61 protein-coding genes are annotated in these 54,670 nt (G+C 66.3%); 53 read left to right on the top strand and 8 right to left on the bottom strand.

What is annotated here, in order from left to right:
- Positions 1–30 precede the first annotated feature (30 nt).
- On the bottom strand, positions 31–672 hold the full coding sequence (locus H261_RS25320) for a S24 family peptidase (protein WP_161624999.1): 642 nt from the start codon (positions 670–672) through the stop codon (positions 31–33).
- A gap of 12 nt (positions 673–684) precedes the next feature.
- On the opposite strand from H261_RS25320, the gene H261_RS25315 reads away from it, so the two are divergent.
- On the top strand, positions 685–1,137 hold the full coding sequence (locus H261_RS25315) for a carph-isopro domain-containing protein (protein WP_161624998.1): 453 nt from the start codon (positions 685–687) through the stop codon (positions 1,135–1,137).
- A 5-nt stretch (positions 1,138–1,142) separates the two neighbouring features.
- On the opposite strand, the gene H261_RS25310 is transcribed toward H261_RS25315, so the two are convergent.
- Positions 1,143–1,367, bottom strand: a complete 225-nt coding sequence (locus tag H261_RS25310; RefSeq protein ID WP_161624997.1) for a hypothetical protein — start codon at positions 1,365–1,367, stop codon at positions 1,143–1,145.
- Between H261_RS25310 and H261_RS03275 the strand changes: the two genes are divergently transcribed.
- The 33 genes from H261_RS03275 to H261_RS03125 all read left to right on the top strand — a co-directional run bounded on the left by H261_RS03275 (position 1,366) and on the right by H261_RS03125 (position 29,058).
- Positions 1,366–1,809, top strand: a complete 444-nt coding sequence (locus H261_RS03275) for a phage regulatory CII family protein (protein WP_152426681.1) — start codon at positions 1,366–1,368, stop codon at positions 1,807–1,809. The genes H261_RS25310 and H261_RS03275 overlap by 2 nt on opposite strands.
- On the top strand, positions 1,806–2,372 hold the full coding sequence (locus tag H261_RS03270) for a hypothetical protein (protein ID WP_008614281.1): 567 nt from the start codon (positions 1,806–1,808) through the stop codon (positions 2,370–2,372). The genes H261_RS03275 and H261_RS03270 overlap by 4 nt, the downstream gene beginning before the upstream one ends.
- A 21-nt stretch (positions 2,373–2,393) precedes the next feature.
- A complete protein-coding gene (locus tag H261_RS24710) occupies positions 2,394–2,573 on the top strand; it encodes a hypothetical protein (protein ID WP_152426680.1) in 180 nt (59 codons plus the stop codon).
- 1 nt (position 2,574) lies between these two features.
- On the top strand, positions 2,575–4,335 hold the full coding sequence (locus H261_RS03265) for a DNA cytosine methyltransferase (protein WP_008614279.1): 1,761 nt from the start codon (positions 2,575–2,577) through the stop codon (positions 4,333–4,335).
- Positions 4,332–4,535 (top strand): hypothetical protein, encoded by a 204-nt coding sequence (locus tag H261_RS03260; protein ID WP_008614277.1) that lies wholly within the window; start codon positions 4,332–4,334, stop codon positions 4,533–4,535. The genes H261_RS03265 and H261_RS03260 overlap by 4 nt, the downstream gene beginning before the upstream one ends.
- On the top strand, positions 4,532–5,113 hold the full coding sequence (locus H261_RS03255; RefSeq protein WP_008614276.1) for a hypothetical protein: 582 nt from the start codon (positions 4,532–4,534) through the stop codon (positions 5,111–5,113). Before H261_RS03260 ends, H261_RS03255 begins: the two co-directional genes overlap by 4 nt.
- A 1-nt stretch (position 5,114) precedes the next feature.
- Entirely contained in the window at positions 5,115–6,581 is a 1,467-nt protein-coding gene (locus H261_RS03250) for a replicative DNA helicase (RefSeq protein ID WP_008614273.1), read from the top strand.
- A complete protein-coding gene (locus H261_RS23185) occupies positions 6,568–7,539 on the top strand; it encodes a hypothetical protein (protein ID WP_008614272.1) in 972 nt (323 codons plus the stop codon). The genes H261_RS03250 and H261_RS23185 overlap by 14 nt, the downstream gene beginning before the upstream one ends.
- Positions 7,540–7,541: 2 nt before the next feature.
- Positions 7,542–8,120, top strand: a complete 579-nt coding sequence (locus tag H261_RS03240) for a hypothetical protein (RefSeq protein WP_008614270.1) — start codon at positions 7,542–7,544, stop codon at positions 8,118–8,120.
- A 75-nt stretch (positions 8,121–8,195) separates the two neighbouring features.
- Positions 8,196–8,921, top strand: a complete 726-nt coding sequence (locus H261_RS03235) for a hypothetical protein (RefSeq protein ID WP_052004131.1) — start codon at positions 8,196–8,198, stop codon at positions 8,919–8,921.
- A gap of 170 nt (positions 8,922–9,091) precedes the next feature.
- Positions 9,092–9,673 carry a DUF1441 family protein gene (locus H261_RS03230; RefSeq protein WP_008614267.1) on the top strand — a complete coding sequence of 194 codons (582 nt, stop codon included), beginning with the start codon at positions 9,092–9,094 and terminating at the stop codon, positions 9,671–9,673.
- A 5-nt stretch (positions 9,674–9,678) separates the two neighbouring features.
- Positions 9,679–11,754: a terminase gpA endonuclease subunit gene (locus H261_RS03225; protein WP_008614265.1), complete on the top strand. Its 2,076-nt coding sequence runs from the start codon at positions 9,679–9,681 to the stop codon at positions 11,752–11,754.
- A 3-nt stretch (positions 11,755–11,757) separates the two neighbouring features.
- Positions 11,758–12,000, top strand: a complete 243-nt coding sequence (locus tag H261_RS03220; protein WP_008614264.1) for a DUF6148 family protein — start codon at positions 11,758–11,760, stop codon at positions 11,998–12,000.
- Positions 11,997–13,652, top strand: a complete 1,656-nt coding sequence (locus tag H261_RS03215) for a phage portal protein (protein ID WP_008614263.1) — start codon at positions 11,997–11,999, stop codon at positions 13,650–13,652. Before H261_RS03220 ends, H261_RS03215 begins: the two co-directional genes overlap by 4 nt.
- Positions 13,649–15,079 (top strand): S49 family peptidase, encoded by a 1,431-nt coding sequence (locus H261_RS03210; protein ID WP_008614262.1) that lies wholly within the window; start codon positions 13,649–13,651, stop codon positions 15,077–15,079. The genes H261_RS03215 and H261_RS03210 overlap by 4 nt, the downstream gene beginning before the upstream one ends.
- Before the next feature lie 16 nt (positions 15,080–15,095).
- A complete protein-coding gene (locus H261_RS03205) occupies positions 15,096–15,656 on the top strand; it encodes a hypothetical protein (RefSeq protein WP_008614261.1) in 561 nt (186 codons plus the stop codon).
- Positions 15,657–15,680: 24 nt separating this feature from the next.
- The gene (locus H261_RS03200) at positions 15,681–16,664 is read left to right on the top strand and encodes a Mu-like prophage major head subunit gpT family protein (RefSeq protein WP_008614260.1); all 984 of its coding nucleotides are present in this window, start codon (positions 15,681–15,683) and stop codon (positions 16,662–16,664) included.
- 82 nt (positions 16,665–16,746) lie between these two features.
- The gene (locus H261_RS03195; protein WP_008614259.1) at positions 16,747–17,202 is read left to right on the top strand and encodes a hypothetical protein; all 456 of its coding nucleotides are present in this window, start codon (positions 16,747–16,749) and stop codon (positions 17,200–17,202) included.
- A gap of 2 nt (positions 17,203–17,204) precedes the next feature.
- Entirely contained in the window at positions 17,205–17,498 is a 294-nt protein-coding gene (locus H261_RS03190) for a head-tail joining protein (protein WP_008614258.1), read from the top strand.
- 2 nt (positions 17,499–17,500) lie between these two features.
- Positions 17,501–17,959, top strand: coding sequence for a hypothetical protein (locus tag H261_RS03185; RefSeq protein WP_040475641.1), 459 nt, complete (start codon positions 17,501–17,503; stop codon positions 17,957–17,959).
- Positions 17,960–17,971: 12 nt separating this feature from the next.
- Positions 17,972–18,661 (top strand): phage tail tube protein, encoded by a 690-nt coding sequence (locus H261_RS03180; RefSeq protein WP_008614256.1) that lies wholly within the window; start codon positions 17,972–17,974, stop codon positions 18,659–18,661.
- Positions 18,661–19,008 carry a GTA-gp10 family protein gene (locus H261_RS03175; protein ID WP_008614255.1) on the top strand — a complete coding sequence of 116 codons (348 nt, stop codon included), beginning with the start codon at positions 18,661–18,663 and terminating at the stop codon, positions 19,006–19,008. Before H261_RS03180 ends, H261_RS03175 begins: the two co-directional genes overlap by 1 nt.
- The gene (locus tag H261_RS23740) at positions 18,984–19,217 is read left to right on the top strand and encodes a phage tail assembly chaperone (RefSeq protein ID WP_081608844.1); all 234 of its coding nucleotides are present in this window, start codon (positions 18,984–18,986) and stop codon (positions 19,215–19,217) included. The genes H261_RS03175 and H261_RS23740 overlap by 25 nt, the downstream gene beginning before the upstream one ends.
- Before the next feature lie 27 nt (positions 19,218–19,244).
- Positions 19,245–21,539 (top strand): coiled-coil domain-containing protein, encoded by a 2,295-nt coding sequence (locus H261_RS03170; RefSeq protein ID WP_008614253.1) that lies wholly within the window; start codon positions 19,245–19,247, stop codon positions 21,537–21,539.
- Complete coding sequence (locus tag H261_RS03165; RefSeq protein WP_008614252.1) at positions 21,539–22,156, top strand: hypothetical protein; 618 nt, start codon at positions 21,539–21,541, stop codon at positions 22,154–22,156. The genes H261_RS03170 and H261_RS03165 overlap by 1 nt, the downstream gene beginning before the upstream one ends.
- Positions 22,153–22,734: a hypothetical protein gene (locus H261_RS03160; protein WP_008614250.1), complete on the top strand. Its 582-nt coding sequence runs from the start codon at positions 22,153–22,155 to the stop codon at positions 22,732–22,734. The genes H261_RS03165 and H261_RS03160 overlap by 4 nt, the downstream gene beginning before the upstream one ends.
- A 2-nt stretch (positions 22,735–22,736) precedes the next feature.
- Positions 22,737–23,168 carry a DUF6950 family protein gene (locus tag H261_RS03155; RefSeq protein ID WP_008614248.1) on the top strand — a complete coding sequence of 144 codons (432 nt, stop codon included), beginning with the start codon at positions 22,737–22,739 and terminating at the stop codon, positions 23,166–23,168.
- Between the two features lies 1 nt (position 23,169).
- Positions 23,170–26,733: a phage tail protein gene (locus H261_RS03150; protein ID WP_008614247.1), complete on the top strand. Its 3,564-nt coding sequence runs from the start codon at positions 23,170–23,172 to the stop codon at positions 26,731–26,733.
- 1 nt (position 26,734) lies between these two features.
- Entirely contained in the window at positions 26,735–27,661 is a 927-nt protein-coding gene (locus tag H261_RS03145) for a hypothetical protein (RefSeq protein ID WP_008614246.1), read from the top strand.
- A gap of 3 nt (positions 27,662–27,664) precedes the next feature.
- The gene (locus tag H261_RS25710) at positions 27,665–27,961 is read left to right on the top strand and encodes a hypothetical protein (RefSeq protein WP_008614245.1); all 297 of its coding nucleotides are present in this window, start codon (positions 27,665–27,667) and stop codon (positions 27,959–27,961) included.
- Positions 27,961–28,308 carry a hypothetical protein gene (locus tag H261_RS03135; protein WP_008614244.1) on the top strand — a complete coding sequence of 116 codons (348 nt, stop codon included), beginning with the start codon at positions 27,961–27,963 and terminating at the stop codon, positions 28,306–28,308. Before H261_RS25710 ends, H261_RS03135 begins: the two co-directional genes overlap by 1 nt.
- Entirely contained in the window at positions 28,305–28,736 is a 432-nt protein-coding gene (locus tag H261_RS03130; protein ID WP_008614243.1) for a glycoside hydrolase family protein, read from the top strand. Before H261_RS03135 ends, H261_RS03130 begins: the two co-directional genes overlap by 4 nt.
- Positions 28,737–28,740: 4 nt before the next feature.
- Complete coding sequence (locus H261_RS03125; protein WP_008614242.1) at positions 28,741–29,058, top strand: hypothetical protein; 318 nt, start codon at positions 28,741–28,743, stop codon at positions 29,056–29,058.
- A 364-nt stretch (positions 29,059–29,422) separates the two neighbouring features.
- On the opposite strand, the gene H261_RS03120 is transcribed toward H261_RS03125, so the two are convergent.
- From H261_RS03120 to H261_RS03110, 3 genes are read right to left on the bottom strand one after another with little or no spacing between them, the layout of a single operon-like run.
- The gene (locus H261_RS03120; RefSeq protein WP_235062855.1) at positions 29,423–29,941 is read right to left on the bottom strand and encodes a ferritin-like domain-containing protein; all 519 of its coding nucleotides are present in this window, start codon (positions 29,939–29,941) and stop codon (positions 29,423–29,425) included.
- Complete coding sequence (locus H261_RS03115) at positions 29,938–30,777, bottom strand: 2-oxoacid:ferredoxin oxidoreductase subunit beta (protein ID WP_008614240.1); 840 nt, start codon at positions 30,775–30,777, stop codon at positions 29,938–29,940. The genes H261_RS03120 and H261_RS03115 overlap by 4 nt, the downstream gene beginning before the upstream one ends.
- Positions 30,778–30,780: 3 nt before the next feature.
- A complete protein-coding gene (locus H261_RS03110; protein WP_008614239.1) occupies positions 30,781–32,451 on the bottom strand; it encodes a 2-oxoacid:acceptor oxidoreductase subunit alpha in 1,671 nt (556 codons plus the stop codon).
- Between the two features lie 386 nt (positions 32,452–32,837).
- On the opposite strand from H261_RS03110, the gene had reads away from it, so the two are divergent.
- From had to H261_RS03070, 8 genes are all read left to right on the top strand, one after another.
- Positions 32,838–33,914, top strand: a complete 1,077-nt coding sequence (gene had / locus H261_RS03105) for a 6-hydroxycyclohex-1-ene-1-carbonyl-CoA dehydrogenase (protein WP_040475640.1) — start codon at positions 32,838–32,840, stop codon at positions 33,912–33,914.
- 30 nt (positions 33,915–33,944) lie between these two features.
- Positions 33,945–35,078 carry a 6-oxocyclohex-1-ene-1-carbonyl-CoA hydratase gene (gene oah, locus H261_RS03100; RefSeq protein ID WP_008614237.1) on the top strand — a complete coding sequence of 378 codons (1,134 nt, stop codon included), beginning with the start codon at positions 33,945–33,947 and terminating at the stop codon, positions 35,076–35,078.
- A 1-nt stretch (position 35,079) separates the two neighbouring features.
- Entirely contained in the window at positions 35,080–35,859 is a 780-nt protein-coding gene (locus tag H261_RS03095; protein WP_008614236.1) for a cyclohexa-1,5-dienecarbonyl-CoA hydratase, read from the top strand.
- A gap of 1 nt (position 35,860) precedes the next feature.
- Positions 35,861–37,036: a benzoyl-CoA reductase subunit C gene (gene bcrC, locus H261_RS03090; protein WP_040475639.1), complete on the top strand. Its 1,176-nt coding sequence runs from the start codon at positions 35,861–35,863 to the stop codon at positions 37,034–37,036.
- 4 nt (positions 37,037–37,040) lie between these two features.
- Positions 37,041–38,339, top strand: a complete 1,299-nt coding sequence (bcrB, locus tag H261_RS03085) for a benzoyl-CoA reductase subunit B (protein WP_008614232.1) — start codon at positions 37,041–37,043, stop codon at positions 38,337–38,339.
- Between the two features lie 14 nt (positions 38,340–38,353).
- Positions 38,354–39,646, top strand: coding sequence for a benzoyl-CoA reductase subunit A (gene bcrA / locus H261_RS03080; RefSeq protein WP_008614230.1), 1,293 nt, complete (start codon positions 38,354–38,356; stop codon positions 39,644–39,646).
- Positions 39,647–39,667: 21 nt separating this feature from the next.
- The gene (gene bcrD, locus H261_RS03075) at positions 39,668–40,507 is read left to right on the top strand and encodes a benzoyl-CoA reductase subunit D (RefSeq protein WP_008614228.1); all 840 of its coding nucleotides are present in this window, start codon (positions 39,668–39,670) and stop codon (positions 40,505–40,507) included.
- A gap of 84 nt (positions 40,508–40,591) precedes the next feature.
- Positions 40,592–40,831, top strand: coding sequence for a YfhL family 4Fe-4S dicluster ferredoxin (locus H261_RS03070; protein ID WP_008614227.1), 240 nt, complete (start codon positions 40,592–40,594; stop codon positions 40,829–40,831).
- A gap of 92 nt (positions 40,832–40,923) precedes the next feature.
- Here the strand turns inward: H261_RS03070 and H261_RS03065 are convergent, their stop codons facing one another.
- Complete coding sequence (locus H261_RS03065; RefSeq protein ID WP_008614224.1) at positions 40,924–41,607, bottom strand: class I SAM-dependent methyltransferase; 684 nt, start codon at positions 41,605–41,607, stop codon at positions 40,924–40,926.
- 31 nt (positions 41,608–41,638) lie between these two features.
- On the opposite strand from H261_RS03065, the gene H261_RS03060 reads away from it, so the two are divergent.
- From H261_RS03060 to H261_RS03045, 4 genes are all read left to right on the top strand, one after another.
- A complete protein-coding gene (locus H261_RS03060; protein ID WP_008614223.1) occupies positions 41,639–42,172 on the top strand; it encodes a YdcF family protein in 534 nt (177 codons plus the stop codon).
- A 119-nt stretch (positions 42,173–42,291) separates the two neighbouring features.
- Positions 42,292–44,244 carry a methyl-accepting chemotaxis protein gene (locus H261_RS03055; protein WP_152426679.1) on the top strand — a complete coding sequence of 651 codons (1,953 nt, stop codon included), beginning with the start codon at positions 42,292–42,294 and terminating at the stop codon, positions 44,242–44,244.
- Positions 44,245–44,299: 55 nt separating this feature from the next.
- Positions 44,300–45,508, top strand: coding sequence for a CaiB/BaiF CoA transferase family protein (locus tag H261_RS03050; RefSeq protein WP_008614221.1), 1,209 nt, complete (start codon positions 44,300–44,302; stop codon positions 45,506–45,508).
- A 90-nt stretch (positions 45,509–45,598) separates the two neighbouring features.
- Positions 45,599–46,063, top strand: a complete 465-nt coding sequence (locus tag H261_RS03045) for a PepSY domain-containing protein (protein ID WP_008614220.1) — start codon at positions 45,599–45,601, stop codon at positions 46,061–46,063.
- 45 nt (positions 46,064–46,108) lie between these two features.
- Here the strand turns inward: H261_RS03045 and H261_RS03040 are convergent, their stop codons facing one another.
- Positions 46,109–46,504, bottom strand: a complete 396-nt coding sequence (locus H261_RS03040; RefSeq protein WP_081608842.1) for a septal ring lytic transglycosylase RlpA family protein — start codon at positions 46,502–46,504, stop codon at positions 46,109–46,111.
- A 131-nt stretch (positions 46,505–46,635) separates the two neighbouring features.
- A complete protein-coding gene (locus tag H261_RS03035) occupies positions 46,636–46,944 on the bottom strand; it encodes a septal ring lytic transglycosylase RlpA family protein (protein ID WP_008614218.1) in 309 nt (102 codons plus the stop codon).
- 274 nt (positions 46,945–47,218) lie between these two features.
- On the opposite strand from H261_RS03035, the gene cimA reads away from it, so the two are divergent.
- From cimA to H261_RS03000, 7 genes are all read left to right on the top strand, one after another.
- Complete coding sequence (gene cimA / locus H261_RS03030) at positions 47,219–48,862, top strand: citramalate synthase (protein WP_008614217.1); 1,644 nt, start codon at positions 47,219–47,221, stop codon at positions 48,860–48,862.
- Positions 48,859–49,608, top strand: coding sequence for an RNA methyltransferase (locus tag H261_RS03025; RefSeq protein ID WP_008614216.1), 750 nt, complete (start codon positions 48,859–48,861; stop codon positions 49,606–49,608). The genes cimA and H261_RS03025 overlap by 4 nt, the downstream gene beginning before the upstream one ends.
- Before the next feature lie 119 nt (positions 49,609–49,727).
- Complete coding sequence (locus H261_RS03020; RefSeq protein WP_040475637.1) at positions 49,728–51,401, top strand: methyl-accepting chemotaxis protein; 1,674 nt, start codon at positions 49,728–49,730, stop codon at positions 51,399–51,401.
- Positions 51,402–51,557: 156 nt separating this feature from the next.
- Positions 51,558–52,175: a 30S ribosomal protein S4 gene (rpsD, locus tag H261_RS03015; RefSeq protein ID WP_008614213.1), complete on the top strand. Its 618-nt coding sequence runs from the start codon at positions 51,558–51,560 to the stop codon at positions 52,173–52,175.
- Positions 52,176–52,215: 40 nt separating this feature from the next.
- Positions 52,216–52,728, top strand: a complete 513-nt coding sequence (locus tag H261_RS03010) for a response regulator (RefSeq protein WP_235062854.1) — start codon at positions 52,216–52,218, stop codon at positions 52,726–52,728.
- A 65-nt stretch (positions 52,729–52,793) separates the two neighbouring features.
- Entirely contained in the window at positions 52,794–54,011 is a 1,218-nt protein-coding gene (locus H261_RS03005; RefSeq protein ID WP_008614211.1) for a tyrosine-type recombinase/integrase, read from the top strand.
- A 114-nt stretch (positions 54,012–54,125) separates the two neighbouring features.
- Complete coding sequence (locus H261_RS03000; RefSeq protein ID WP_008614210.1) at positions 54,126–54,386, top strand: hypothetical protein; 261 nt, start codon at positions 54,126–54,128, stop codon at positions 54,384–54,386.
- Positions 54,387–54,670: the final 284 nt, after the last annotated feature.

The following is a 54,670-nucleotide window of genomic DNA, read 5'->3' as shown; positions in this document are numbered from 1 at the left end:
CGAGCGCCAAAGATGATCTGGTAGAGAATATCATTCGTGAGCCACTCCAACGATCTTGTGGACGCTCACCACTTCCTGTCCTTCCCATACCAATTTTTTGTCCGGGTTAAACTGGCGTACGATCAGCTTTCCGCCGCTCTTATGATGGTCTGACACCAACACCTTGACATAGGCCAGCGGCGGGGAATGCTCGTCTCTCGCCCTGATCTGGACGACAACATTGTCGCCCGGCCTGGCCGGCTTGTGCGGGTGGACGTGAAGCAGCCATCCGGGCTCATATCGAGGCGACATGGATTCGCCTGAGACATAGACGCCATACGGGTTCTTTGTCCCCGCCAGAGCCGGCGGCATTTCGACGTAATCGAGGACGGAGCCATTCATCTCGAACGCGCCATCATCACCGCCCTGAGCTAAGCCGTAGACCGGCAGAGTGCGGGGCATTTGCGCCTGGGTTGGGATTGGAATGGCGCGCGCCACGAAGCCGTCATCATGGGGAGGGGGCACGTAGACTGAAGGGAGCTCTTCCTGTCCTTTAGCCTGCATTATCGAGGCTGGCGCAGAGCCATCCCCATACAGTATCCATGATGCAGATACCCCAAATATCTTCGCGTAACGGCCAGCAACATCCGGCCGGACCCCGTTATCGCCCGATTCGTGCTTTCGATAGGTCACTGCCTCGATTCCATGCGCACGCGCAAAGTCGGCAGCACTTCCATACCCGGCCTTGATCCTCAGATGGCGGAGTCTGTTTCCTGGCGTATCCATGCAACACATCGTATCGGCTCCGGCAATACAAATCATATTGACCTCGCGCGATATGCTTCGTATCGTATCGCCATGAAAACCTTTGCCGACATCATCGCCCTGTGGGGCACCGCCACCGCCCTCGCCGCCGACATCGGGGAAACCGGGCTCAATGTCCGTGCCTGGCGCAATCGCAACAGCATCCCCGCCAGCCGTTGGCTTGACGTGGTTGCCGCTGCTGAGCGACGAGGATTCGAGGGGGTGACCCTCAGCCTTTTTGCACACTTGGCCGCCCGCCCCGCCCCCGATTCCTCCCTGCCTGGGGCGGTCAACTCCCCGGATGGGTGCCGTCATGGCGCCGCCGGGGCCTCTTCTTCCGAAGGTGTTCCATGAGCGCCTCATCCCTCCGTCCACCGTTGCGCCGCCCGCCACACCTGCGCCCTCACATGCGGGTGCGGGTGCGCGGCCAGTCTCCGCAGGGCCGGGAACAGATCCCGGTCCACCGCGTGGTTCCATCCCTCCCGCTCGGGATGGCCGAGGGGCGGCGGTTCGGCCAACAGGGCCTGAATGTCGTCAATCCGTTTCATCAACAGATGATGATGCTTACCAATGGGGGAAACCATGACCGTTGATCCCGGCCCGGACAGCGACGTGGCGCGGCTGCGCGCCGCCGCCGCCTTCGCCCAGCATGTGGGCGACCATATGCCGCTGTCCCGCGAGATGGTGGTGGCGGCCACCGGCTTCGAGCCGCGCACCGTCAAGGCCCATGCCCTGGGCCAGACCACGCCGACCCTGTCGGCCTTCCTGGCCTATTGCCGGGTGCTGCCGGTGACCTATGCCCAGCAGGTGCTGGCCCTGGCCGGGCTGACCGGATTCCGGCGGCAGGACGGGGACACGGCACCGGCCGCCGCCCTGGCCGAGATGGCCGAGGGGGTGGCGGCCCTGGCCGAGGCGCTGGCCGATGGCCGCATCGATCACACCGAGCGGCCGAAGGTGATCCGGGAACTGCGCGAGGCCATCGGGGCCGCCGAGGCGCTGATCGCCCGGCTGGAGTCCCAGCCATGAACGCCCTGGTTCCCCTGGCCCGCGTCAAGATGACCGAGGCCCAGCGGCGGGCGGTGGAGAGCTATCGCCTGCTGGAGCGGAAGCTGGGGCGGGTCCCCAGCCAGACCGAGGCGGTGTCCCGGCTGGTGATCGATCTGGGCGGGCGGCGTCATGGCGTCTCCGTGGTGCTCGCCTCGCTGCGGCGCATGGGGGTCATCCGCCCCGACGGCACTTTGGCCGAGACGGTGGCGGGCGTGGACGTCCTGTCGGCGGCCACTCCGGTCGTGCCCGCCGAAGTGCCGGTCGCGGTGCTCGACCATGCCGCCCCGGGATGGTGCCATCCCCAGGCGGGAGAGCCGGTGGTGGCGGGAAACCCCATTTCCCGCGCCCTGATGGTGCTGCTGCCGCGCGGCGAGCCGGGGCGGCGGGGCTATGTCCTCGACGGCCGCCCTTGCGGCGCCGCCGATCTGGTGCGCGCCGCCAATTCGGTGCTGGCCGAGCGGTCTTTGCCGCTGATCGCCTATCCGGGGGTGGCGGTGCCGCCCCAGGGGGCGGCGCATGGTGGCGGCCCGGCCCGGCGCTGACGCTTACAAAAGGGGGACATCATGGACACATTGTCATGGCTGATGGATGCGGTTGGCCTGATCGCCCTGGTGCTGGCGATTCTCGGCATGGCCGCCGCCCTGTTCGTGGTTGGCGCCCTGGTCTGGTGGCTGCGGCGGGGCGATCGCGTCAATGACGAGATCGGCGTCGGCCTGCCCAACCCGTTCGGGGGGCTCGACTGACATGTCCATCCTGTTTCCCGCCCCCGCCGTCCCGTCCCGATCCGGCGAGATCATCGTGGTCGGCTTCGCCGGTGGCGGTGGCTCGTGCGAAGGAATCCGCGAGGCCCTGGGGCGCTCGCCCGAGGAAGCGCTCAACCACGACCCCGAGGCGGTGGCCATGCACATGGCCAACCACCCGGAGACCCGCCACTGGTGCCAGAACATCTGGCAGGCCGACCCGTCCGAGGTCGCCGCCGGACGACCCATCGGCGCGGCGTGGTTTTCACCCGACTGCAAACATTTTTCCAAGGCCAAGGGCGGCAAGCCGCGTGAGAAGAATATCCGCGATCTGGCCTGGGTGGTGGTGGGCTATGCCCGGCTGCCTCGCCACATCCGGCCCCGGGTGATCTTCCTGGAGAACGTCGAGGAGTTCCAGACCTGGGGGCCGTTGCTGGAGGATGGCACGCCGTGCCCTGATCGGCGCGGCGAGACCTTCGCCAAGTGGGTGGGGGACCTGAAGCGCCGGGGCTATCGCGTCCAGTGGCGCGAACTGCGGGCCTGCGACTATGGCGCGCCGACCATCCGCAAGCGGCTGTTCCTGATCGCGCGCTGCGACGGCGAGCCCATCGTCTGGCCGGAACCGACCCACGGGCCGGGCCGCCCGCAGCGCTGGCGCAGCGCCGCCGACATCATCGACTGGTCCTTGCATTGTCCGTCCATCTTCGAGCGCGCCCGTCCGCTGGCTGATGCCACCTGCCGGCGGGTGGCCACCGGCGCCATGCGCTACGTGGTCAATGCGGCCAAGCCGTTCATCGTGCGCATCGGCCATACCGGGCACGGTGATTCCGGCAAGGTGCGGGACGTGAGTGATCCGTTGTCCACCATCTGCACCAAGGCCGAGCACCTGCTGGTCTCGCCGGTGCTGACCGGCTGCGGCGGCCGCGCTGCCCAGTCGCCGCCCCGCCCCGCCGACAAGCCCATGGGCACCGTCACGGCCAAGGCCGACCGGGTACTTGTCGCGGCGCATCTCACCCGGTTCCAGGGCAGGAGCGTTGGCGCGGAATGCGATGCGCCGGCTCCGACCTTGGTGGGCGTGGATAAGGTCGGACTTGTCGCCGCCACCCTGGTGCAGACCGGATATGGTGAGCGTGAGGGGCAGGCGCCCAGGGCTCTGGATATCGAAAGGCCGCTGGGAACCGTAGTTGCCGGCGGCGGCAAGCATGCCCTTGTCGCCGCCTTCCTGGCCAAGCACTATGGCGGCGTGGTCGGCCACGGCGTGGAGCAGCCCATCGGCACGGTGACCACCGCTGATCATCATTCCGTGGTCGCGGCCCACCTGACCCACTTCTATTCCTCGGCCGCCGATGGCGGGAACGGCGATCTGGATGACCCGATCAAGACGGTGACCGCCAGCGGCCAGCATGCCGGATTGGTGGCGGCCTTCCTGACCAAGTATTACGGTGCCGCCGAGCATGGGCAGGAGTGCGGCGAGCCGCTGCACACCGTCACCGCCCTGCCGCGCTTCGGTCTGGTCACCGTCATGGTGGAGGGCGAGCCCTTCGTCCTGTCCGATCTCGGCCTGCGCATGCTGACGCCCCGCGAGCTGTTCCGCGCCCAGGGCTTCCCCGACAGCTACATCATCGACCTCGAGCACAACGGTAAGCCGCTGTCCAAGCGCGCCCAGGTCCGCATGGCCGGCAACAGCGTCTGCCCGCCCATGGCCGCCGCCCTGGTCGGCGCCAATGTTCCCGAGATGGCCCTGCGGCGCGAGGCGGCGGAATGAACGGCCGCTCGGAAGCCATCATCGCCATGGCGCGGCGGATCGCCGCCGAGGGTGGAGACGGGTCGGATGCCGTCGTCATCGAGGTGCTGGCGCGCCTGGTGGCGGTTTCCGCCCATGGGGTGTCGGCCGGGTTCCTGCGCCTGCCCCCGGGGCGGGCGGTGGAAGTCAATCCGCGTCAGCCGAGGAGTCTGGAGGAATGAGCGCGCGGCTCCCGGCTGATGCGGTCTCGGCGGCCTATGTCCGGGGGATCATCCCGTCCAAGGATCGGGAAAAGGATGATTTCTATCCGACCCCTCCCATCGGCACCCGTGCGCTGCTGGGGGTGGAATCCTTCACCGGCACAATCTGGGAGCCAGCCTGTGGAGACGGCGCCATTTCCAAGGTGCTGGTGGAGTCTGGCCATCATGTGATCAGCACCGACCTGATCGACCGGGGCTATGGAAGGGGGGGGGTGGACTTCCTTCTCGATTTCCAGACTCGCGCCGACAACGTCATCACCAATCCCCCCTTCAAGCATGCCGAGGCCTTCGCCCGCCATGCCCTGGCCCGGACCACCGGCAAGGTGGCGATGCTGTGCCGTCTGGCGTGGCTGGAGGGCAAGGCCAGGAAGGCGATGTTCGAGGCGACGCCGCTGTCGGCGGTGTGGGTCTTTTCCAAGCGGCTGCCCATGCAGCGGGGCCGCCTGGTCGAGGATGGCGAATTCGGCGGCATGATCGCCTTCGCCTGGTTTGTCTGGGATCATTCCCACCAGGGGCCGCCGGCGCTGGGGTGGCTGTGACATGACCCACCAGCCCCCGCCCGACTGGTCTCCGGCCGATACCGCCTTTCGCGCGCCCCCTCACAATTACGAGGCCGAGCAGGCGCTGCTGGGCGCCGTGATGCTCCGGGGTCCCGCCCTGGACGAGGTGGCTGAGATCGTCACGGCCGAGCACTTCGCCGATCCCGCCCATGGACGGATCTTCGCCGCCATGCTGGCGCTGGCGGAGCGGGGGGCGAAGCCCAGTCCGGTGACGCTGCAATCCTATTTCGAGCGCGATGTCGCCCTGGCCGAGATCGGCGGCGTCCGCTATCTGGCCCTGCTGGCCGATTGCGTGGTCAGTACCGCCAACGTGGTGGATTATGCCCGTCTGGTCCGCGACATGGCCGACCGCCGCGCCCTGATCGTCGCCTGCCAGGGTGCGGTGGGCGAGGCCTATGATCCGCGCGTCGATCTGCCGGCGCGGGCCATTGTCGAGCAGCTGGAGGCGGCCTTGACCGAGATGGCGGCCGATGCCGCCCTGGGCGTGGGGCCGCAACCCATCGGCGGGTCCGCCCTGGCGGCGGTATCGCGTATCGATTCCATCCGGCGCGGCGACCGCAAGGCCCTGGGCCTACCCACCGGGCTGGCGCCGCTGGACCGCATGATCGGCGGGTTGAAGCCCGGCCTGCTGTATGTGGGCGCCGGGCGGCCCAGCATGGGCAAGAGCGTGCTGGCCGAGAACATCGCCCGCCATGTGGGCGGCCTGCCCGACGGCCCCGATGTGCCGAGGGGGCGGGTGGCGATGTTCGCCCTGGAAATGACCGGGCAGGACGTCTCCGACCGCTCGCTGGCGGCGGAAACCGGGGTGCCGCTGTCCGCCATCCTGCAAGGTGACCCCACCGACTGGCAGTTCGAGAAACTGGCGGTGGCGGCGGGGGAAATGGGCAATCTGCGCCTCGACATCGACGATACCCCGGCCCTGACCGCCCAGGCCATCCGGGCGCGAGCCCGGCGCATCAAGCGCAAGCATGGATTGCGGCTGGTGGTGGTCGACCATCTCCACCGCATGGGCCGGGCCGGACTCAACGAGACGGCGGAGATCACCGCCATCACCGGCGCGCTCAAGGACATGGCCAAGGAACTGCACGTCCCGGTGCTGCTGATGGCCCAGCTCAACCGCGACCTGGAAAAACGGGAAGACAAGCGGCCGATGATGAGCGATCTCCGGCAGTCGGGCTCCATCGAGCAGGATGCCGACGTGGTGCTGCTGCTCTATCGCGAGCAGTACTACCTGGAGCGGGCCGAGCCGGCGAAGCGCCCGGACGAAACCCAGGAGAAGTTCAACGACCGCCATGCCCGCTGGTCGGAGCGCTGCGAGGAGGTGATGGGCACCGGCGACGTGATCGTCGCCAAGCAGCGCCAGGGCAAGATCGGCGTGGTGCGTCTGGGCTTCAATGGCGATTTCTGCAAGTTCTTCGACCTGGAGGCGGCCAATGCCGCCCGGTAAGCCGATGAAGTTCTATCCGTCCGAATGGCGGGCGGATCAGGGGCTGCGCGTCTGCTCGCTGGCGGCGCGCGGCCTCTGGATCGAATGCATGGTCATCATGCATGAGGCCGATCCATACGGCCATCTGGTTGTCAACGGACATCCCGTGACGGACATCCAACTTGCGACCCTGACCGGTACCGACCCGAGTACAGTCCAGCTATTGCTGCGCGAACTGGAAACGGCCGGTGTCTACGCGGTGAGCCGCAACAAGGTGATCTACTCGCGGAGCATGACCCGTGACGAGAGACGGCGGCGCGATGGAGAAAAGGCGCAGAAAACGGGTGCGAAACTGCCGAATTCGAGGAGGTCACAACACGTTGAAAACAATGGTAAAAATTCGCCACCCCCGGAGGTGGTAGGGGGGGTGGTCATCGATTCACCCCCCGGGGTGGTCGAGCCTTTAGCGACGGCCCTTCTCTCCCCCCCTTTGCCCCCCCTCTTTCCCCCTGCACCCCCTTTCTCCCCCCCTATAATCCCCCCCATCTCATCCCAGGCGCCCGCGCTCGGAAGCGTTGGAACCGTGGTCGAGGCGGTGTGGGCGATGTCCGGGGTTGACCCGGGACCGAAGCGGGTCAGGGGGTACATCGATGATTTCGGCAAGGCCAGGGAATGGCTGGAGGCTGGGTATGGCGCCGACGAGATCATCGCCGCCGCGAGGTCGGTACTGACATCGCGCAAGGTCAATGACCCGTGGTCCTATCTCGGCAAGCTGATGCCGGACCTGATCGCCGCCGTGCGGGCGGAAGCATCCAGGGGCTCGGCAGGGGGTGATGGTTGTGGCGGGGTGCCTTGGGATCAGCGGCTTTCCCGCTTCAAGGACAGTGGATTCTGGCTGGATTCGTGGGGGCCGAAGCCCGGTCAGGCCGGATGCCTGGTGCCGGTCGAAATCCTGCGTAAACACGGCTTCGGGGGGTGAGGATGACGCGGACGCTGATCGATATCGAAGACCTTCTGGTCTGGGCCTACAAGCATCAGGCGGTGGACGAGGCCCGGGGGCATGTCGCCGGGCCGGGCGTGGCGCTGATGCGCTGGGACGTGGCCGTTGACCCTTGCGCAGCGGTGGATGACGTCCATCCCGACGCCTGGACCGTCCACGCGCACGTGCGCATGCTGTCGCGGGTCCAGGCCGGGCTGGTCATCGCGTCGGCCAAGACCGCCACCCGTCCAGACTGGATGCCCGGCGCCAAGGTGGTGATGGCTCAGGTGCTCAATGGGCGGGGCGGCCCGGCCAAACTCTACGACGACAACCGCAATGTGGTCGGACACCGGGTGCGGGTGGCGCTGGAACTGGCCGACGGCGCGGTGCTGGTCGGGCTGGGGGCTGCGGAGCTTGAACAGGCCAGGGCGATGTATTCCGCATGGCGGGCGGCCCTGGTGTCGCTGGCCGATGCCCTGTCGAAGCCTGCTCTCATGGAGGGTTACGACGTTGTTTTTCCATGCGCTTTGTCGGAGCCTTGGAAAATGGGTTTGACGGGGAGCATTACGAAGCGCTATTGACCTTGACTGTGAAGACTTCAACTGCGCCCGCCGGGAACACCACCCGAGCGGGCGTTGTCATTTCCGGGGTGTGACATGGCTGCGCTGGTCACCGTTAGGGTGGACGAGTCCGCCTTTCGCGCCGCCATGGATGATATCGGGCAACGGCAGGTGCCGTATGCCACCGCCACCGCGCTCACCGCCACCGCCTATCGCGGCATGGCCGCCACCGTCAAGGAGATGGAGCGGGTCTTTGATCGACCTACCCGCTATACCCTCAACAGCCTGCGGGTCAGCGGTGCCAACAAGACCGCGCTGGTCGCCACCGTCGAATTCCGCGACTTCGCGGGCAAGGGGACGCCCGCCGCCAAGTACATCAAGCCCCAGGTGGAGGGCGGCCCGCGCGGGGCAAAAAAGTTCGAGGGCAAGTTGATGCATGCGGGCTTCCTGGGGGTTGGGCACCATCTCGTGCCAACCAAGGCCGCCCCTCTCGATCAGTATGGCAATCCGTCCCGTGGGCAATATGCCCGCATCCTCTCGGCTCTCGGCGCTCAGACCACCAAGTCGGACAACAGCGGCGCCAAGAAGGTTCGTGATCTCGGCTATTTCTGGGGTAATCCCCACGGGATGGGCGCAGGTATCTGGCAACGGTTCCGCTTCGGCCATGGCTGGGCTCTCAAGCCCATGTTCCTCGATGTCAGGACTCCGGCCTACCGCAAGCGCCTGCCCTTCGCCGAGGTGCAGGGTCGGGTCGTGCAATCCTACTTCCCCGAAGAGTTCGCCGCCGCCGTCCAGCGGATCGCCGCGAAGTTCGGGGGCTGACGTCCTCCTCCAAACCGATCCCCCGGGGATAGGCCTCATTCAGGCCTTTGGGTCCTCCCGAAAACCCCCAGCCAGCGGGTAGTTCGAACCGCTGGGCTTGGCGGTTTTCTCGACTTCAAAACCCTTCTTGTTGTTGTTTTTGTTGTTGTTTCAACACGTTAGGCTCTCGCATGACTTCGCATGCCGCCGAGATCAGGAACCTGGAGGAGACGGCGAAGTTCTTCGGCATTTCCGTGCCCACCCTGAAAAGCTGGGTGGATCGGGGCTGTCCGGTGGTCAAGCGGGGGGGGAACGGAGTCGCCTGGGAGTTCGAGCTTCACGCCGCCGCGGAATGGTTGCGGGGTGAGAGGAAGCGGGAGGAAGACGACGCCGTTTTCTCCGCCGAGCGCGACAGCCAGCTGAAGTTTGACCTGCTGGGCCAGGATACCTTGCCAGATCCCTATGGCGGCGGTTCGGCGTCGATGACGGCCAAGGCCCGCGCCGAGGCCCTGCGCGCCGAGTTGGACAAGGTCAAGCTGGCGCAGATGCGCCGCGAACTGGTGCGGGCCGATGACGTGCGCGACGACCTGTCGCAGGTCATGGCCCTGGTGCGTGACCGGCTGCGGACGCTGCCCGATGATCTCGGCCGCCGCTATGGCCTGGATGGCGACCAGGTGGAGGATTGCGTCGAGATGGTGGACGACCTGCTGAATAGCCTGGCCGATTCCATCGACGGCCTGACCTCGCTGAAATCAGACCGGGACGACGAGTAAGAGATATGTCGGCCGCCCCTCTGCGCGACGATCCGTTGCCGCCCTTCCGGCGGGCGGCGGATATCCGGCGGTCGGCCACGGTTGCCCTGCGTCCTCCCCAGCGGATGACGGTATCCCAGGCGGCCGAGCGCTATCGCCGCCTGAACAATCCCGGCGCCTATGTGGGGCCGTGGCGCAATGCCGAGGCGCCGTATCTGAGGGAACCCATGGACCGCTGCCGGTCCCGGGCGGTGGAAGAGGTGTACATCGTCGCCCCGTCGCAGACGGGTAAGTCCGAGATCATGAACAACGTCATCGTCCACGCGATCAAGATCGCTCCGGCCGATATCCTGGTGATCCAGCCGACCAAGGATTCGGCCCTGGATTATGCCGAGCGCCGCGTCGAGAACCAGTTGCTGAAGCACTCGCCCGAAGTGCGGAACGAACTGCGCCGCGATAAGGTGCTGAGCAAGACCTTCCGCAACGGCTCGATGATCACCCTGGGCTGGGCGGTCAAGGGGCAACTGGCCTCGCGGCCGGTGCCCATCGTCATCTTTGACGAGCGCGACCGCATGCCGGACGATATCGGCGGCGAGGGCGACCCGGCCACCCTGGGGCGCCAACGCAAGAAGCAGTTCGGCCGCAACGGCAAGCTGATCATGGTCAGCAGCCCGTCGCGGGACATGCAGTCCGGCATCGTCGGGCATTTCTACGAGGGCGACCAGAACATCCCGTTCTGGCCCTGTCCCCATTGCAAGGCGTATTTCAGCCCCGGCTTCGACGCCGACCGTCACCCGACCATGGCCCACCTGCATATCCCTCCGGGCCGTGACCCCGAGGATCTGCGCAAGCATGGCGCCTCACTGGTTTGCCCCCATTGCCGGGCGTTGATCGCCGAAATCGACAAGGCCTGGATGCTGGAACGCCTGGAATACATTCCGCGCGGCATGAGCATCGGGGCCGACGGCGTCATCACCGGCGACCGCCCGCCGCAGACCATTTCGTCGTTCTGGTGGAACGGATTCGTCGGGCGCGGCGTGTCGTGGGGCAATCTGGCGGCGCTGTACGTCACCGCCCAGCGTCATTTCGAGCGCACCGGCGATGAGGCCAAGCTCCAGGCCTTCTGGAATACCGAGCTGGGATTCCCCTACCGCCCGGTCAACGACAACGCCCAGCCGTTGGAGATCAGGGTCCTGGAGGGCCGCCGGGAGCGGGATTGGGCCTACCGCACGGTGCCCGCCTGGGTGCGCTTCCTGGTGGCGGCGGTGGACAGCCAGAAGCATCACTTCGCCGTCCAGGTGGTGGGCTTCGACGAGCACGGCGCGTCCGGCCTGATCGACCGCTACGACCTGTCCCAGGCCGCCGACGGCGCCCAGATCGACCCCGCCAACGTGGGGGCCCACTGGGACTTGTTGTACCCGCTGGTGATGAGGTCGTCCTATCCCCTGGCCGCCGACCCGGACATGGTAATGCCCATCGCCTGCACCGTCTTCGACACCGGCGGCGCGGCGGGACAGGAGGATTCCGGCGTCCATATCCAGGCCCGGAACTTCGCGCGGCGCCTGATCCATGGTCCGGAGCGGCTGGAGCCCTGGCGGATCATGCTGGTCAAGGGCGCCGCCCAACGCTCGTGGTCCATGCTGCCCGCCACGCCGAAGCAGGAGACCGACGACGACGGCCGCCGCCGTCCCGACGGGGTGGCGGTCTATACCATCGGCCAGCATCTGCTGAAAAACCTGATCGACAACCGCCTGCGCCTCGACCCGGACGCGCCTTCCGAGCAGCCGCGCCCGCTGATGCGCTTTCCGGCCACGGTGCCGGACGGTTTCTTCGCCGAGCTGACCGCCGAGCGCAAGGATAAGGGGGCCTGGGTCAAGACCGGCCCCAACGAATCATGGGACCTCTGGGTCTACGCCGAAGCCGCCCGTCAGCGGCTGCGCACCGACCGGGTCTCCGACTGGAGCAAGCCGCCGTTCTGGGCCACCGCCCGGCGCCGCGCCGCCGCCGCCCCGACCATCCTCCCCGGGGCGGCGGTGTCTTCTCTTTCCTCGGCCCGCCGTCCCGGCGGCCGGCGGATGCTGCACCAAGGCATAAGGATCTGATCGATGGCGGGTATCACCCTGGCCGATGCGGAAGCCCGTCTGGCCCAGTGGCTGGAGGCCGATGCCGCCGTGGCCTCCAACCAGTCCTATACCGTCCAGTCCCCGGCCGGCGGGGGCCGCACCCTGACCAGGGCCGATTCCGGCGAGATTCGCCGCAATATCGACTACTGGAACGGCTGGTGTGTTCGCCTCGGCGGCACCGCGCTGGCCAACGGCATCCGCGTCACCCATGTGGTGCCGGCATGAGCAATGCCAAGGTCGCCGCCGCGCTGAGGGGATTGCGTCCCACCCTGATCGACCGCCTGGTCAATTTCGTCGATCCGGTGCGCGGCACCGCCCGCCTGCGCTCCCGCGCCCAGGGAATCGTGCTGTCGGCCATGTGGGGCGGCGGCTATACCGGTGCCCGCAAGGACCGCCGCGCCCTGAAGAATGCCGACAAGCGCGACCTGTCGGCCGATGCGGCCCTGCTGCCCGATCTGGCCACCCTGCGCGGCCTGTCCCATTCCATGTACCTCAACCATCCCCTGGCCCGCGCCGCCGTCAAGCGGGTGCGCACCGCGGTGGTCGGCGGCGGCTTGACCTTCAAGGCCAAGGTGGACCGCCGTTATCTCGGCCTGTCCGACCAGGAGGCCGAATCCTGGGAGGCGGCGGCCGAGCGTTTGCAGGCCATGCACTTCCAGTCAAAGTTCTTCGATTCGGCGCAGGAGCGCGATGCCGACCAGATGGCCGCCTCGGTGCTGATCTCGGTGCTGTTGTCGGGCGACACCCTGGTGGTGCGGCGCTACATCGAGCCGGGCGAAGGCCTGCGCCGCGCCGCCCTGCTGGGCACCTGCGCCCAGTTGGTGGATTCGGCCCGCCTGTGCAATCCCGACAACCGGCCGGACGGCGTCCTGCTGAGCAACGGCAACCGGGTGGCCGGCGGCGTCGAGCGCGATGGCGACGGTGCCGCCCAGGCCTATTGGGTGCTGCCCAGCCATCCCGGCGACCTGCGCTTCGACCGTCGCCCGCCGGTGCGCCTGCTGGCGGTGGGAGAGTCCGGCGAGCGCCTGATCTGGCACATCTTCGCCGCCGAGCGGGCGGAGCAGTCCCGGGGCGAGCCATTCCTCGCCCCGGTGATCGAGCCTTTGCACCAACTGGGCAAGTACACCGAGGCGGAGCTGACCGCGGCGGTGGTCTCCGGCCTGTTCACGGTGTTCGTCGAGACCGCGTCGGGCCAGGGGATGGCCCCGGTGGCGGGCGCCGAATCCGACGTGGCAGGCGAATACCAGCTGGGCCCCGGCGCGGTGCTGCAGGGCGTGCCCGGCGACAAGGTCACCACCATCGACCCCAATCGTCCCAACGTCGCCTTCGACCCCTTCGTCATGGCCTGCCTGCGTCAGGTCGGCGCCGCCCTGGAAATCCCCTTCGAGGTGCTGATCCTGCATTTCACCGCCAGCTATTCGGCGGCGCGGGCCGCCATCCTGGAGGCCTGGCGGTTCTTCGTGCGGGTCCGCTCCTGGCTGATCAAGGAATTCTACCAGCCGCAATACGAGGCCATGCTGGCCGAATGCATCGCCCGCGACCTGCTGACCGCGCCGGGCTTCTTTGACGATCTGCGCCTGCGCGCCGCCTATTGCGGCGCCGATTGGGTGGGGCCGCCCATGGGACAGCTCAACCCCCTGCAGGAGACCAAGGCCCTGGTCGAGCAGGTCGCTTCCGGGCTCAACACCCGCGAGCGGGCCACCGCCCAATTGGGCAATGGCGACTGGGAGAGCAATGTCGCCACCCTGGGCCGCGAGGCGGGGCAGATGAGCGCCGCCGGCATCATTCCGGCGGCGGGCGCCGATCCTGCCGCCTCCTCGTCTTCCCCCGACCCCGCCGCGCCGCCCGACGGCGGCGACCAGGAATCCCCGCCATGACCCGTGTTCTCGACGCCGCCCTGTCGGTGCCGTGGGCGATCCATGCCCCGGCGCTGACCTCCATTCTCGACATCATCGCCCGGCACGAGGTCGACCCCGCCGCGCTGGCGGCCTGGAAGCAGCATATGATTCCCCCCGATTCGCCCGAATCCCTGGCGACCCGGCGTGCCGACCGCATGGTCGGCAGCCATGCGGTGATGCTGCGCGACGGGGTGGCGGTGGTGCCGGTGATCGGCCCCATCGTGCGCTATGCCGGGATGTTCACCGATATCTCGGGGGGGACCGCCCTGGCCCGTCTCGCCACCGATTTCCAGGCGGCGCTGGACAATCCCGAGGTCAAGTCCATCCTGCTGGAGATCGACAGCCCCGGCGGCGAGGCCAACGGCATCGCCGAATTCGCCGCCCAGGTCCGCGCCGCCGCCGCGAGGAAGCCGGTGACCGCCTATGTGGGCGGCATGGGGGCCTCGGCCGCCTACTGGATCGCCGCTTCGGCCGGCGAGATCGTGGTGTCGTCCACCGCCATGCTGGGCAGCATCGGCACGGTGGCCGCCATGACCGACACCCGCGAGCGCGATGCCAAGGCCGGCGTGCGTCAATACGAATTCGTGTCCTCCCAGTCGCCCCTCAAGCGCCCCGACCCCGCCACCGATGCGGGCCGTGCCGCCATGCAATCCCTGGTCGACCGCCTGTCCGCCGAATTCGTCACCGCCGTCGCCGCCTATCGCGGTGTTTCGGCCGAGGCGGTGCTGGCCGATTTCGGCCAGGGCGGCCTGCTGGTCGGCGCCGATGCCGTCGCCGCCGGCATGGCCGACCGCCTGGGCAGCCTCGAATCCACGCTCGCCAGTCTGGCGGGCAAGCCCGTTGCCGGGTCCTCCGGCAAAGGCGCCCTGCGGCGCCCCGTCACCGCTCATCAGCAAGGAGCCATCATGAGCGACACCAGCACCTCGGAGGCGCGGCAGGACTCTCCCGCCCCCATCGTCACCGCCTCCACCCTCTCCCAGACCCATCCCGCCGTTTTCGCCGAGATCAAGGCGGCGGGCGCCGCCGCCGAGCGGAGCCGCATCCTGGCCATCCAGGCCCAGGCCCTGCCCGGTCACGATTCCCTGGTGGCCCGCTGCATCGAGGACGGCACCGAGCCCGGTGCCGCCGCCCAGATGATCCTGGCCGCCGAAAAGGCCAAGGGTCCGCGCCAGCTGGCCGCCCTGGCCGCCGAGGCCCAGGCCCAGCCGAAACTCGAGGTCGCCGTGGCGGAAGATCCCAAGCCGGTGGCCGATGCCCCCGCCGTCGATCCGGCGGCCCCGCTGGAGGACCGCGCAAAGGCGGTTTGGGCCAAGGATAGCGCCCTGCGCGCCGAATTCTCCGGCGACTTCAACCGTTTCCTGGCGCTGGCCAAGGCCGAGGGCCTTGACCGTGTCGTCGCCCGCTGATCAGGAGGCCTGACCCATGACGACCCTTTCGGCCAATACGGCCCGCACCTACCATGTGGGCGATTTCGAGGAATATCCCGTCATCGCCTCCGACATCATCTATGGCGGCGCCGCCGTCGGCGACAACGGTTCGGGCTATGCCCGGCCGCTGGTCGCCGGCGATCCCTTCCGCGGCTTCGCCGAGAGCAAGGTGGATAATTCCGCCGGCGCCGCCGGGGACGTCCATGTCAAGGCCAAGGTCTCCGGGCTGGTGGAACTGTCCATTTCCGGGCTGGCCATCACCGACGTGGGCAAGGACGTCTTCGCCTCCGACGACAACACCTTCACCCTGACCCAGGGGAGTAACACCCGTGTCGGCCATGTGCGGCGCTTCGTCTCCACCGGTTTGGGCGTGGTGGAGTTTTCCGCCTCCCGTGGCGTCATCGCCGAACTGACCGACAGTTCCGGCGGTTCCGCCGATGCCACCATCCAGGCGGTGGGTGCCACCAATTCCGGCGATGTGTCCGCCGCCATCAACAACAACTTCGCCGATCTCGCGGCGAAGGTGAACGCCATCATCCGCCAGCTCGGCAGCTGAACGGCCTGAAAGGAGACCAGACCAATGACCGCTTTCATCACCGAGCGCTCGGCGCGAGGCATGTTCTACGAGCGCCTGCAGCAGACCACCGCCCTGGCGTGGACGTCCGACCTGTCCGCCTATTTCGACAGCGACCAGGATTCCGAGGATTACCCCTGGCTGGGCCAGGTGCCCATGATGGGCGAAAGCCGTGGGTCCAAGAAGTTCGCCGAACTGAACGACTTCGCCTGGACCATCCGCAACGTGCCCTATCAGACCGGCATCAAGCTGCCGGAATCCCATGTCCTCAACGACAAGACCGGCCAGGTCCAGGCCCGTGTGTCGGAAATGGCCGATTCCACCTCCACCCACTGGGCCGACCTGCTGGCGCCGCTGATCGTCAACGGCGCTGCCACCGTGTGCTATGACGGCCAGTATTACTACGACAGCGACCATGTGTCCGGGGCCAGCGGCACCCAGTCCAACCTGGTCAGCGTCGATATCTCGGCCCTGCCGGTCAACAACCATGGCTCGGCCACGGCGCCGTCGGCGGCCGAGTTCGTCCACTGCGTCATGCAGGGTGTCCAGCGCCTGATCACCTTCAAGGACGACCAGGGCCGCTACTGCAACGAGGGTCTGACCGAATTCCTGGTGATGACCCCTCCCACCCTGATGCTGCAGGCCAACGCCGCCCTGCGGGCCTCCTCCATCGACGGCAACGACACCAACATCCTGGTGGAGCAGGACAGTTTCCGCCTGCGCTTCCAGGCCACGCCGCGCCTGTCGTCCTGGACCGACAGCTTTTCCCTGTTCGCCCTGGGCGGCGTGCGCAAGCCCTTCGTCCGCCAGCAGAAGGTGCCCACCAACGGCTCCCTGGGCGGCTACGATTCCCAGGGCATCCGTATCCAGCAACTGTGGCTGGATTCTGAGCATTGCGTGAAGAACGGCGAATGCCTGATGTCGGTGGACACCGTGCGCGCCGCCGCCTATGGCGAATGGTTGAAGTCGGTCAAGGTCACCATGACCTGATCCTCATCACCCGTCCTCCGCCCTCCAAGCGGGCGCCCCGGTTTCCCCCGGTGGCGCCCGCTTGCGTTTGAAAGGTCGCCCCATGAAGTCCTATCGCGTCACCAAATCGCCGCTGGTCCTGTCGTCCGGCGCCGTCGTCGGCCTGACCCCCCAGCAGGAATCGCCGCGCCGCGCCGCCCTTGTCCCGCTGGGCAAGGACCTCTATCGCGTTCTTTCCGTCGTCCAGTTCAAGGCTGGAGAATCCGTCGTTCTGGACGAGGACACCGCCAAGGCCCTGTGCGCCTTTGTCGAGAGCGCGGAGGAGGAACCCAAGGCCATTTCCATCGATCTCAAGGCTACCGGCGGAAAGAAGCTGGCGGCGGAATTGCAGCGCGCCACTGACGCCGTCCAGGTCCTGCGCGCCGAAAACGCCGCCTTGTCCGAAGAAATCGTCCGCCTGCGCGCCGATCTCGACGCCGCCACCGCTCCGCCCGTCGCCACCGCTCCCACCGGGGATGGTGGCGGCGCCCCCTCCGACGACCTTCCCCCGGCGTCGTAACCATGCCGGCGCCGTCCTGGGAAACCGTCGATGACCGCCGCTCGCTGCTGCCCGATGGGGCGGCGGTGGCGGGCGCGACCATCGCCTGCCTGATCGAGGCCGTGCCCTTGTCCCTGGGCGATGGCCAGGCGGCGGGCGGAGTGGTGCCCGTCCGCCTGCTGTGCGCCGCCGAGGATGTCGCCGACCTGGAGCCCGGCGATGCCGTCGGTCCCATCGAGGCGGTGGATTATACCGTCGCCGACATCGCCCCCGATGGTACCGGATTCGTGGTCATCACCCTATCCCGGGCGGGGTGATCATGGCCCATGTCCGCCAGCAGGTCCGGGGGGCGGTGGTCACCGCCCTGACCGGCCTCGCCACCACGTCGTCGCGCGTCTTCGCCTCGCGCGATGCCCGCATCAAGCCGGCCGAGATGCCGGCGCTGTGCGTCTACACCACCTCGGAATCCTGCCGCACCACCGACAAGCAGGGCGGCCAGCAGCGCGACATCGAACTGGTGGTCGAGGGCCACGCCGCCCAGGCTGCCGAGCTGGACGACAAGCTGGACCTCATCGCCTCGGAGGTGGAGACCGCCCTGTTCGCCGACTGGTCCCTGGGCGGCCTGGCCGTCGGTCTGGTGCTGGACCGCACCAGCATCGGCCTGCTGGCCGAGGACGAGCACGGCCGCGCCATCGACCCCAAGATCGGCCTGATCCGCCTGACCTTTACCGTCACCGTCCTGACCATCGAGGGATCGCCCGACATGGTCGCCAACTAGGAGAGCGCCGCAATGGCCAAGGAAACCGCGAAAAACTGCCTGCTCTATATCGGCGGCGCCGAAACGGTGCTGACGTCCTACACCACCATCTCGCTCACCGTGTCGGGCGCCACCATCACGCTCGCCGATTCCGGCAGCCATTTCACCGCGATCGCCAAGGGCGATCTGGTCACCGTCGCGGGCTTCACCGACAACGGTGATTTCGTCGCGGTGGTCAAGACCGCCGCCGCCGGCTCGCTGACCCTGGTCAACCCCATCGATCCCGACACCCGCGCCGACGTCACCCTGGCCAGCGAGATTGCGGGCGACACCGTCACCGTCACCTACCAGCATTTCACCGCCCTGCTCGGCCAGAAGAACACCACCTACCAGAAGCAGGCTTCCGAGATCGACACCTCGGACAAGACCTCGGGCAATTGGGGCTCGTCGCTGCCCGGCACCACCAAGATGACCGTCTCGGTCTCGGGCCAGATCCTGTTCACCGGCGACGGTGCCCATGGCGGCTGGACCGCCCTGTCCGACGCCATGGATTCGGGCGACACCATCAACGCCCGTCTGGTGCTCAATACCCTGGGCGACAGCTATTACGGCCCGTTCTCGCTCACCAACCAGTCGGGCGGCGGCGATGACAATTCCGTCAACGGCTACGACTTCACCATGTCTGTGGCGGCCCGTCCGGTCTATGCCGAGGCGGTGATCTGATGGGCGGAAATCCGCATCGCGGCGAGGTGGAGGTGCCGCTGAAGGGCGGCGTCGTCACCCTGCGGCCCACCTGGGACTCCATCGCCGCCATCGAGCAGGCCTGCGGCCTGGGCCTCTACAATCTGGCCCACAAGCTGGCGTCCCGCCACATCTCATCCATCGACCTGTCGGTGGTCATCGCCGCCGGCGCCACCGCCGCCGGCGCCAAGATGACGCCCCAGGCGGCGCTGGCCCAAATTCTCGAGACCGGCGTCAACGCCGTCTACCCGGCGGTGCTGGCCTTCGTCACCAACGCGGTGACCGGCGGCGAGGAGACGACCCAATCGGGGGAAGGCAAGGCGTCGTAGCGGACGGTCCGCCGCTGCGCCGCCTGCTCGGCATCGCCTCCGGCGTGCTGGGGTGGAGCCCAGACGTATTCTGGGCCTCCACCCCCCACGAGACCTATGCCGCCATCTCCGGATGGCGCCGCGCCAACGATCCCAAGGCGGCCCGGGACGAGCAGGAAAACCGCTTCCAGGCCTGGGCCGATCAGGTCAGGGCGGCGGTGGAATCGTAGACGCGTCTTTGCAAGGAACTTTTCGACATGGCCGCTTCCCCCGAGGTCAAGGTCCACATCGCCGCCGATACGGCCGCGCTGCGCGCCGAACTGGCGAAAATGTCGTCCGAGATCGGACGGCATGCCTCCGTGGCGGAAAAGGCCCTGGGGGGGGTCGGGTCAGCGTTGGGACTCATCAAGGGCGGTCTGGCCGGTTTGGCCGGCGGCGGCCTGATCTCCATTGGCCGGTCGGCCCTGGATGCGGCGGGCGGTATCGGCGAGTTGGCCGACCAGATCGGGATCGGCACCCGCGCCCTGCAGGAACTCGAATATGGCGCCGCCACCGCCGGCGTCAAGACCGAGGACCTGCACGGCCTCCTGACCAAGCTGACCGCCAGGATCGGCGAGGCCGCCGACGGCAATGATCAGGCCATCGCGTCCTTTGACGCCCTAGGCGTCAGCATCCTGGACGCGGCGGGCAAGACCCGATCGACCGAGGCGGTGCTCAAGGATATCGCCGAGGCCTATGCCCAGACCGGCGACAAGGCGGTGGCTGCCGCTCGTCTGAAGGATATCTTCGGCAAGTCGGCGCAGAAACTGATTCCCCTGCTCAAGGACGGCGCCTCGGGCCTCGACCGCATGGCGGCCAATGCCGAACATGTGAAGGCTGTCCTGAGCGATGGCCTGATCGCCACTGCCGACGAGGCCGCCGACAAGATCGCCGCTATGGAGAAGGCGGCGGCCAAGGCGGCGCAGACCTTTATGGCCAAGCTGGCACCGGGCATTACCGCTGTCCTCGACGCCTATCGCCGTGGTTCCGGCGGCTCGACAATGGAAGAGGAGATCGCCGACCAGATCACCCGGGTGGCCGACGCTGAACGCGCCCTGGAGGCGGTCAGAAATCGTTCCGCCTGGATGTTCGGATCGCGGGGCAAGGCTGGTGCCGTCGCCTCGGCGGAAACCGACGTGAAGCGCCAGCGTGCCGAACTGGCCCGCCTCCAGGCGCTGGTGGCTACTCGCGCGGCCGCCCAGCCTTTCGCCAAGGACGCCGCCCCCGGAATCGCCAATCCTGAAGGCAAGGGTGCCCTGGCCGCCCAGACCTCCGAGGCGGAAAAATACGCCGAGGGCCTGGACAAGGCGACCCTGGCGCTCGACGAGCAGGCCGCCGCATTGGGACGCACCGCCGCCCAGGTGGCGGTTTATTCCGCCCTGGTCCAGGCCGGGGTGGACACCAGCGATTTGGTGGTGGATGCCTCGGGGAGGGTGACCGGCGGCCTGTCGGCCCAGGAAATGGCCCTGGCCAATGCCGCGCGCCGCACCCACGAACTGAAATCGGCCGAGGAGGCGCGGCGCGCCGCCCAGGACCGCCTCAATCAGTCGGAGGCCGATGCCTGGGACCGGGCCCTGAAGCAGACCGAGGCCCGCGACAAGGTCATCGACAAGATGGAGGGCGAGGTGGTCGCCGCCCGCCAGTTGCAGGCGGCCCTGGGCGATGGCGAGGATTCCTACGCCCGTACCAAGCTGGTGATGGACGCGGTCAACGAGGCGCGGCGTGCCGGCATCGTCTTGAGCGAGTCCGAGATGGAGCGCATCCGGGCCAATGCCGCCGCCCTGGTCGAGGCCCAGACCCAGACCCAGGCCTATCGCAATATGGTCCAGGAGTTGGGCGCCTTCGGCGATCAGGCCTTTTCCCGCATCGGAAGCGCCGCCACCCAGATGGCCATGGAGGGCAACGACGCCTTCGCAAGCTTGCGCAATATCGGCAAGGCGGTGGTCTCCGAACTGTACCAGGAATTCTTCAAGCTGGCCGCCGTCAACCCCCTCAAGAACCTGATGGGGCTTGGCGGCGGGGCGCTGCCCACCCTGGGCGGCCTCGCCAATCTGCTGTTCGGCTCCGGCGCCTCCCAACTGGCGGCGGCCAATGCCGGCATCGCCGCCTCGCCCGGAATGATGGAGGCCTTCGCCGGGGCCTTCGCCTCCGGCACCCCGTCGTCTCCGGCGGGCTGGGCGCTGGTGGGCGAGAAGGGGCCGGAACTGATGAAGATTCCCGGCGGCACCCAGATCTTTCCCGCCGACATTTCCGCCCGGCTGGCGGCAGGCGATTGGCCGTCCATCAATCCCCCCGCCTTGCCCGAGATCACCGCCGCCTCCAGCAACCGGGCGGGGGCGGTGGTCAGCAACCATTTCGTCATCGACGCCCGTGGCGCCGACCGCGAAGGCCTCGCCCGGCTGGAGCAGCGGATCACCATGCTCAATGCCACCGTCGAGCGCCGCGCCATCAATGCCGTCACCGACGCCCGCCAGCGCGGCGGCGCCGTCGCTCGTGCCCTGGGGGGCCGCTGATGACCATCTCCTATCCCCTTGCCCTGCCCCGGGTGACCGGTTTCAAGACCCATGGCTGGAGGCCCCGCGCCGCCGTCGCCGTGTCGGAATCCCCCTTCACCTTCGCGCAGCAGGCCCAGCCCCACCAGGGGCAGGCCTGGGCCATCGCGGTAACCCTGCCGCCCATGAACCGGGCCAGGGCCGAGGTGTGGATCGCCTGGCGCCTGGCGCTCAACGGCCGCGAGGGGACCTTCCTGCTCGGCGATCCCGACGGCGCCGCGCCCCAGGGCAGTATCGCCGCCGCCGGCATCGTGCTGGACGGTGCCCATGCCGCCCGCGCCCAGGACCTGTCCATGGCCGGTCTGGCGCCGGGCGCCACCCTGGCGGCCGGCGATTACCTGCAATTGGGCAGCGGCGCTTCCGCCCGCCTGCACAAATGGCTGTTCGACGGCGCCGCCGATGGCGACGGCCGGATCACCGGCGCCGTCTGGCCGCGCCTGCGCGCGGCCTATTCCGACGCCGCGGCGGTGGTGACCCGCGAGACGGTCGGGGTGTTTCGCATGTCCTCCAACACCATGCCCTGGGATTCCGACGTTTCGGCCTACGGCATGTCCTTCGAGGCGATGGAGGTCCTATGACCGAGCGCAGCATGTCGGGCGGCATGGCCTCGGCCGCCGCCGCCGATACCGTCCACCCCATTTTCCTGGCCCAGGTGACCTGCGTCTCCGGCGACGTACTGCTGTGGTCGGGCCATGGCGATCTCGAATGGGGCGTCAACGCCGACGGGTCTCCCCGGATATTCCTGGGGTCCGGCCTGCTGGGCGGCATCTCGCCCATGGCCGAAACCACCGAGGTGGCGGCCCGGGGCATCACCCTGTCGCTGTCGGGGATTCCCACCGACATGATCGCCACCGCCCTGGCCGAGACCCGCCAGGGCCTGCCGGCCAGAGTCTGGCTGGGCCTGCTGGCCGGCGACGGCGACCTGCTGGCCGATCCCCTCCTGCTGTTTTCCGGCCTGACCGATGTGCCGAGCATCGAGGACGGCGGCGAGACCTGCACCGTCTCGGTCACCGTGGAAAGCCGCCTGATCGACCTGGAGCGGCCGCGGGTGCGGCGCTACACGCCGGAGGACCAGCATATCGACTATCCCGGCGACAAGGGGTTCGACTACGTCGCCGGGCTGCAATCCAAGGAATTCAAGTTCGGGCGGGCCTGACCATGTTGACCAGATTCCAAGACTGGCCCGTCCGCCTGGACGCGGCCATCGCGGCGGCGCGGGCCGTGCCCTTCGGCTATGGGCCGGGGCAAAGCCATTGCTGCCTGTTTTCCTCCGGCGTAGTCCAGGCCATCACCGGCACCGACGTCTATGCCTGGTTCCGTGGCCGCTACCGCTGTGAGCGTGGCGCCTATGTGGCGTTGCGGCGCTTCGCCGGCGGCGACGTGCCCGAGGCGGTGGCCCGGATCGCCGCCGAATGCGGCGCACCGGAAATCCCCCTGGCCCTGGCCGGGCGCGGCGACGTGGTGCTGTTCGATACCCCCGAGGGTCCGGCCATGGGCATCTGCCTCGGCGCCCATCTGGTCAGTGTCACCCGTCCCCACGGCCTGGGATTCTTGCCCATGAGCGCCGCCACCCGCGCCTGGAAGGTCTGACATGCCCGCAGTCGCAGTCGGCGCCATCGCCTCGGGCCTGGCGGCCGGCGGCATGGCCGCCGCCACCGGGGCGGTGGTGCTGGGCCTGTCCACCACCCTGTCGGCGGTAGCCATCGGCATCGGCTCGGCGGCCTTTTCCGGCGTGATGTCCATGGTGATGTCGGCCATGACCGACACGCCCAAGCTGGGCGAGATGCCGTCGCTCTCCTATGCCGCCGAGGATCGCACCCAGATGGTGCGCCAGGCTATCACCGTCTGGCGGACTCTTTACGGTGAGGTCAAGGTCTCCGGCCCCATCACCTTCCTGCACACCACCGGCGCCAGCAACGACAAGGCCCATGTGCTGCTGACCATGGCCTGCCATGAGGTGGACTCGTTCCTCGAGCTGTATCTGGCCGACGAGTTGGTTGCCTTCGGCGCGGACCATGTCGCCATCGGGCGCTGGGCCGGGTTCGCGCGCTACTGGACGGGCGACGGCACCATCGTGGGCGATGCCGGATTGCAAGCGGCCCTGGAGGCGGCCTGCCCGGGGTTGTGGACTTCGGAGCACCGGCAGTATGGCCGGGCCAAGGTCTACGTGGAATTCACCTACGATTCCAAGATGTTCCCCTCGGGCATCCCCCAGATTTCCTGCGTGATGCGGGGCAAGAAGGTCCATGACCCCAGGACCGGTAACACCGCCTGGAGCGACAATGCGGTCCTCTGCCTGCGCGATTACCTGACCACCGGCGATGTCGGCCTGGGCATCATGGCTTACGACCTGCTGGCCGCCGACATCAACGCCTCGGCCAATGTCTGCGACGAGAGCGTGGCCTGTGTCCGCACCCAGCTGATCCCCCAGGGCGAGGGCGCCGTCTTCGGCGACATGACCGGCAATGACGGCCTGACGGCGGCCTTCGACGGGACCTCCGCGACCTCGCAGAGCCATTCGGCCCATTCCGCCGCCGCCATCGGCCGGATCGGCAAGCATTGGGAGGAGCCGCGCATCGTGGGCCGCGTCATGGCCTATCCCCCGGCGTCGGGAGGCTGGTCGCAGGGCTGGACCGGCGATGTCACCCTGCGCCTGCTTGGCTCGGCGGATGGCGAGTCCTGGGTGACCCTCTGCGAGGAGACCGTCACCGACGCGGAGAGCCAGCAGGTGCCCTGGGCCCCGGCCGCCGAGGATGTCACCGCCACCACCGCCTATGCCTGGCATGCGCTGGAGATCGACGCCACCGGCTCGGGTGGCGGCGTCCATTGCGCCGAACTGCGGTTCTATGCCCGGGTGGGGAGCGAAAGGCGCTATGCCTGCAACGGCACGGTGGACAGCGACAAGGCGCCCAAGGACATCATCGGCCGCCTGCTGACGTCGTGCGCCGGCAATGTGGTCTATACCGGCGGGATGTGGTCGATCCTGGCCGGCTATTACCGCACCCCCGCCATCACCTTGACCGACGACGATTTCACCGGGCCGGTCAAGCTGATCGGCCGGGTCAGCCGGCGCGAGAGCTTCAACGCCGTCAAGGGCGTCTATGTCAGCCCCGATTATGCCTGGGAGGCCACCGACGGCCCGCCGGTGCGCAACGGCACCTACGAGGTGGAGGACGGCCGCGATTTCGAGATCGTCACGGCCGATGCCGGCGGCGATACCCTGACCGCCACCAGCAGCGTGGTGGAGGGCACCGCGCTGCGCCTGTGGACCACCGGCATCCTGCCGTCGCCCCTGGAGGTCGACACCACCTATTTCGCCATTCCCCAGGGTGGCGGGACGATCAAGCTGGCCGCCAGCCGAGACGACGCCTTCGCCGGACTCTCCATCGCCCTGGCCGATGCGGGCGGCGGACTCCATCGCCTGCGCTACGGCGAGGTGGTGTGGTCGGATTCCGATGCGCCCTTCACCACCTCGCCCTCCATGTTCCAGCGTCTGGCCAAGATCAAGCTGGAGCGGGCGCGTCAGGCCCAGACCCTCGAGGTGTCCTGCAGCCTGCGCCAGGCGCTGCGCCTGCGGGCCGGGGGCACGGTCATGGTGACCCGCGCGCGCTTCGGCTGGATCGACAAGCCGTTCGACGTGGTCGATTGGACCTTCGAAATCCAGCAGGACAACGAGGGGGTGCCGCTGCTGGGGGTCAGGCTGATCCTCAAGGAGACGGCGGCGACGGTCTATGACTGGGCCGACGGCGAGGAAACCATCCTCGACCCTGCCCCCGATACCAGCCTGCCGCCGCCCTGGGACGTCTCTCCGCCCACCGGCCTCGCCGTGGCGGCGGGAACCGACGAACTGCTGCTGATGGGCGACGGCACCGTGGTCTCGCGCCTGATGATCACCTGGAGCGATCCTCCGCAGATCGGCCTCGACCATCTGGATGTGCAGGTCCGGGAGACCGCTTCCGCCGAGTGGCGCGACTGTTACCCGGTGCTGCCCGGAATCGAGGTGGCCTATCTGGCGCCGGTGGTGGACGGCGTCTCCTACCGTCTGCGCCTGCGGGCCGTCACGGTGATCGGGGCGCGCTCCGATTGGGTGGAAAGCGCCGATCTGGTGGTGGTGGGCAAGACCGAACCGCCTCCGTCTCCCGCCTCCATGTGGCGGGACGGCACCTTCGCCCGCTGGTCCTACACGGCGACCCCGCCCGCCGACATGGCGGGATTCCTCGTTCGCCAGATCGCCGGCACGTCGCGCAATTGGGCCGCCGGCGCCGGGTTCCCGGCCGACGGCGCGATCACCACCGCCCGCAGCGTCGATATTTCCGCCCTGACCGGCACCCGTACCGTGATGGTGCGCGCTGTCGATACCAGCGGCAACCAGTCCGCCGACATGGTGGCGATGACCATCGGTTTGGGGGAGCCGTCGGTCGCCAACATCCTGCGGACAGTGGATTACAAGGCCTTGGCCTGGCCCGGGACGATCACCGGTGGAGCAGTCTCGGGCGGTGACATCCTCGCCGATGATGCCGGTGACCTGTTCCTGCCCAACGGCGCGGCGCTGTTCCTGCCGGTGGCGGGAGATGCCTTCCTGCCGGTCAGCTACGTGGCGCTGACCTACGAGTTCTCCTACCTCCCGGCGTCTCTCGACACTCCGGGGTCCTTGACCATCGTCTCGGCCATTGCCGGGGATGGCTGGCAGATCGAATACCGACCGCTCGACGATTCGCTATTTCTCCCCGCCGGAGACGAGTTGTTCCTGCCGCTCGCCGCCGATTCGTTCCTGGGCACCGCCCAGGCCCCTTGGACGTCGTGGCCGGGTCAGGTGGGCGCCACCCGGCAGCGCTATCTGTTCCGCGTCTCGGTCGATGCCGGTTCCCGCTGCGGCATCATTTCGGCGGCCACCTTGACCCTGGATGTTCCCGACATCACCGAGAGTTTCGACGACCTGGCGATCTCGGCCGGGGGCAGCCGGGTCCCGATCACCCGGAGCTATCGGGAGATCGATTACGTCGGCGAGATCACCGTCCAGGACGGCGGCAGCGGTGCCGTGGCGGTACTGGTCGTCGATAAGGACCCGATTCTCGGCCCGCTTCTGCGGGCGGTCAATTCCAGCGGCGATTCCGTGGCCGCCACCATCGACATCCATAATCTCAAGGGGCATTGACATGGCGCTTCCCGCTTCCGGTTATTTCACCGATCCCGCCCGCACCAATGCCGAGGCCAAGCAGGGTCTCGACGACATGCGCGACGTGGTGGCCGATGCCTCGGGCTCTGGCTATCTGGTGGCAGCCAACAACCTCTCCGACCTCGCCAGCCCGGCGGCGGCACGGGGAAATCTGGGCCTGGCCGCCGTGGCCGCCAGCGGCGCCTATGCCGATCTGTCGGGCAGGCCCAGCCTGGGCTCTGCGGCGGGCGCCGATACGGGCACCGCCAACGGCAACGTCCCGGCGATGGATGCCACGGGATACCCCGCCGCCAACGGTTCCCAGATCACCAACCTGAATGCGACGAACCTTGCCAGCGGGACGGTGCCCACCGCCCGTCTCGGCAGCGGCACCGCCGATAGCGGCACCTTCCTGCGCGGAGACGGCGCATGGGCCGCAGCCGGAGGCGGATACGAATACGTGTCGAGTACAGTACCGAGTGCCGTGGCGTCGATTACATTTACCGGGCTGGCCTCCGGTTATGATTATATTCTGTCATGGGTTAATCTCGTGACCTCCGGCGGGGTACTTGCGAATTCAGGCTTGATGTTACAAGTTGGAGTTGGGGGCACATATAGAACATCAGGGTACATTGAGAGCCACCTAGACTATTCTGGCACTGCCGCATCGGTTACTGATTGTATTGAATTCGGCTCGATGTGGGATGCTGGCGGCGGCGGGAATACCGCAGTGGCAGTTGTTACTGATCCCGCAAATGCATCTGTAAAAACTGGTGTCTGTGGACAGGGTTGTCAAAGGTCATCCCCAGCGAGCGCGGCTGGTTACTACAACACGGCGGAGGCCAATGACTGCCTGCGCATCATCAACCGCAACGGCAATACTATCACCGGCATCATGGCGACCCTGTTCCGCCGCAAGAGGAGCTAAGTCATGACCCGCACAATCATCGAGAACGGCGTCAGCCGCCCCGCCACCCCCGAGGAAGACGCGGAATTCGACGCCCTGGCCGTCGCCGCCGCCCAGCGGGCAACCGAGATTGCCGCCGCCGAGGCTCTTGCCGCCATCCTCGCCCAACTGGCCGAGATCGACGCGAAAAGCGTGCGTCCCCTGCGCGCCATCCTCGACACCCAGGCGGCGGGCCAGACCCCCGACCCTGACGACGTGACGTATCTGGCCGCCCTCAAGGCGCAGGCCGACACGCTGCGGGCGCAGTTGGTGGCGCCGTGATGGATGGCCCCATCACCTGGTCGGCGCTGGCCTCCCTGATCGGGGCGGTCGGCGTCATCTGCACCGGCCTGTGGGCGGTGCACGGCGCGATCAAGCGCGAGTTCCAGCGGGCCGCCGAGCTGGGCGAGCGCCGCACGGCCCGCACCCACGACAGGATCGAAAGCCTGGGCAGCCACATCAGCCAGACCTACCTGCCCCTCGCCGTCCACGCCGCCGAGATGCGCCGGGTGGACGAAGCGCTCGAGGAGCGGGATCGCCAGTTGGAAGACCTGTCCGCCCGGGTGCCGTGCCCCGCCGCCCGGCGGCCCCGGCGAAAGACCACCCCGAAAAAGGAGACGACGGCATGAGCATCACCACCTTGCGGGCCGAGCTGGTCCGCGACGAAGGCCTGCGGCTCAAGCCCTATCGCTGCACCGCCGGCAAGCTGACCATCGGCATCGGCCGCAACATCGAGGACCGGGGCATCTCGGAGGCCACGGCCCTGCAGATGCTGGACGAGGATATCGCCGGCCTCTCGGCCGAGCTGGACCGCGCCATCCCCTGGTGGCGCAATCTCTCCGACGCGCGGCAGCGGGCGTTGATCAACATGGCCATGATGGGGGTGCCCAGGCTGCTGGGCTTTCGGCGGATGCTCGCCGCCCTGCAGGCCGGCGACTACGCCGCGGCGGCCGCCGAATCCCTGGCCAGCAAATGGGCCGACCAGACCGACGGCATCGAGGACGGCCGGCCGGGCGCCCGCAGCACGCGGGTCGCCGACATGATCCGAAAGGGGTGATGACATGGGTATCCCGATCATCGACAGCCTGCTGGGCATCGGCAAGGTGGTGGCCGACCGCCTGATCCCCGACCGCAATAAGGCCGCCGACCAAGCCCACGAACGCGCCGCCAAGCAGACCGACGTGACGGCCGAGGGCGAGCGGGCGCGCAACTACTGGACGCCGCGCGCCATCGTCATGTACGCCATGGCCTTCGCGGTGATCTACGGAGTGGTGATCCGCCCCTTCGCGGTGGCCTTCGGCCTGCCCCTGCCCGAGGTGGACATCTCGGCGCCCATGCGCCTGCTGCTCGGCCTGCTCGGGCTGGAGTTCGCGGGGTGACGCGGCAGCCAGGACAAGGCGGTAGTGCGTTAGCACTGCCCCCAGAAAGCCGCAGGTTTCCTAGGCGTCCCTGGTTGGCAAAAATGCTAACGCCAATTGATCTATAAAGATAACAACGGTCTGGCTCGAAAAATTCGTGGCGCGGAATTCGTAATAAAATCAATTATCTAACGCCGCCCACATCAGTCCTGATGGGGCGGCGTATCATTTTCCGTTCCAGAATCCGCCCGGTTTAGGCGGAAACATTTCCATTGACCGTCATTGCCGGGGATGACGGCGGAAGGACGGAACGCGTCCGCCCCCACCACCGGGGCGGAAGAAAACGTCCCGTCCTTGCGGACGGGACGCTCCCGTATGGCTTGCATCAGTCCCCGGCTTCCCAGTTGGGATCGTCGTCGTCGTCGTCCCAGTCGTCGGGGGGCACCGGCAGTTCGTCACGGCGGGTTTGCATGGTGACGATGTGGCCTTTTTCGCGCTCCACCAGACGGGCGGCCTCGGCCTTGACCTCCGGGTGGGGAGACTTCTCCGCCAGGGCGGAGAACAGGGCCAGGGTCTCGTGCTCGTGGCGCAACGCCAGATCGAAGGCGTGCCAGGGATACATCAGGTAGTGGACCGCGTCGGGGTCGGCGATCTCGGGATCGTCTTCTCCCCACGGCACGGTTTCCGGACGAGGGCCGACCGAGGCGGGGAAATCGGCGGCATGCCGTTCCTCGATATCGGCCAGCTCCGCGAAGGCTTCGGCGGTGTCGGGGTTGTTGCACGACGCCTCGAACGCCTCGGCCAGTTCGCGGTAGCGCTCCGCCGAGCGCTCTTCCATCGCGCGCGCGACGGAGAGCAGCTCGGCGGAGGTCTTCACCGCCCCATAATCAGGGGCACGGCTCAAAGAGTGAATTCCCGATCGAGATCGGAAACCGCCGCACTGGCCTTCTTCTCCTTGCCGTAGGACGAACGGTTGCCGCGGTAGAGCACACCGCAGTTGAAGCCGTCGTCGGTCATCAGGCGGCGCGCCGCCTGGGCCGGGTCGGTGGTCGGCTCGATGTTGACGCTGCGCATGGTGTTCTTCCACTCCCGCTGCTCTTCGCGGAAGGTGATGCAGGGGCTCATGATCGCAACGAACGAGAAGCCGGGATGGCGGATGGCTTCGGCGATGATCTGGGCGGTGCCGTTCGGATCGCCCGAGAAACCCCGCGCGATGAAGTTGGCGCCCGCCGCCAGCGCGATGGCCAGCGGGTGGAACGGGGTCATGCCGGTGCCGCCGGGCGGCGCCATGGCCGAGGCGTCCCAATCCGACTCGGTGGTCGGCGAGGGCTGGCCCTTGGTCATGCCGTACACCCGGTTGTCCATGACGATGTAGGTCAGGTCGACGTTGCGGCGGCAGGCGTGCAGGAAGTGGTTGCCGCCGATGGAGAAGCCGTCGCCGTCACCGCCGGCCACCAGCACGGTCAGGTCGGGGCGGGCCAGCTTGAGGCCCTGGCCGACCGCGAGAGCGCGACCGTGGATGGAGTGGATGCCGTAGGTGTTGGTGTAGGCCGGAATGCGCGACGAGCAGCCGATGCCCGAGACCACCGAGGTCTCGTGCGGCTTCAGGCCCAGGTCGGCGAACGCCTTGGTGATGGAGGACAGCACGGCATAGTCGCCGCAGCCCGGACACCAGACCGGCTTGACCTCGGACTTGAAGTCCTTGGCGGAGTAGGTAGCGGTAGAATCGCAGCTGGACATGACTTACTTCCCCATCGACAGGAGGCGGGCGTGGATTTCACCGGGACGCATGGGCAGCGGACCGGGGCGGCTCAGGGCCTCGGGCTTGGCCGGCAGGTCGTACTCGCCACGCAGGTAACGGGTGAACTGGCCGAGATGGCTCTGCTCGACCACCAGGATCTTCTTCACGCCCTTGAGGGCATCGGCCATGTGCTGCGGACGGATCGGGGAGATCAGGCGCAGCGAGATCAGCTTGGCCTTGACGCCGTCGGCGCGGGCCCGCTCGATGGCCTCGCGGGCGGCGCCGGTGCACGAGCCCCAGGTGATGACGGCGATGTCGCCCTCACCCTCGATGGTGGCCCAATGGTTGCCGTACTCGAAGCCGGTCAGCTTGCGCTGGCGCTTTTCCAGCTGCAGGGTGTGGTCCGACGACTGCGACGACGGCGTGCCGGTCTCGGTATGCTCGAGGCCGTCCGAGGTATACTGGCAACCGTCCTGGCCGGGCACCGGCATGGGCGAAATGCCCGACGCGGTGTTGGCGTAGCGCTTGAACACCTCGCCCTCGGCCGGAGCCTCGGCCTGCAGGCGCTTGCCCACGAAGGCCACGTCGGCGGGGGCGTCGATGATGGCGCGGCTCTGGCCCAGGGCCTGATCGCTCATCACCAGACAGGCGGTCTGCAGGCTTTCCGCCAGATAGACGCCCCACTGGGTGGTGAAGATGCAGTCGCCCACCGAGTTGGGGGCCACCACCAGATGCGGCGCGTCGCCGTGCAGGCCGTAGACCGCGATGTTGAGGTCCGACTGCTCGCACTTGGTGGCGATGCCGGTCGAGGGACCGACGCGCTGCACGTCGACCACCACCACGGGGGTCTCGGAGGCGACGGCCAGGCCCAGGCCCTCGGTCATCAGCGACAGGCCGGGACCGGCGGTGGCGGTGATGGAAGCCTCGCCGCCGTAGGAGGCGCCCAGGCACATGTTGATGGAGGCCAGCTCGTCCTCGGCCTGCACGAACACGCCGCCCACCTTGGGCAGGGCGGAGGACAGGTATTCCAGCACCTCGGTGGCCGGGGTGATGGGATAGGCGGCGCAGAAGCGCACGCCGCCGCGGATGGCGCCCAGGCCGGCGCCGTAATTGCCGGTGACGGTCCAGCGCTTGGCGTCCTTGGCCTGGGCCGCGGCCAGGCGCTTGGAACCGCCCAGGGTGGCGGCGGCAGCGGCGCCGGCCTTGACGCCGGCCACCGAAGCCTCATAGGCGTCGGCGCGCTTCTTCTTCAGCGACTTGCCCAGAACCTCGGTCAGCGGGCCGACCGGAATGCCGATCAGCTCGGCGATGGCGCCCAGCGCGACCATGTTGGGACGGCCGCCGGGAATCTCCTTGGCCAGATCCTTCATGTGCAGGTGCACGATGCGGGCCCCGGTCTTGACGTAGACCTCCGGCACCTCGCCGGCGGAGGGGTCGCAGATCACGATGCTGTTGGCCGAAAGCGGCAGCTCGGCGGCGAAGCGCTGAACGCCCTGCCAGTCGATGGCCAGCATGATGTCGAAGGTGTCGTCGACCGACGTGACGGGCTCAACGCCCAGGCGCACCAGGGCGGCGGCCTCGCCACCTCTGATCTGCGGGCCGGAAGAGCGGCCGAAAAGCGCGTAGTAACCAGCCTCGGCGGCGGCGTCGAGGAACATGTTGGCGGCCGTCATCACGCCGGCGCCACCACTGCCGCACATCGCGATCGAGACAGACCCAGATCCGGAACTCGTCGTCATATTCTGTTTCCCCAGATGAGGCCCCCGAATTCCTTCGCAATGGGCCTGGCCAGTGATATTAAGCCGCCCCCGCTCCCAAGCCTTTAGACGGCTCGACATAAGGGGGTATACTCACCACTTGAGAGAATCCGGCAGTCCGTTTCCCCCGAGCGGCTGAGACTAGGTGCATACCACCCATTTGGGTCGGACCACAAGACCACAAGCTGCACTTGACGGCTAATTCGGTATTGTGGTACGCATTTACGGAATAATACAAGGGCGGTCCATGACGCGGCGACGCGGTGGGCCGGAGATAACGGGAAAAGAGAGAGGGAAACGGAATGAGTATTTCCGCCTATCGTTGGATGATGACCGGTGTCGGCCAGCCCATGGTCAAGGAGCCGATGGATCTCGCCGCGCCGCAGGCCGGCGAGGTGCTGGTGGAGATCGCCGGCTGCGGCGTCTGCCACACCGACATGGATTACTATTACAACGGCGTGCGCACCAACCACGCCCTGCCCCTGGCGCTGGGTCACGAGATCAGCGGCCGGGTGCTCAAGGCCGGCGCCGGCGCCGAAGGCTGGATCGGCAAGGCCGTGATCATCTCGGCGGTGATCCCCTGCGGCGAGTGCGACCTGTGCAAGCGCGGCAAGGGCACCATCTGCCGTTCGCAGAAGATGCCGGGCAACGACCTGCAGGGCGGCTTCGCCACCCACATCACCGTGCCCGCCAACGGCCTGTGCGAGGTCGACGAGGCCAAGCTGAAGGCCGCCGGTCTGAACCTGTCGGAGGTCTCGGTGGTCGCCGATGCGCTGACCACCCCCTATCAGGCCGCCGTGCAGGCCGGCATCGGTGCCGGCGATCTGGTGATCGTCATCGGCTGCGGCGGCGTGGGCGGCTATTCCGTCCAGGTGGCCTCGGCCATGGGCGCCAAGGTTGTGGCGCTGGACATCGATCCCGCCAAGCTGGAAGCGGTCAAGGCGGCCGGCGCCACCCTGGGCCTCAACCCGAAGGATTTCGCCAGCACCCGCGATCTCAAGAAGGAGATCGGCGCCTTCGCCAAGGCCAACGGCCTGCGCTCCACCGAGTGGATCATCATGGAATGCTCGGGCAGCGTGCCGGGCCAGCAGACCGCCTTCGACCTGATGGTCCACGGCTGCACCATCTGCGTGGTGGGCTACACCATGAACAAGGCGGAGTTCCGCCTGTCCAACCTGATGGCCTTCCACGCCCGCGCCCTGGGCAACTGGGGCTGCCCGCCGGACCTGTATCCCGGCGCCCTGGATCTTGTCCTGTCGGGTAAGATCAATGTGAAGAACTTCGTCGAGTGCCGCCCGCTCGACAGCATCAACGACACCTTCGCCGCCGTGCACGACCACAAGCTGTCGCGCCGCGCCGTTCTGTGCCCCAACGCCTAAGAAATTCAAGAGAGAGGGAGATCCTAGGTCATGAAGAAGGAAACCGCGGCCATCGTCGACCGGACGGCGCCCGCCCACCTCAACGATCACAATCTGGTCCCCACCACCGTCGTCCCCGGCGTGCTGTACGAGAAGCGCCCGGCCAAGCGTGCCGACGGCAGCGTGGCCGAGGGCCTGTATAACGCCTGGATCACGCTGGACAACCAGAAGCAGTACAACTCCTACACCACCGACATGGTGAAGGGCGTGATCATGGCGTTCCGCGACGCCTCCAACGCCCGCGACGTGTCGTCGGTGGTGTTCACCGGCGCCGGCGACAAGGCGTTCTGCACCGGCGGCAACACCAAGGAATACGCCGAGTACTACGCCGGCAATCCCCAGGAATACCGCCAGTACATGCGGCTGTTCAACGACATGGTCTCGGCCATCCTGGGCTGCGACAAGCCGGTGATCTGCCGCGTCAACGGCATGCGCATCGGCGGCGGCCAGGAAATCGGCATGGCCGCCGACTTCTCGGTGGCCCAGGATCTGGCCAAGTTCGGTCAGGCCGGCCCCAAGCACGGCTCGGCCCCCATCGGCGGCGCCACCGACTTCCTGCCGGTGATGATCGGCTGCGAGCAGGCCATGGTGTCCGGTTCGCTGTGCGAGCCCTGGTCGGCCCACAAGGCCTACCGCACCGGCATCATCATGGATCTGGTCCCCGCCCTGAAGGTCGACGGCAAGTTCGTCCCCAACCCCCTGGTGATCACCGACCGTTATCTCGACGAGTTCGGCCGCATCATCCACGGCGAGTCCAAGACCGGCGCCGAGCTGGCCGCCGGCAAGGAACTGCTGAAGAAGGGCACCATCGATCTGTCGCTGCTCGACGCCAAGGTCGAGGAAATCTGCGCCAAGATCCTGCACACCTTCCCGGATTGCTTCACCAAGACCATCCAGGAGCTCCGGAAGCCCAAGCTGAACGCCTGGAACGCCAACAAGGAGAACAGCCGCGACTGGCTGGGCCTCAACATGATGACCGAGGCCCGCACCGGCTTCCGCGCCTTCAACGAAGGCCCCAAGGAAGACCGCGAGATCGACTTCGTGGCCCTGCGTCAGGCCCTGGCCAAGGGTGCTCCGTGGACCGCCGAGATGATCGAGTCCCTGATCCCCAAGGCCGGTCACTAAGATGGCCGAGGCGATCTCCAACTGCCTGAAGGTCTGGAAGGACCGCGACGGGAAGCTGCTTCGGCTGCGCCTGTCGCGGCCCAAGGCCAACATCGTCGACGCCGAGATGATCGCGGCGCTGACGAGCGCGTTGGCCGAGGGCGCTTCGGACCAGCACCTGCGGGGCGTGCTCATCGACCATGAGGGGCCGCATTTCAGCTTCGGCGCCTCGGTGGCCGAGCACATGCCCGACCAGTGCGCCGCCATGCTGGCCAGCCTGCACAAGCTGGTCATCGCCATGGTCGATTTCCCCCTGCCCATCCTGGTCGCCGTGCGCGGCCAGTGCTTAGGCGGCGGTCTGGAAGTCGCCCTGGCCGGCCACATGATGTTCGTCTCGCCCGACGCCAAGCTGGGCCAGCCGGAGATCGTGCTGGGCGTGTTCGCCCCCGCCGCCTCGTGCCTTCTCCCGGAGCGTATGCCCCGGGTGGCGGCCGAGGATCTGCTCTATTCCGGCCGTTCCATCGACGGTGCCGAGGCTGCCCGGCTGGGTATCGCCAACGCGGTGGTGGATGACCCGGAAAACGCCGCCCTGGCCTGGTTCGACAATGGCCCGGCCAAGCACTCCGCGGCGTCCCTGCGTTACGCGGTCAAGGCCGCCCGTCTCGGCATGAACGAGCGGGTCAAGGCCAAGATCGCCGAGGTTGAAGCCCTTTATCTCAACGGCCTGATGGCCACCCACGACGCTGTCGAGGGACTGAACGCCTTTCTCGAAAAGAGGCCGGCACTTTGGGAGGACCGATAGGATGTCTGGAAAGAATAGGACCGTCGCCGACATCATGGCCGTTTGCCAGGAGATGTTCGAAGACCTGAACTTCACGTATGCCCGCAAGTGGAAGGATGCCAAGCCCGGCCGCAAGGTCGTCGGTTTCCTCCCGGTCTACTCGCCGATCGAAATGATCCATGCCGCCGGCTGTCTGCCGCTCGGCATCTTCGGCGGCGGCGACCAGATGGAAGTCATCCACGGCGACGCTTACTATCAGAGCTACATCTGCCGCATTCCGCGTTCGACCATCGAACTGGGCGTCACCAACCGTCTCGACTTCGTCGACGGCATGATCTTCCCGTTCGTCTGCGACGTGATCCGCAACCTGTCGGGCATCTGGAAGCTGATGTTCCCGAACGTGTGGTCGAAGTTCTTCGACACGCCCCAGAACTACGACAAGTCCATCGGCGGCACCTACTACGTGCAGGAGCTGAAGGAGCTGAAGGAAGGCCTGGAGGCCATGACCGGCCGCAAGATCAGCGACGCCGACATCCAGCGCTCGATCGGTCTCTATAACGAGAACCGCCGCCTGATCCGCGAGGTCTATGCCTTCCGCGCCAAGCAGCCCTGGCTGGCCCCGACCTCCGAGGTCTACGTGCTGATGCGCGCCGGCCTGATGATGGACGTCGAAGAGCACAACCAGATGCTCAAGGACTACATGGCTGCCGCCGCCAAGGAAGACCGGCCGAAGCGCGACAACGTGCGCATCTCCATCTACGGCTCGTTCTGTGAGCAGCCCCCGCTGAACCTGATCAAGTCGATCGAGATGGCCGGCTGCTACGTGGTCGACGACGACTACTCGCTGAACAACCGCTTCCTGATGGTCGACGTCCCCACCAGCGGCGATCCGCTGGAGGCCCTGGCCACCACCTATATCGAGAACTCGGTGGAGACCTCGTGCAAGTACGTCCCCGACGGCAAGGTCAAGGGCCAGTTCCATGTGGACGCGGTCAAGGCCTGCGGCGCCGAGGGCGTGATCTACGCGACCCCCAGCTTCTGCGATCCGGCCCTGCTGGACCGCCCGATGGTCTGTAACAAGCTGTCGGAAGCCGGCATCCCCTACATCGCCTTCAAGTACGCCGAAAACTCGGGCCAGATGCAGCCGATCCGCGAGCAGGCTGGCACCTTCGCCGATTCCATCAAGCTGTGGAGCTGACATCATGAGCAAGCCTGAAGCCATCAAAGAGCCGTCGATGGAAATGCAGAAGGCCATGATCGCGCGCAATTACGACGCGATCACGTCCAAGCAGGAAACCGGCCGCAAAGTGTCCTCCACCTTCGTTCCGGGCAACCTGAACGAGCTGTTGATGTGTTTCGACATCGTCAACAACCTGCCCGAAATCAACGCCATCCAGGCCGGCATGCGCAAGGCCTCGGGCGGCTACATCATGGAAGCCGAGAAGTCGGGCCATTCCGAAGACGTCTGCACCTACGTGAAGGCGGATATCGGCCAGATGTCCAAGGGCAACATCGCCCCCAACGGCAAGCCCTATCCCAACCCGGACGTGCTGATGCTCAGCTACACCGGCTGCTACACCTTCATGAAGTGGTTCGAGCTGCTGCGTGAAGAGTACAAGTGCCCGACCCTGATGCTGCACGTGCCGTACGAGGGCGACGGCCACTCCACCAAGAACATGCGCGACTACATCGTCAAGCAGCTCAAGGAAGTGGTCATTCCGGGCCTGGAGCAGGTCTCCGGCGTCAAGTTCGACATCGACCGCCTGCGCCAGTACCTGCGCAACTCGGCCAAGGCCGAGGACAACCTGGTGTGGTGCCTGGAGCAGGGCAAGGTCAAGCCGTCGCCCATCGACGCCTATTTCGGCGGCGTGTACTACATCGGCCCGATCTTCACCGCCTTCCGCGGCACCGAGGACGCGGTCACCTACTACGAGATGCTGCGCAAGGAAGTGCAGGGCCGCATCGAGAACCACCAGGGCCCGCTGACCCCCGAAGGCACCTACTTCAACGACCAGAAGTACCGTCTGATCGTCGAGGGCCCGCCCAACTGGACCAACTTCCGCGAGTTCTGGAAGATGTTCTATGACGAGGGCGCCATCGTGGTCGCCTCCTCCTACACCAAGGTGGGCGGTCTCTACGACCAGGGCTTCCGTCACGACCCCGACAACCCCCTGGAGAGCCTGGCCGACTACTGCCTGGGCTGCTACACCAACCTCAACCTGCCGACCCGCGTCGATCTGCTGGCCAAGTACGTCGAGGAATACGAGGCCGACGGCCTGCTGATCAACTCGATCAAGAGCTGCAACAGCTTCTCGGCCGGCCAGCTGATGATCATGAAGGAAGTGGAGCGCCGCACCGGCCGTCCGGGCGCCTTCATCGAAACCGATCTGGTCGATCCGCGTTACTTCTCGGCGGCCAACGTCAAGAACCGCCTGGAAAGCTACTTCCAGATGATCGAGCAGAAGCGCCGTGGCGGCGGCTCCAAGACCGTGGCCGCGTAAGGGAGGAACGAACAATGCGTTGTTTCATCGGTATCGATCTGGGCTCCACCACCACCAAAGCCGTGGTGATGGATGAGAACCTCCAGATCCTGGGACGCGGCATCACCAATTCGCGCTCCAACTACGACACGGCGGCCGCCGTTTCCAAGCAGGAAGCGCTGATCGACACCCGTCTCACCCTGTTCCGCCGGGCCCTCGGCTCGGTGCCGGAAGTGTCGGGCAAGGTCGACGAGATTCTCTCGGACCTGGAGCGGAACTTCCGTCACGTCCAGTTCCTCGAGCAGCTCGAGGACCTGGAGCAGACCTGCGTCGCCAACATCAAGGGCCCGCGTTTCGCCGGCCGCGAGAAGGTGGTGATCGAGGCCCTGGAAGGCACCTTCTCGCGTCTGCGGGACAGCTCGGCCGCCCAGTACGCCCCGGGCGTCAAGCGCAAGTCGGACTTCTTCCGCGATCTGGCCGGCGCCGAGTTCATGAGCCACGGCGAGGCGGTGTGCAAGGAGGCCGGTCTCGGCTTCGACCTGATCCTCAACGTCTATGACAAGTCGATCATCGAAGTGGAAAACCGTCCGCCGGCCGGCGACATGGAGGGCAAGTTCGTCCGCGCCCTGGAAAAGGGCACCATGACCGGTTCCTCGATCCTGGCTCCGGTGCAGTCGGCCCTGGCCATTCCGCTGGAGGAGACCTATGTGGTCGGCACCGGCTACGGCCGCGTCCGCCTGCCCTTCCCCAAGGAGCACATCCGCTCGGAGATCCTGTGCCACGGCCTGGGCGCCCACATGATGTACCCGGACACCCGCACGGTGCTGGACATCGGCGGCCAGGACACCAAGGGCATCCAGGTGGACCCGGTGGGCATCGTCGAGAACTTCCAGATGAACGATCGTTGCGCCGCCGGTTGCGGCCGTTATCTGGGCTACATCGCCGACGAGATGAACATGGGCCTGCACGAACTCGGGCCGCTGGCCATGAAGTCCAACAAGCAGGTCCGCATCAACTCGACCTGCACCGTGTTCGCCGGCGCCGAGCTGCGTGACCGTCTGGCGCTCGGCGAGAAGCGCGAGGACATCCTGGCCGGTCTGCACCGCGCCATCATCCTGCGCGCCATGTCGATCCTGTCCCGCGCCGGCGGCGTCAAGGACCAGTTCACCTTCACCGGTGGCGTCGCCAAGAACGAGGCGGCGGTGCGCGAGCTGCGCAAGCTGATCAAGGAAAACTACGGCGACGTGACCATCAACATCGACCCGGACTCGATCTACACCGGCGCTCTCGGCGGGGCCACCTTCGCCGTCCGCGCGGTCGTCAACTAATCGGGAAGGGAGGAGACACCAATGTCTGAACTTATCACTACCGGTGTTGACATCGGTTCGGGCTGCATCAAGACCGTCGTCTTCAAGGTCAATGGCGACAAGGTCGAGTGGCTGGGCAAGGAAACCGCGCGTATCCGCAACCGCGATCCCTTCCAGCTGACCAACGAAGCCTATGACCACATGCTGAAGACGGCGGGCGTCAGCCGCTCGGACGTCTCCTATGTGGCCTCCACCGGCGACGCCGAGAATCTCAGCTTCGCCACCGGCCACTTCTACTCCATGACCACCCACGGTCGTGGCGGCCTGTACCTCAACCCGGAAGCCCGCGCCGTGCTCGACATCGGCGCCCTGAACGGCCGCGCCATCCGCATGGACGGCGTGGGCAAGGTGCTGTCCTACAAGATGACCAGCCAGTGCGCCTCGGGCTCGGGCCAGTTCCTCGAGAACATCGCCCGCTACCTGGGCATCGCCCAGGACGAAATCGGCACGCTCTCCATGCAGGCCGATGACCCCGAGAAGGTGTCGTCCATCTGCGCCGTGCTGGCGGAGACCGACGTCATCAACATGGTGTCGCGCGGCATCTCGGCCTCGAACATCCTCAAGGGCATTCACGTGTCCATGGCGGTGCGCCTGGCCAAGCTGCTGAAGTCCATCGGCGCCGTGGACGGCATCGTCCAGGTCACCGGCGGTCTGGCCCTGGATGCCGGTCTGGTCGCGGCCCTCAACGAAGCCGCCGAGCAGGAGAAGGTCAACCTGAAGGCCGTGTCCCACCCGGACTCGATCTATGCCGGCGCCATCGGCGCCGCGCTGTGGGGCGCCTTCCGTCACGAAAAGCTGGCCCGTCTGGGTCAAGCGGCGTAATATGCGCGCGTTCCCCGGTCACCCGCGATCAACGCGGGGACCGGGGGCGGCCATAGTGGGGTTGCGAGGAGAGAGGAAAAACCCATGTCCCTGAAGATTACCGACGACTGCACCAGCTGCGACGCCTGCGTCTCCGCTTGCCCGAACGAGGCCATTTCCGCCGGCGACGTGATCTATGTGATCGACGCGTCCCGTTGCTCCGAGTGCGTCGGCGCCGAAGACAGCCCGCAGTGCCAGATGGTCTGCCCGGCCGACTGCATCGTTCAGTACGAAGTCGAGTCCAAGGACGTCCTGCTGGCCAAGTACAAGGCCATCCACGGCTGACCTTGAGGCCTCCGGCCAAAGGTTCGAAACCCCCGCCGGTCCGCCGGCGGGGGTTTTCTCATGTCAGGCGGGGCAGGTCGGGCGCCGCGCCTCTATTCCTTGCGCAGCAGGTTGACCCGCATGGGCTGCTCGAAGGCGAAGCCGCCGCCTTCGGCCGGCGCGGCCAGGCGGGCGAAGCGCTGGCGCATCTCGGCATCCAGTTCGGCGAACCTGGCCTCGCGCTCGGTGTTGGCCGAGACGATCTTGTCGCGGAACGCCTCGTAATCCTTCAGCACCATGGGGTGGATGTAGGTGAACTCGCTCTCCTCCTCCAGCCCGTGCACCCAGGCGCCCTTGACCGAGGCCAGGGCCGCCCCCCGCACCCAGGTCTCGTCGTCGATGGGCCGCACCGCCTCGAAAAAGGCGCCCCAAGGCAGCGGCTCGGAGACATAGACCTCGCCGCCGGGCTTGAGCACGCGGGCCGCCTCGGCCAGGGCCTTGGCCTGGAAGGCGATGGGAATGTGGTGCAGCGAGTTGAAGAACACCACCGCATCGGCGCTCTCGTCGTCGGCGGGCAGTTCCTGCCCGACGCCCTCGACGATCTCCTCGTCGGCCACCTTGGCACCGGCGCGGGCCTTGGCCAGTTGGCGCGGGCTGCACTCCACCCCCAGGACATGGGCTCCGAAGCGGGCCAGCAGGCGCACCAGCGAGCCGTCGCCGCAGCCCACGTCGATGACCCGCTTGCCTTCCAGGGCCAGGGTCTCCACGATGACGTCGGTGTTGCGGCGCTTGTCCATGGCACTCTCCACTATCTATCAGCCAACCCCGATGATGTCCGCCGCATCCCCTCCTGTCGATAGATTCGATGCCGCCATCGTGCTGGGCGCCATGGTCCGCCCCAACGGCAGCCCCAGCCCGGCCCTGGCCCGGCGGGTGGCGCACGGCGTGCGGCTGGCCCAACAGGGCCGGGTGGACCATCTGGTGATGAGCGGCGGCGCGGTGCGCCACCCCACCCCCGAGGCCCATGTGATGCGCGGCCTCGCCCTGGCCGCCGGCATGGCGGCGGAACGGCTGCACGTGGAGGACGCCTCGCTCAACACCATCGGCAACGCCCTGCTGTCGCGGCGGCTGGTCGAGGAACGGGGCTGGCGCCGGCTGCTGGTGGTCACCGATGCCTGCCACATGGCGCGCTCGCTGTACGTCTTCCACCGCCTGGGCCTCGCCGTCCGCCCCGCCCCCGCCTGGCCCGAGACGGGGCCGGGGGCGGAATGGTATATTGCCTGGCTGCGCGAGGCTCTGGCCCTGCCCTGGACGATCATCCGGGTCGAGCGACTGAAATTCACCCGGCGCCATTTGTACTGACTTGAATTCCGCTACCCATCCCCCAAATAACCTTAGACATACACCAAAGGAATACTGCCACCGCCATATTTCACAGTATTTCCACCTTCTCTTTGGCCATGATGGCAAGGTAGGCCCCCATGAGCAGACTGACGATCCGCATGCGTATCGGGATTCTTGCGGGGGCTGCGGTCGCCGCCATCGTCATTCTCGCCGCAATGATGTTCTGGGCCTTGGCGGCGCTGGACGAGTTGGATGCCCGCGCCAAGACCTACGCCGCCATCACCACCCTGAGCAAGGAACTGCAGGTCGCCAGCCTCGAGGCCCGCCGTCACGAAAAGGACCTCCTGCTCCGCCGCGAAGCGAAATACGCGGAGCAGGCCGCCAAGTCCTCGGACCGGGTCATCGCCTTGGCCTCGGAACTGGAAAAGATCCCCGAAGCAGCCGCCTTGGCCGAGACGGCGCAATCCATCAAGACCGGAATGGCCTCCTACCACAGCAAGCTGGACAGTCTTGTCGCCAACATGACCATCGCCGGCATGAACGAGCGTTCGGGCTTTCAGGGGGCGCTGCGCGAGGCGGTCCATGCGGTGGAATCGGCGGTCGCCCCCCTGGGGCAGCCCGAACTGATGGTCCACATGCTGATGCTGCGCCGACACGAGAAGGACTATCTCCTGCGCGGCCAACCCGAATTGCTGGCAAGGCTCGAGGCCGAGCACAGGACCTTCCTGGAAAGCCTCCGGCACTCCTCCGTGCCGGCCAGCCAGAAGCCCGAACTGCAGGGGCTGCTCGACGCCTATCTTAACAGCGCCGGCAAGATGGTCGAGACCGATCAGAAGGTGCGCAGGGAAATGGCCGAACTCAGTACCATCTACGCCGCCTTCGCCCCCGGTTTCGATAAGATCGCCGCCTTCGCCGATGCCGAAACCGCCCGCATCCGCCTCGCGGACGACAGCGTGCATCACCGGGTGGTGAGCATGGCCACGGGGCTGAGTCTGACCGCCACCCTGGTCTTCCTGGTCCTGGCCTATGCTGTCAGCCGTTCCATCATCCGGCCGATCCAGGGCATCACCGGTGTGATGGCCGCGCTTTCCGGCGGAGACAGGACCATCGCCGTCCCCTATGGCGACGGGGGCGACGAGATCGGCGAGATGGCCCGCTCCGTCCAGGTGTTCAAGGATGGCCTCATCCACGCCGAGCAACTGGAATCCCAGGCCCGTTCCGAGCAGGAGCGCGAGGTGCAGCGCGGCCGCAAGCGCGAGATGCTCACCGCCGATTTCGACGTGATGATCCGCCGGGTGATCGCCAAGGTGGACAACACGGTGCGCAACGTCCACGCCACCTCCACCAGCCTGCATGCCGCCGCCGAACAGACCAGCCGGCAGAGCGCGGCGGTGGCCGCCGCCGCGGAGGAAGCGACCGCCAACATCCAGACGGTGGCCAGCGCCGCCGAGGAACTGGGGGCCTCCACCCACGAGATCAGCCGCCGGGTGCAGGACACCACCCGCATCACCCAGGAAGCGGTGGACGGCGTGCAGACCGCCGACGCCACCGTGGAGGGCTTGTCCGCCGCCGCCCAGAAAATCGGCGAGATCGTCAGCCTGATCAACGACATCGCCGCCCAGACGAACCTGCTGGCGCTGAACGCCACCATCGAGGCGGCGCGGGCCGGCGACGCCGGCAAGGGCTTCGCCGTGGTGGCCAACGAAGTCAAGCATCTGGCCACCCAGACCGCCAGGGCCACCAGCGAGATCGCCGAGCAGATCGGCGATATCCAGAGCACCACTCAAAGCGCCGTCGCCGCCATCAAGACGGTGGGCGCCGCCATCGGCCGGGTGGACGAGGTGGTGTCGTCCATCGCCGCCGCGGTGGAGGAACAGAACGCCGCCACCCAGGAAATCGTCCGCAACGTGCAGGAAGCCGCCAACGGCAATCACGAGGTCACCAGCAACATCACCGAGGTGTCGTCGGCCGCCCGGATGACCGGTGAAATGGCCTCGGGCATGTACAAGGTGGCGGAGGAACTGGAGCAGGCCGGCGCCAGCCTGGGCAAGCACGTGGAAACCTTCCTCGGCAGCGTCAAGACCGTGTAGATCGGTCGAGATCGGGCATGGTATCAAGGCCGCCCCATCGTCGGCGAGAGACACCATGTCCCACTCGAAACGCCCCCTGGACGGCATCCGCGTCCTCGACATCGCCACCTTCATCGCCGCGCCCTATGCCGCCGCCATCCTGGGCGAGTTCGGCGCCGAGGTGATCAAGGTGGAACAGCCGGCGGGCGGCGACACCTTCCGCCGCTTCGGTTCCATCACCGAACGCGACGGCGATTCGCTGATGTGGCTGTCCGAGGCGCGCAACAAGGATTCGGTGACGCTGGACTTGCGCAAGCCCGAGGGCCGCGACCTGTTCCTCAGGCTGGCGGCCAGGACCGACGTCATCGCCGAGAATTTCCGCCCCGGCACCCTGGAGAAATGGGGCCTGGGCTGGGACGAGCTGCGCCGGGCCAATCCCGGCCTGATCCTGCTGCGCATCTCGGGCTACGGCCAGACCGGCCCCTACAAGGACCGTCCCGGCTTCGCCCGTATCGCCCACGCCTTCGGCGGCCTGTCCTATCTGGCCGGCATGCCGGGCGACGTGCCGGTGACTCCGGGCTCCACCTCGCTGGCCGATTACATGAGCGGCCTTTACGGCGCCATCGGCGTGCTGCTGGCGCTGCGGCACCGAGACGCCACCGGCGAGGGACAGGTCATCGACCTCGCCCTCTACGAATCCGTCTTCCGGGCGCTCGACGAGATCGCCCCGGCCTACGCCATGTTCGGCAAGGTGCGGGAAAGGGAAGGCGCCGGCACGGTCAACGCCTGCCCCCACGGTCATTTCCGCTGCGGCGACGGCAAGTGGGTGGCGCTGGCCTGCACCACCGACCGCATGTTCGCCCGTCTGTGCGAAGCCATGGAGCGGCCCGAACTGGCCGACCCCGCCAAATGGGGCCTGTTGCGCGACCGGCTGGCCGAACGGAGCGACGTCGACGCCCTGGTCGGTCACTGGACCGCCACCCGCCCGCGCGAGACGGTGATGGAGCTGTGCCTGGACTTCGAGGTGCCGGCCGCGCCGCTCAACACCATCGCCGACATTTTCGAGGACCCGCAGTTCCAGGCGCGCGGCAATCTGCAGGACGTGGCCGACGCGGTGCTGGGGAGCGTGGTGGTGCCCGGCGTAGTGCCCAGGCTCTCGGCCACGCCCGGAAGAATCGACCATCTCGGCCCCCGCCTGGGCGAGGGCAACGGCCGGGTCTATGGCGGGCTGCTGGGCCTCGGCGAGGCGGAACTGGCGGATTTGAAGGGCAAAGGCGTTATCTGAACGCCGCATGAACCAGTGGTTCAGCTCCGGTTGGGGCGGCGTGGGGCACTCTGTCTCCAGTTGAATGCCTCACCACCCGGAGATACCGCCATGCTGACCAAGACCGCCCTGATCGCCGCCACCGCCGCCACCCTCGCCCTGGCCTCGTTCGCCCAGGCCAAGGACAAGCCGGCCGGCGACACCCTGCCCCCCGCCATCATCCTCGACCGGATGGTTGCCGATGGCCACGACCTGCGCGCCCTCGACCTGGAGGACGGCCGCTATCTCGCCACCGTGCGCGCTCCGTCGGGACAGTTGGCCACCTTCGCGGTGGATGCCCGCACCGGCGAACTGATACCCGAACCCGCCCATATCAGCCAGACCACGGCGCGGGAAATCGATGCCGACGCAGTCAAGGCCATGCTGGCCGCCGCCGAGCAGGGCCACTGGAACCTGTCGGAGCTGAAGTGGAAGCACGATGCCTACGTGGTCGAAGCCCGCGACGACGGCGGTGCCAAGGCCCGCTTCCAGGTGGACCCGGCCACCGGAACGGTGACCAAGGCCACCCATCGCTGAAGCAGGACCGAAAAGCGCCGGGGCCATGTCGGCCCCGGCCCGTCTCTATTCCGTCTTCCCCACCACCTGCATCCTGACCGGTACGGCGCCCTGGGTGCTCATGTGCAGCCGCCGGGCCGCCGCCCGCGACAGGTCGATGGCACGGCCCGCCACGAAGGGGCCGCGGTCGGTGACCATGACGATCACCGACTTCTTCCTGTCGCGGCGGGAAACCTCGACCAGCGTGCCGAACGGCAGCGTCGGGTGGGCGGCGGTCAGCGCCTTGGGATCGAATTTTTCGCCGCTGGCGGTGCGGTTGCCCTTGAAGCCCGGCCCGTACCAGGAGGCGATGCCGTAGCTCTCGCCCCCCAGGCCCGCCGCTCCGGCCATCTCCGCCGAAGCCGGAAGAGACGCGCCCGCCACCAGGATGGCGGCCAATGCCGCGATCGTGATCGCTTTCATCGTGTCAGTCCTGCATCCTGCCTGCATTGAAGTGCGGGGCATTCTGCCCAGGCTTTCCTAACGACCGGTGAAGGGATACACGAATAAGAACGGAATGTAAATATACATTAAACATTTATTAAGCTTCATATTCAGTCGGCGAAGCCGATCACCCGGAGCGAGACATGGGCGGTGCCCTCCGCCACCATGCCCAGGCGCCGCGCCGCCGCCTCGGAAACATCGAGAATCCGCCCCCCGCCCGGCCCCCGGTCATTGACCCGGACCACAACGCTTCTGCGGTGTTCCGGCCGCGACACCTCCACCAGGGTGCCCATGGGCAGGCTGGGATGCGCCGCTGTCAGGTCGGAAGGGTCGAAGCGCTCGCCGCTGGCGGTGGGCCGGCCGCGATATTTGGCACCATACCAAGACGCAATGCCGAAATCGGCCGAATTATCACGCATATACGCAACATCACCGGCAACAGAATCAATTGAGGCAAATATTTCCACAGCCAATATTGTCGATATAATACATATTGTCTTCACGGAAGACATTGTGAACCCCTTCACACTTACCTTCATCAATCTCCATATTCATAGCTTATCCTCTCGACGACTACCGTGAGACTCATCACAGTTCCCAACAGGCCAAAAGCGCTAAGCCCTTGCCCAATACCCCCCGGATGGGGCATGTTTCCTCTCTTTCCCAATATTTTCCGGGCGGATCGAGATCGTCATGGCCGAGCGCGTTTACCTCTACGACACCACCCTGCGCGATGGCGCGCAGACTCAGGGAGTGGATTTCTCCGCCGCCGACAAGGTGCGGATCGCGCGCGAGCTGGACCGGATCGGCATTGATTACGTCGAGGGCGGCTGGCCCGGCGCCAATCCCACCGACGATGCCTTCTTCGCCGATCCGCCGGTTTTCAAGCGTTCGCGCCTCACCGCCTTCGGCATGACGCGCCGGGCCGGGCGCTCCGCCGACAACGATCCGGGGCTCAACGCCCTGCTGATCACCCCGGCCCGCGTCGCCACCATGGTGGGCAAGAGCTGGGACTTCCAGGTCACCGTGGCGCTGGGCATCGAGCTGGACGAAAACCTGCGCATGGTCGGCGATTCGGTGAAGCACGCCCTGACCAGGGTGGAAGAGGTGATGTTCGACGCCGAGCACTTCTTCGACGGCTACAAGGCCAATCCCGCCTATGCCCTGGCCGCCGCCAAGGCCGCCTACGATTCCGGCGCCCGCTGGGTGGTACTGTGCGACACCAACGGCGGCACCCTGCCCCACGAGATGCGGCGCATCGTCTCCGAGGTGATCAAGGGCGGTATCCCCGGCAGCCATCTCGGCGTCCACTGCCACAACGATTCCGACACCGCCGTCGCCAATTCCCTGGCCGCCGTCGAGGCCGGCGTGCGCCAGGTCCAGGGGACCCTGAACGGGTTGGGCGAGCGCTGCGGCAACGCCAACCTGATCTCCATCATCCCCGCCCTGATGCTGAAGATGGGTTTCGACACCGGCATCGCGCCGGAAGACCTGAAGAATCTGGTCTCGGTGTCGCGCGCCCTGGACGAGGTGCTGGACCGCACCCCGGCCCGCGGCCAGCCCTATGTGGGCAAATCGGCCTTCGCCCACAAGGGCGGCCTACACGTCTCCGCCGTGGCCAAGGACCCCAAGTGCTACGAGCACGTGGACCCGGCCTCGGTCGGCAACGTGCGCCACATCGTCATGTCCGATCAGGCGGGGCGCTCCAATCTGGTGGCGCGCATGGCCGAGATCGGCGTCGATCTGGAGCACGTCAGGAAGGACGGCCTGATCCGGGTGGTCGAGCAGATGCAGGTCACCTTCGATGCCCACGAGGCCACCGACCTGGTCGACCTGGTCAAGCGCCTGGAGCACGAGGGCTACGCCTACGACCAGGCCGCCGCCAGCTTCGAGCTGCTGGTCCGCCGCGCCCTGGGCCAGGTGCCGGAATACTTCACCCTGGAACGCTACCGCGTCATCGACGAGCGCCGCCGCAACGCGGTGGGAGAGTGGATCACGCTGTCCGAAGCCACGGTCAAGGTCGAGGTCGGCGGCACCGAATACATGGAAGTGGGCGAAGGCACCGGCCCGGTCCACGCCTTCGACGTGGCGCTGCGCAAGGTGCTGACCCGGGTCTATCCGGCGCTGACCGCGCTGGAGCTCAAGGATTACCGGGTGCGCATCACCGAAAGCACGGTGGGCACCGCCGCCAAGACCCGCGTCACCATCGAGAGCGAGGACGACAAGGGCCATCGCTGGACCACGGTGGGCGTCCACACCAACGTGCTGGAAGCCTCGCTGGAGGCCCTGCAGGATTCCATCACCTTCATGCTGTTCCGCTTCAAAGACGGCCAATGAGCGGCCCCGCCATCATCCTGGTCCGGCCGCAGCTGTCCGAGAACATCGGCACCGCGGCGCGGGCCATGCTCAATTGCGGCCTGACCGACATGCGCATCGTGGCCCCGCGCGAGGGCTGGCTGAGCGAGAAGGCCATCGCCAGCGCCTCGGGCGCCGACCGCGTCCTGCTGTCGGCCAGGATCTTCGAGCAGACCAAGGACGCCGTCGCCGACCTCAACCGGGTATGGGCCACCACCGGGCGCGACCGCTACATGACCAAGCCGGTGGACACCCCGCGCGAGGCCGCCGCCCACATGCGCATGGCGGAGAGCAAGGGCCAGAGGTTCGGCGTGCTGTTCGGCCCCGAGCGCACCGGCCTGGAAAACGACGACGTGGCGGTGGCCGACACCGTGCTGACCGTGCCGCTCAATCCCGATTACTGCTCGCTCAACCTCGCCCAGGCGGTGCTGCTGGTCTCATACGAATGGCATCAGGGCGGCGTCGAGGGCTCGCTGCCGCCCATGACCAAGGGATCGGAAGGGCCGGCCGCCAAGGAGAAGCTGATCTTCTTCTTCGAGCACCTGGAGCGCGAGCTGGATGCCTGCGGTTTCCTGCGGGTGCCGGACAAGCGTCCGGTGATGGTCCGCAACATCCGCAACATGTTCCAGCGCGCCAACCTCACCGGCCAGGAGATCCAGACCCTGCACGGCATCGTCCATGAACTGGTGACCTATCGCCACAAGAAGGGGAAAGTAGAATCCCCCTAAATTACGGTTTTCCACATCAAACAAATTCCATATGTGGATCACCGCAATTGTCCCGCCCCCGGACATTTGACTATTAGTCTCCCCAATAACGAAAAATATTCGTCCATCAGGGGGCACTAATGCTGCAACGCATCAGGTTCGGGGCTCGTCTATCCATACTGCTGATCATCGCCGTATCATTACTGGCGGCGGTGGGAGCCGCCGGCATGCTGGGCGGCAAGCGCGTCGCCGGCGGCCTGGAGGCGGTCTACGGCGAGCGGGTGGTGCCCATGGGCCGGCTGGCCCGCGTGCTGGATTCCGTCCACCGCATCCAGGGCGCCATCGCCACCGTGATGCAGAGCGAAAGCCGCCTGACCCTGGAACGCATGGCCAAGGACATCGAGACCCTGGACGCCGAGGCGGACCGGCTGTGGAAGGCCTACGCCTCCGACGGCAGCCGCGGCGCCGAGGAAAAGGCCTTCCAGGCGGCCTACGAGGGTTACCGCGCCTCCTACCGGCTGACCCTGAAGCAGTTCGGCGACGGCGACGCCTTCGGCGCCCGCGAGACCATGGCCGAGGAAACCACCGGCCGCTACAACGAGGCCACTACCGTACTGCGCGTCCTGATGGACAAGGAGATCGACCTGGCCAAGGACGAGTTCCTCTCGGCCATGGACACCTACCGCTCCACCAGCGCCGCCTCGGCCTGGGTGATCGCGCTGGGCGTGCTGGCCCTGGCCGGCCTGACCCTGGCGGTGACCCGCTCCATCACCCGGCCGGTGCAAGGCGCCATCGCCACCATGGGGCGGCTGGCCGGTGGCGACACCCAGGTGGAGGTGAGCGGCACCGGCCGCCGCGACGAGATCGGCGACATCGCGCGCGCCGTCCAGACCTTCAAGGACCATGCCATCGAGGTGGAAACCCTGCGCCGCAGCCAACTGGAGGCCGAGCGCAACGCCAGCGAGGAACGCCGCCTCGCCCGGGTGCGCATGGCCGACGAATTCGATTCCACCGTGCGCGGCATGGTGGATTTCGTCACTACCGCCTCGACCCGCATGGAGGATGCCGCCCGCCTGCTGCAGGACATGACCCAATCGGCCGGGCGCGACGCCGCCTCGGTGGGCCAGGCGGCGGAAACCGCCTCGTCCAACGTGGATTCGGTGGCCGCCGCCGCCGAGCAGTTGACCGCCTCCATCGCCGAGATCAGCCGGCAGGTGGAGGAATCCACCTCCATCTCGCGGGAAGCCGTCGAGGAATCCGAACGCACCAATCAAATCATGTCCGGGCTATCCGAGGCGGCGGGCCGCATCGGCGACGTGGTGCGGATGATCAACGACATCGCCGGGCAGACCAACCTGCTGGCCTTGAACGCCACCATCGAGGCGGCACGGGCGGGCGAGGCCGGAAAAGGCTTCGCCGTGGTGGCGGGCGAGGTCAAGGGACTGGCCAGCCAGACCGCCAAGGCCACCGAGGAGATTTCCGAGCAGATCGCCGCCATCCAGGCCGAGACCACCAAGGCGGTGGGCGCCATCAGCCATGTGGGCGAGGTCATCGAGCGCATGAGCCACATCGCCGGCGCCATCTCCCAGGCGGTGGAGCAGCAGGCCGAGGCCGGCCGCGAGATCGCCCGCAGCGCCGAGCAGGCGGCGCGCGGCACCACCGACGTTACCCGCAGCCTGGGCGACGCCGTCCAGGCGGTTTCGGCGGCGGGAACCTCGTCGTCGGAGGTGCTGGGCACGGCGCGGCAGCTGTCGGGCGGCGCCGCCGACCTCAGCCGGGCGGTGGAAGGCTTCGTGACCAAGATTCGGGCTTGAAAAAGCGCCGCCGATCCGTATAGTGCGCCCCTTCTCCTCCCGAGAATGCGGGTGGCCGGCCGTTTGGCGCGTCCACCCCTCCCCGCCCCCAAGGGACGGATCAGGACTATCGGGACAAACGCCAATAGGCTGATCAATTCGGCCAGAAGGAAGACCATGAGCAAGCGTATTGAAGCCAAGTACAAGATCAACCGCCGCCTGGGCGCCAATCTGTGGGGCCGCTCCAAGTCCCCGCTGAACCGCGGCAAGGAGAACCCTCCCGGCCAGCATGGCCAGCGCCGCAAGAAGCCGTCCGATTTCGGCACCCAGCTGATGGCCAAGCAGAAGCTCAAGGGCTACTACGGCAACATCAGCGAGAAGCAGTTCCGCCGTCTGTATGACGAGGCCGTGCGCCGCCGTGGCGACACCTCCGAGAACCTGATCGGCCTGCTGGAGTGCCGCCTGGACGCGGTGGTCTACCGCCTCAAGTTCGCCCCCACCCCCTTCGCCGCCCGCCAGTTGGTCAACCACTGCCACATCCTGGTCAACGGCAAGCGCGTCAACATTCCGTCCTATCGCGTCAATGAAGGCGACGTGATCGCGGTGAAGACCAAGTCCAAGGATATGGCCCTGATCCTCGAGGCCGCCCAGTCCGGCGAGCGCGATATCCCCGACTACCTGGAAGTCGACCACAAGGAGATGAAGGGCAAGTTCGTCCGCATCCCCAAGCTGGGCGATGTCCCCTATGCCGTGCAGATGGAACCGAACCTGGTCGTCGAATTCTATTCGCGCTAACACGCATTACCAAATTCTGCGGTAACGCTGGGTTTGGAACGTGACGAAGAAGCTGTCTGGCACATGGTGTTGGGCAGCTTTTTTTGTTGCGGGGGCGACGATGGCTGAGAATGCGAGGATACTGATTATTGACGACAACGTTGCGGAAGCGACGTTGACCAAACTGACGCTACAGGCGGACAGGATTGGCTACAGCATTGAGCACGTGACGGACGGCTACACTGGCATTGATAAGCTGAAGCAAGCTGCGTTGACAGAGCTTCCGTATCATATTGTAATAGTTGACGTAAATATGCCGGTTATTTCAGGTTGTGAAACACTTGAGATAATACGAAACACAGACAAAATTTCAGAAACATACGTGGTGATTTTGACAAGCTTGCAGTGCAAGACAGATTGCCCACGCGACTTGTATTTATGTCACGCAAAGAGAGCTGACATATACTTGCACAAAAAAACGACGCTTGATGATTTTGAGGCTGAGCTTTTACAGCTAAAGACTGACTACGAAAAATGTATGAAGATGACTGCGGCTAACGCCAAAGATATATAGGTCATTCTTTAGATAACAAGACGCTATACTAACACGTAGCTAACAGGCACTTTTAAGGTGCAGCTATGGACGTTGGACAGCGTGAAATTGAACTGCGTGGCGGTCGGATTGTGCTGTACACGCTGGCGAGCGACAAACGGGGCATTTGGCAGGCGCGTTTTAGACTTGGCACGGAACGCACGTTGGTGCGGCGCAGCATGAAGACGACGGACTTGGCGGAGGCGAAACGGACGGCGGAGGAGCTGTACGAGGAGCTGCGCTACAAGCAACGCAACAATCACCCGTTAAAAGATCAAACATTCAAACAACTTGCGGACGATTACGTTCGGAAGGCACAGCGGGAGACGCTGGAAGGACGCTTGAGTAAGGGACGGTTGGTGCTGGTTGAGGGCACGCTAAAACGCTACTTGCTCCCATTTTTCGGCAAAAAACCGATCAACAGCATAACGACGGCGGACTTTAACGACTACGACGACTGGCGGCTGGACTATTGGACGAAGGGCTACGGTGCGGACAGGAAGGTAGCAACGGCGGCGACAACACCATCGGCGAAAACGCTGGTGATGGAACAGAGCATGTTACGGCAGATTTTGAAGCATGGGCTGGAACAAGGGTCTTTGAAGCAACTGGCGTTTATGAAGGCGAAACGGGCAAAAACGAACAGGCGCGGCGCTTTTGACGTGAAGGAATACAGGCTGCTGATATGGACGGCACGGCAGCGCACGCGATCTGCTGAACACCCGAGGGTGAAGCGAGACAGGCAACTTTTGGAACTTTACGTGCGGCTGCTGGTTGGGACGGGCATGCGGGTTGGCGAGGCGCGTGGACTGACTTGGCGGGACGTTGAATTGATACACACGGGCAACGGCAAGCAAACGGAAACGCTGCGGCTGTGGGTGGATGGCAAGACGGGCAAGCGGGCGGTGATCGGGACGCGAGCGGCGAAGAACACGTTGAAGAAGCTGCTGGCACATTATGGTTGGAAGGACTTGGACGAGGCGCGGGCAAAGGGAAACGGGCTATTTACGAACAACAACGGCGAGGACATACACACGTTTGAGGTGGGCTTTAAGAATTTGATGGCGGCGGCAAACTTGGACACGGACAGGCACGGCAACGCGAGAACGCTTTATAGCCTGAGACACACCTACGCGACGTTTAGGCTGCTGTATGGCGGGACGGACGTTTACTTGCTGGCGCGGAACATGGGAACGAGCGTGCTGATGATTGAACAGCATTACGGACATGTAAGCACGACGCTGGCGGCGGACAAGCTGATCTGAAAACGGGCGACGAACATACTTGCTGTATGTTGGTGGGACAGATCGGGGCGGATTGCGGCGACAGCCAGGTCAGAATTTTGGAAAGATCGGTGATCACGCTGCATAAATAGTGGCATGAAGGCACGAGAGATAATTGACGCTGACGCTTGGCTGGTGCGGAAAAAGGAACGCAGGGGCGAGACGATAAGCGACGAGAGACGGCAATTGATGGCAATGATTTACAGCGACGCGACGCTGGAACGGGAACAGGTGGAGCTGGAACGGGCGAAACTTGAATTGGGGCAGATAAAGGCTGATATAATAAAAATCAGAGCCGAAGCGGAAAAATACAAAGCTGCGGCAAATGAAACTGAGACAGCCCTTAAACAAAAATAACGGTGCAATGAATTTTACTGACGGAAAAATATTCAAAAACCAAATAACACGCTGGACAGCGCGGAAACATTGGAAGTTTTGGAACTTGGAGCTTTATGGGACGGGCTATAGTTTGTATATGTATTATACAGTACTTACTTAATATCCAATTCCCAAATTCCATAAAATCCCAACAAACCACTAAATCCAATTAAATGCTTTACCAAACAAAACAATTCAAAACCAATAAAACTCTACGAATACTTTTCAATACGAAAACGAATTACATGAAACGAAACGACATA

Source organism: Paramagnetospirillum caucaseum (assembly GCF_000342045.1).
GTDB lineage: Bacteria > Pseudomonadota > Alphaproteobacteria > Rhodospirillales > Magnetospirillaceae > Phaeospirillum > Phaeospirillum caucaseum.
Note: the sequence above shows the minus strand (reverse complement) of the source record. Positions and strands in the feature narration are given on the sequence as shown.

What these genes read in the sequence shown, in the direction of transcription:
- H261_RS25315 (WP_161624998.1), top strand. Translation starts at nt 685, where the DNA reads ATGCGCACGCGCAAAGTCGGCAGCACTTCCATACCCGGCCTTGATCCT.
- H261_RS03050 (WP_008614221.1), top strand. Translation starts at nt 44,300, where the DNA reads ATGTCCCACTCGAAACGCCCCCTGGACGGCATCCGCGTCCTCGACATC.
- H261_RS03145 (WP_008614246.1), top strand. Translation starts at nt 26,735, where the DNA reads ATGGCGCTTCCCGCTTCCGGTTATTTCACCGATCCCGCCCGCACCAAT.
- H261_RS03020 (WP_040475637.1), top strand. Translation starts at nt 49,728, where the DNA reads ATGCTGCAACGCATCAGGTTCGGGGCTCGTCTATCCATACTGCTGATC.
- bcrA (WP_008614230.1), top strand. Translation starts at nt 38,354, where the DNA reads ATGCGTTGTTTCATCGGTATCGATCTGGGCTCCACCACCACCAAAGCC.
- H261_RS03055 (WP_152426679.1), top strand. Translation starts at nt 42,292, where the DNA reads ATGAGCAGACTGACGATCCGCATGCGTATCGGGATTCTTGCGGGGGCT.
- H261_RS03225 (WP_008614265.1), top strand. Translation starts at nt 9,679, where the DNA reads ATGTCGGCCGCCCCTCTGCGCGACGATCCGTTGCCGCCCTTCCGGCGG.
- H261_RS03240 (WP_008614270.1), top strand. Translation starts at nt 7,542, where the DNA reads ATGACGCGGACGCTGATCGATATCGAAGACCTTCTGGTCTGGGCCTAC.
- H261_RS03175 (WP_008614255.1), top strand. Translation starts at nt 18,661, where the DNA reads ATGGGCGGAAATCCGCATCGCGGCGAGGTGGAGGTGCCGCTGAAGGGC.
- H261_RS03095 (WP_008614236.1), top strand. Translation starts at nt 35,080, where the DNA reads ATGGCCGAGGCGATCTCCAACTGCCTGAAGGTCTGGAAGGACCGCGAC.
- H261_RS03005 (WP_008614211.1), top strand. Translation starts at nt 52,794, where the DNA reads ATGGACGTTGGACAGCGTGAAATTGAACTGCGTGGCGGTCGGATTGTG.
- H261_RS03110 (WP_008614239.1), bottom strand. Translation starts at nt 32,451, where the DNA reads ATGACGGCCGCCAACATGTTCCTCGACGCCGCCGCCGAGGCTGGTTAC.
- H261_RS24710 (WP_152426680.1), top strand. Translation starts at nt 2,394, where the DNA reads ATGGACACATTGTCATGGCTGATGGATGCGGTTGGCCTGATCGCCCTG.
- H261_RS03060 (WP_008614223.1), top strand. Translation starts at nt 41,639, where the DNA reads ATGATGTCCGCCGCATCCCCTCCTGTCGATAGATTCGATGCCGCCATC.
- H261_RS23185 (WP_008614272.1), top strand. Translation starts at nt 6,568, where the DNA reads ATGCCGCCCGGTAAGCCGATGAAGTTCTATCCGTCCGAATGGCGGGCG.
- H261_RS25710 (WP_008614245.1), top strand. Translation starts at nt 27,665, where the DNA reads ATGACCCGCACAATCATCGAGAACGGCGTCAGCCGCCCCGCCACCCCC.
- H261_RS03070 (WP_008614227.1), top strand. Translation starts at nt 40,592, where the DNA reads ATGTCCCTGAAGATTACCGACGACTGCACCAGCTGCGACGCCTGCGTC.
- H261_RS03190 (WP_008614258.1), top strand. Translation starts at nt 17,205, where the DNA reads ATGCCGGCGCCGTCCTGGGAAACCGTCGATGACCGCCGCTCGCTGCTG.
- bcrB (WP_008614232.1), top strand. Translation starts at nt 37,041, where the DNA reads ATGAGCAAGCCTGAAGCCATCAAAGAGCCGTCGATGGAAATGCAGAAG.
- H261_RS03185 (WP_040475641.1), top strand. Translation starts at nt 17,501, where the DNA reads ATGGCCCATGTCCGCCAGCAGGTCCGGGGGGCGGTGGTCACCGCCCTG.
- H261_RS03045 (WP_008614220.1), top strand. Translation starts at nt 45,599, where the DNA reads ATGCTGACCAAGACCGCCCTGATCGCCGCCACCGCCGCCACCCTCGCC.
- H261_RS03065 (WP_008614224.1), bottom strand. Translation starts at nt 41,607, where the DNA reads ATGGACAAGCGCCGCAACACCGACGTCATCGTGGAGACCCTGGCCCTG.
- H261_RS03235 (WP_052004131.1), top strand. Translation starts at nt 8,196, where the DNA reads ATGGCTGCGCTGGTCACCGTTAGGGTGGACGAGTCCGCCTTTCGCGCC.
- H261_RS03260 (WP_008614277.1), top strand. Translation starts at nt 4,332, where the DNA reads ATGAACGGCCGCTCGGAAGCCATCATCGCCATGGCGCGGCGGATCGCC.
- H261_RS03195 (WP_008614259.1), top strand. Translation starts at nt 16,747, where the DNA reads ATGAAGTCCTATCGCGTCACCAAATCGCCGCTGGTCCTGTCGTCCGGC.
- H261_RS03205 (WP_008614261.1), top strand. Translation starts at nt 15,096, where the DNA reads ATGACGACCCTTTCGGCCAATACGGCCCGCACCTACCATGTGGGCGAT.
- had (WP_040475640.1), top strand. Translation starts at nt 32,838, where the DNA reads ATGAGTATTTCCGCCTATCGTTGGATGATGACCGGTGTCGGCCAGCCC.
- H261_RS03000 (WP_008614210.1), top strand. Translation starts at nt 54,126, where the DNA reads ATGAAGGCACGAGAGATAATTGACGCTGACGCTTGGCTGGTGCGGAAA.
- cimA (WP_008614217.1), top strand. Translation starts at nt 47,219, where the DNA reads ATGGCCGAGCGCGTTTACCTCTACGACACCACCCTGCGCGATGGCGCG.
- H261_RS03220 (WP_008614264.1), top strand. Translation starts at nt 11,758, where the DNA reads ATGGCGGGTATCACCCTGGCCGATGCGGAAGCCCGTCTGGCCCAGTGG.
- H261_RS03165 (WP_008614252.1), top strand. Translation starts at nt 21,539, where the DNA reads ATGACCATCTCCTATCCCCTTGCCCTGCCCCGGGTGACCGGTTTCAAG.
- H261_RS03200 (WP_008614260.1), top strand. Translation starts at nt 15,681, where the DNA reads ATGACCGCTTTCATCACCGAGCGCTCGGCGCGAGGCATGTTCTACGAG.
- rpsD (WP_008614213.1), top strand. Translation starts at nt 51,558, where the DNA reads ATGAGCAAGCGTATTGAAGCCAAGTACAAGATCAACCGCCGCCTGGGC.
- bcrD (WP_008614228.1), top strand. Translation starts at nt 39,668, where the DNA reads ATGTCTGAACTTATCACTACCGGTGTTGACATCGGTTCGGGCTGCATC.
- H261_RS03125 (WP_008614242.1), top strand. Translation starts at nt 28,741, where the DNA reads ATGGGTATCCCGATCATCGACAGCCTGCTGGGCATCGGCAAGGTGGTG.
- H261_RS03250 (WP_008614273.1), top strand. Translation starts at nt 5,115, where the DNA reads ATGACCCACCAGCCCCCGCCCGACTGGTCTCCGGCCGATACCGCCTTT.
- H261_RS03215 (WP_008614263.1), top strand. Translation starts at nt 11,997, where the DNA reads ATGAGCAATGCCAAGGTCGCCGCCGCGCTGAGGGGATTGCGTCCCACC.
- H261_RS25310 (WP_161624997.1), bottom strand. Translation starts at nt 1,367, where the DNA reads ATGGTTTCCCCCATTGGTAAGCATCATCATCTGTTGATGAAACGGATT.
- bcrC (WP_040475639.1), top strand. Translation starts at nt 35,861, where the DNA reads ATGTCTGGAAAGAATAGGACCGTCGCCGACATCATGGCCGTTTGCCAG.
- H261_RS03040 (WP_081608842.1), bottom strand. Translation starts at nt 46,504, where the DNA reads ATGAAAGCGATCACGATCGCGGCATTGGCCGCCATCCTGGTGGCGGGC.
- H261_RS03130 (WP_008614243.1), top strand. Translation starts at nt 28,305, where the DNA reads ATGAGCATCACCACCTTGCGGGCCGAGCTGGTCCGCGACGAAGGCCTG.
- H261_RS03155 (WP_008614248.1), top strand. Translation starts at nt 22,737, where the DNA reads ATGTTGACCAGATTCCAAGACTGGCCCGTCCGCCTGGACGCGGCCATC.
- H261_RS03255 (WP_008614276.1), top strand. Translation starts at nt 4,532, where the DNA reads ATGAGCGCGCGGCTCCCGGCTGATGCGGTCTCGGCGGCCTATGTCCGG.
- H261_RS03265 (WP_008614279.1), top strand. Translation starts at nt 2,575, where the DNA reads ATGTCCATCCTGTTTCCCGCCCCCGCCGTCCCGTCCCGATCCGGCGAG.
- H261_RS03275 (WP_152426681.1), top strand. Translation starts at nt 1,366, where the DNA reads ATGACCGTTGATCCCGGCCCGGACAGCGACGTGGCGCGGCTGCGCGCC.
- oah (WP_008614237.1), top strand. Translation starts at nt 33,945, where the DNA reads ATGAAGAAGGAAACCGCGGCCATCGTCGACCGGACGGCGCCCGCCCAC.
- H261_RS03135 (WP_008614244.1), top strand. Translation starts at nt 27,961, where the DNA reads ATGGATGGCCCCATCACCTGGTCGGCGCTGGCCTCCCTGATCGGGGCG.
- H261_RS03160 (WP_008614250.1), top strand. Translation starts at nt 22,153, where the DNA reads ATGACCGAGCGCAGCATGTCGGGCGGCATGGCCTCGGCCGCCGCCGCC.
- H261_RS03115 (WP_008614240.1), bottom strand. Translation starts at nt 30,777, where the DNA reads ATGTCCAGCTGCGATTCTACCGCTACCTACTCCGCCAAGGACTTCAAG.
- H261_RS03150 (WP_008614247.1), top strand. Translation starts at nt 23,170, where the DNA reads ATGCCCGCAGTCGCAGTCGGCGCCATCGCCTCGGGCCTGGCGGCCGGC.
- H261_RS03210 (WP_008614262.1), top strand. Translation starts at nt 13,649, where the DNA reads ATGACCCGTGTTCTCGACGCCGCCCTGTCGGTGCCGTGGGCGATCCAT.
- H261_RS03025 (WP_008614216.1), top strand. Translation starts at nt 48,859, where the DNA reads ATGAGCGGCCCCGCCATCATCCTGGTCCGGCCGCAGCTGTCCGAGAAC.
- H261_RS03270 (WP_008614281.1), top strand. Translation starts at nt 1,806, where the DNA reads ATGAACGCCCTGGTTCCCCTGGCCCGCGTCAAGATGACCGAGGCCCAG.
- H261_RS03170 (WP_008614253.1), top strand. Translation starts at nt 19,245, where the DNA reads ATGGCCGCTTCCCCCGAGGTCAAGGTCCACATCGCCGCCGATACGGCC.
- H261_RS03180 (WP_008614256.1), top strand. Translation starts at nt 17,972, where the DNA reads ATGGCCAAGGAAACCGCGAAAAACTGCCTGCTCTATATCGGCGGCGCC.
- H261_RS03035 (WP_008614218.1), bottom strand. Translation starts at nt 46,944, where the DNA reads ATGCGTGATAATTCGGCCGATTTCGGCATTGCGTCTTGGTATGGTGCC.
- H261_RS03230 (WP_008614267.1), top strand. Translation starts at nt 9,092, where the DNA reads ATGACTTCGCATGCCGCCGAGATCAGGAACCTGGAGGAGACGGCGAAG.